This is a genomic window from Streptomyces humi (genome assembly GCF_001005085.2).
GTDB lineage: Bacteria > Actinomycetota > Actinomycetes > Streptomycetales > Streptomycetaceae > Streptomyces > Streptomyces humi.
On the sequence record NZ_LBMU02000126.1, the window covers coordinates 1 to 50,360 of the forward strand.

Consider the following 50,360-nt stretch of genomic DNA (forward strand, 5'->3'; position numbering starts at 1 on the left):
GGACGAGTAGGCCCTGTCCGCCAGGACCATGTCCGGCCTGGTGCGCCCTTTGGATGTTCACCGGGCCGACGCTGTGGTGTCCGAATCCTTGGTCAGGATGTGATCGAAGGAAATCACCGTGAACTCGTTGTAGTTGTCCGGGGAGAAGCGGATTTCCTCCTCCCAGTCATGGAGCATGACCGTGCGCTTGCCGGTGATCTCCCATGTTCCGTGGTAGATGTTTTGGGTGCCGTGCTGGTCCTCGTGCCACTCGTGGTCGCGGCTGAAGCGGATCTGTTGATGCAGGTCGGTGTCGCGGTGGTTGTTCCACACGCCGATCACGTCTGCCTCCGTGATGGGCCTGTCGATGCCCGGGGCACTGGATGTGCCGCTGGGTGTGGAAGCTGTCTGCCGCTGAGCAGACGTCCTGCGGGAGCCGTCGTCCGCCCGGGCGTCCGAGTCGCAGGACGCCAGAGTGAGCATTAGGGGACCCGCCGCCAGCAGAGCGGCGGCCCGCGGTGCGACTCGCCTCGTTTTCATCGTCCTTCACTTTCTTCTCTCATGAACTGCTTCGGTGGCCGCATCGTCGCCACGGCGACCTCGCGTGGTGGTCGGCGGCCCGCGTCGTGCCGGGGCGATCAGGGACGCAGGAAGGTCTTGATGGCGCGGCGTTCGTCCATGGCCTGGTAACCCTCGGCAGCCTGGTCGAGGGGCAGGGTGAGGTCGAAGACGCGGCCGGGGTTGATCTGTCCGGTCATGACGCGGTCGATGAGGTCGGGCAGGAAGCGGCGTACGGGGGCGGGTCCGCCCTGGACGGCGACGTGGGAGTAGAACAGGGAGGCGCCGTCGATCTGGACGCCGTGCGGGACACCGGCGATGCCGACGCCGCCGCCGGGGCGGGTGGCGCCCAGGGCCTGCTGGGTGGACTGCTCGGTGCCAACGCATTCCAGGACGCGGTCGGCGCCGATGCCGCCGGTCATGTCCTTGATGCGGGCCACGCCTTCGTCGCCGCGTTCGGTGACGATGTCGGTGGCGCCGAAGGCGCGGGCCAACTGCTGGCGGCTGTCGTGGCGGGACATGGCGATGATGCGCTCCGCGCCGAGCTCGCGGGCGGCCAGGACGGCGGAGAGGCCGACGGCTCCGTCGCCGACGACGGCGACGGTGTCGCCGCGCTGCACGCCGGCGGCGATGGCGGCCCACCAGCCGGTGCCCATGACGTCGGAGCAGGCCAGCAGGTCGGGCACCTGGGCGTCGGTGGGCAGGTCGGAGGTGGGGACGAGGGTTCCGTTCGCATGCGGGATGCGGATGTACTGGGCCTGGCAGCCGCCGACGAACTCACGGTGAAGGCAGTTGCTGGGGTAGCCGTTGCGGCAGTTGGGACAGGTGCCGTCGCTGGCGAAGAAGGAGCCGACGACGAACTGACCGGGCCGTACGTTGGTGACTTCGTCGCCGACTTCCTCGACGATGCCGGCGTATTCGTGGCCGATGGGGGCGGGGTCCTTGACTGGGTTGATGCCGCGGTAGTCCCACAGGTCGGAGCCGCACACGCAGGTGGCGAGAGCGCGGATCACGGCGTCGGTGGGCTTGAGGATCTTGGGGGTGTCGCGGTCTTCGACGCGGACGTCGCCGGGGCCGTAGAGGATGGCTGCACGCATGTCGGGTACTCCTTGCTGATCTTCAGGGTGGTTCGGAGAGGAGATTCAGAGGTCGCGGGTGCGCGGGGCGGCGTACTCGGTGTCGGTGACGTGGTCGAGCCAGGTGACGTCGTCGCCTTCCCACAGTGCGATGTGGGTCATGAAATGGTCGGGGGCGGCGCCGTGCCAGTGCTCCTCGCCCGGCGGCGTCCAGATGACCTGGCCCGGGTGGGCTTCGAGGATCTTCCCGCCGCGGAACTGGATCAGGGCGATGCCCTGGACGATGTACAGCGTTTGGCCGATGCCGTGGGAGTGCCAGGCGGTGCGGGCGCCGGGTGCGAAGTGCACCGCGTTCGCCCGCGTCGTCGACGGCTGCTCGCCGCGGTAGATGACATCGGCCCAGGCATCGCCGGTGAAGTTGGCCTCCGGCAGCTTGCGGGAGGCGGGCCGCTCGATCAGCTCCATGAGTTCGCTCCTTACATGAGGGCGCCACGCGGGGCGGGCGGCGCGACGGGTTGGGGTGCGCCAGCCGGCGGGTCAGTTGTGGAAGAGGTCCTTGGCCACGGCCATGGCGGACATGGCGCGGGGCCAGCCGGTATAGAAGGCGAGGTGGGTGAGGGCCTCGACCAGCTCGGCTTCGGTTGCGCCGTTGTCCTTGGCGCGGCCCAGGTGGTGGCGCAGCTGGTCGGTGCTGTCGCTGGTGACCAGGCACGCCACGGTGATGAGGGACCGGTCGCGGGGTGTGAGGCCGGGGCGTTGCCACACCTCGCCGAACAGGACGTCGTCGGTGAAGTGCACCAGCTGGGGGGCGAAACCGCCGAACATCCGGGCCGCACCCGAGGGCTGCTTCTCGGACATGGTGTGCTCCCTTTCGGTCGGGCTGGGTGAAACGGGCGCAGAGGTGGGGGTTACTGGATGGTGTAGCCGCCGTCGACGGCCAGGGCGTGGCCGATGACGAAGCTGGCCTTGTCGCTGGCCAGCCACAGCACGGCCTCGGCGATCTCTTCGGGGCGGCCCAGGCGGGCGATGGGCTGCTGGGCGAGCAGGGCGTCCATCGCCTCGGCGTCGGTGGTGGTCATCCGCTCGACCATGGGGGTGGCGATGATGCCGGGGCATACGGCGTTGATGCGGATGCCGCGGGCGGCGTACTCCAGGGCGGCGCTCTTGGTCAGGCCGAGGACGCCGTGTTTGGAGGCGTGGTAGGCGCCCAGGCCCGCGATGCCGATCAGCCCGCCGATGGAGGCGCAGTTGACGATCGCGCCGCTGCCCTGGGTGCGCATCTGCTGCAGCTCGTACTTCATGCAGTTCCACACGCCGCGCAGGTTGATGGCCTGGACGCGGTCGAACTCGGCGCCGTCGGCGTCGGCGGTCTCCACGTTCGGGGTCTGCACGCCGGCGTTGTTGTACGCGAAGTCCAGGCGCCCGAAGGCGGCGACGGTCTGCTGCACGAGGTCGGCCACCTGGGCTTCGACGGCGACGTCGCAGACAACCGGCAGTGCCCGGTGGCCTTCGGCGATCAGATCGTCGGCGGCTTGGCGGACCGTCTTTTCGTCGATGTCGGCCAGGACCACGGCCGCTCCTTCGGCGGCGAAGGCGCGGGCGGTGGCCAGGCCCATTCCGGCGCCGGCGCCGGTCACCAGCGCCACCTTGTCCGTGAACGTGTTACTCATTGCGCTGTTCCTTTGCTCTGGTGTCGGTCGGGGGTGTGTCGGTTCGGCGGCGGTCAGACAGCTCGGCTGCGGCCCAGGCGTGGGGCGGCGAGTGCCGCCAGCAGGGCGATGACGGCTGCGAGGGTGAGGCTGATGCGCAGGCCGTGCTGGAAGCCGGCCGGGGTGGAGATCAGTGCGCCGAAGACAGCCACGGCCAGGGCGCCGCCGAGCTGGCGGCTGGTGTTGAATACGCCGCTGGCGGTGCCGGTCTGCTCGGCGGGCACGTGCTCCAGGAGCAGGGCGGTGGTCGGGGGCATCACCAGCGGGCCTGCCATGCCGACGGGTATCAGCAGCAGCGCGCTCGCCCATACCGGCAGCGAGGCGGGCACCAGTGCGAGGGTGATCGATCCGGCCGCGATCAGGACCAGTCCGGCGATGACCGGCACGCGGGACCCGGTGCGCTCGGCGATCCGTGCGGACAGGGGGGTCAGGCAGGCGCTGAGCAGCATCATCGGCAGGAACGTGAGTCCGGCGCCCAGCGCCGAGAGACCGTGCTGCTGCTGGAAGTACAGGGAGAACAGGAACGGCAGCCCGTAGAAGCCGACCATGAACGCGAAGCCGATGCCGGTGGCGACGACCATGGTCGGGGACCGGAACAGAGCCAGGGGCACCATCGGATGGGCCACCTTGGCCTGCGCCGTGAAGAACGCGGCCAACGCGACGAGGGCGACGGCGAGCGAGACGAGGACCTGCGGCGCGGTGAACCCGGCGTCTCCGGCTTCGATCGCTGCGAAGGTGAGACCGCCCATCGCGAGGATCGCGGTGATCTGGCCGATCCAGTCGAAGGGGGCGGGCCGGGTCGGCGAGGGCTGGGTACGGCGCAGCAGCACCAGGGTGATCAGGCCGACCGGCAGGTTGACGAGGAAGATCATCCGCCAGGAGGCCAGGCTCAGCAGGCCGCCGAGCACCGGGCCCGCGGCAGCGGCCACGGCGCCGCCCATCGCCCACACGGCCACCGCGCGCGCCCGGCGGGCCGGGTCGGGGAACGCCTGGCGCACCAGGGCCATGGAGGTCGGCATGGTGACGGCCGCGCCGATGCCCTGGATGACACGGGCGGCGATGAGGGCCGGCTCAGTGGGGGCGAGCCCGCAGGCCAGCGACGCGATGATGAACAGGCTCAGGCCGCCGGCGAACGCGCGGCGGGCCCCGATCCGGTCCGAGAGGGCCCCGGCGGACAGCAGCAGCGCGGCGAACATCAGGGTGTAGGCGTCGACGACCCATTCCAGGCCGGTGATCCCGCCGCCCAGCGCGTCACGGATCGAGGGCAGGGCGACGTTCACGATCGTCGCGTCCAGGGTGATCACGAAGAAGCCGAGGACGGCGGCGGCCAGGGTCGCGGTGGCGTGCCGATTAGTCTCGGGCGCGCCCATCTCCGACGACCGGTGCAGCGAAGCGGTGAGAGGCATGACGGTCTGTGGTCCTTTTCAGGGAGAGGAACGATGCCGGCCATGACGGGCCGGTCACCCACCCACAGAACCACACACCCCATCTGACCTGGGAGTCCTTGTCAGGAGGGGTACTGTCAGGGACCCTCCGGCGGGGGCTGTGTCCTACGCTGAAGGCGTGCCAGCCGACACCGTCCGTGAGGACATCCGCCACTTCCTCACCAGCCGCCGCGCCCGTCTCACCCCGCAGCAGGCCGGTCTGCCGGACTTCGGCGGGCGGCGCCAGGTCAGTGGCCTGCGGCGCTCGGAGGTCGCGCAGCTCGCCGCGATCAGCGTCGAGTACTACACCCGCCTGGAACGCGGCAACGTCGGCGGCGTCTCCGAGGAGATCCTCGACAGCCTCGCCACCGCCCTCCAGCTCGACGACGTCGAACGCGCCCACCTGGCCGCTCTCGTCCGCGCCGCCAACTCCCCACACCGCACTCTTGACCGCGACGGCGGCACCGCGCACGTCCGCGCCAGCATCCAGCAGATCCTCGACGCGATGACCGGCGCCGCCGCCTTCGTTCGCAACGCCCACCTCGATGTGCTGGCCACCAACCAGCTCGCCCGCGCCCTGTACCAGGACGCGCTCGACACCACCGAGCAGCCGCCCAACCTGGCCCGCTTCGTCTTCTGCGACCGGCGTGCCCGCCGCTTCTACCGCGACTGGGAGCAGATCGCCCATGCCGCCGTCGGCAGCCTGCGCACCGAAGCCGCCCGCACCCCCGGCAACACCGATCTCGCCGACCTCATCGATGAACTCGTCACCCACAGCCCCGAGTTCGCGATGCGCTGGGACGCGCACGATGTCGAGTACTACCGCAGCGGACAGCAGCACTTCCACCACCCGGCCGTCGGCGACCTCGACCTCGACTACGACGCTCTCGAGGTGCCCGCAGATCCCGGGCTGACCATCGTCACCTACACCCTGGCCCCCACCACACCCCACGCCCCCGCATTTCTTCGGCTTCAGACGCAGGCCCCGGCCTCCGACGAGACAGCATCCAGCCCCGCCTGAGGAGCCCGTACCAGCTACGGCCCTCACGAGCCATCCCCGTCTCGTTTCTGTCGGTTCGTGCGGACGGGCAGCGGATGCGCACCGTCCGCACGAAGACGATCATGAAGGGAGGAGGCGCACCCAACGTGCTCCGACTGGAACTCCTCGCGGTGATCGGCAGGGCCGTACTGGTCTGCGGCGCGCTCGCGCACCGGCTGCACATCGGCCGGCCCGTCCTCCAACTCGCCACCGGAGCCGTGCTCGGATCCCTGGCCGCCCTGCGTTCCGTGGAGGACGCGGTGCTGCTCCAGATCCAGGCGCAGCTCGACGCCGAGGAAACCCGCCTGCGCCGCACAGCATCCGCCGGATACCAGCAGACCACCAGGCCGTGGGATACGAAGATGCAGGCGGCGTCGCTGGATCAGCCGGTGAAAACGGCCTCGGCCTGGTCGCGCCGCTCGTGCAACTCCCAGTACATGGGCGCGATCTGCTCCGGGGTGGCTGAGGGGATGCCCTCCGGTCCGCCCTCCCCGATCCACGTGCTGATCGCCACGTGTGCAGCGTAGATGCCACTGCCGGCCAGCTCGTTGTGCAGGTTGATCACCCAGTTGCGCAGCGCGCCGCCGGCCGCGTTGACGTTGCCGAACATGGGCACCGGGTTGATGGAGCCGCCGCCGGTGGTGAACAGCAGCGTCCCCGCCCCGGCCGCACGCATGGCAGGCAGCACCGCGCGGGCGGCGGTCACCGCGCCGTAGAAGGTGTACTCGATCTGCGGCTGCAGGTTGTCGACCGTGACCTCGCTGGGGGCGGCCATCGTGAAGCCGGGCACCGGCGAGTGCGGAGCCGGGGAGTACTCCAGTACGTCGATGGTGCCGAAACGGGCGCGCACCGCATCCAGGGCGGCCGTCAGAGACGGTCGGTCCAACACATCGGCAGGGAACGCCGCAGCCGTGATGCCCTCCTTGCCGAGCAGGGCGACGAGGTCGTCCAGCTTCTCGGGAGTGCGGGCGAGGAGGGCGACCTCGAAGCCGCGGGCGCCGAAGGTGCGGGCGATGGCCAGGCCCATACCGGGGCCGGCGCCGACGATAGCGAGAGTAGGCATGATCAGTCCTCTTTCATGGGGAGTGCGTAGGGGGAGGTTCAGGAGGCGGTGACGGCGAGCTTGCCGAGAGCGCCGGCGCCGAACGCCGCGAAGGCGTCCGGCGCCTGCTCCAGGGGGTAGGTCGCGGTGACCGGGACGCGCAGTGCGCCGGAGGCGGCATCGGCGGCCAGGACGGCGAGGGTCCGCGGGTTCGCGTCGGCCATCACCGAGTGCGCGGTGACGTCCCGGCCTTCGACGGCATCGGGGCCGAATCCGAGGGTCGAGGCGATCCGGCCGCCGGCCCGCAACAGGCCCGCGAGCTGGGCGCCGTCACCCGCCAGATGCAGTACCGCGTCCACCCCGCCCGGAGCGAGAGCGCGGACCTGAGCTTCAAGGTCTGCGGCGAAGTCGACCAGGTGGACCTCGACATCCGTCAGCGCGGACACGAAGTCGGCTTCCTTGCCGGGGCGGGCGGTAGCGATCACCTTCGCACCCCGCGCGGCAGCGATCTGCACGGCCAACGCGCCCACACCACCGGTAGCGCCGGAGATCAGCACGCTCTCGCCCGGCTTCAAAGCCACTGCGTCGACGCTGTCCAGCGCCGCCGTCCCGGCCAGCCCCAGCGCACCCGCATCCCTCACCTCCAGGCCCTCGGGTATCGCCGCGACGCCGTACCCCGCGGGCACGGTCACGTACTCGGCCAGCGAACCGGTGCCCAGGAACGGCTTCATCACCACGCCGAAGACCGCGGCACCAACCGCGAAGCCCTCCACGCCCTCACCGAGCGCCTCAATGGTGCCCGCGAAGTCCTTGCCGAGCACCAGCGGGAAACGGTGCTCCATCGACCCTTGCAGATAACCGGCCGCGGTTGCGGCATCGAATCCGTTGACGGACGAGGCGGCCACCTTCACCAGCAGCTCTCCAGCCTCGGGACGTGGCGGATCCACCTCACTCACGGAGGGGGCCGCGGGGACGGAGTCCAGGGTTACGGCACGCATGGCCATCACCTTTCACATAAGTGGAACGGTCTTCCCGTTTCTCTGCCGTCAGCGTAACAACACAAGTGGGCAACCTGTTCCACTTCGCTAGGATGGGGTCATGCCCACACCCGCAGCACCCCCCGACCCCCCCGGTCATCAGCCCAGCACCGGGCTGCGGGCCGACGCCGAGCGCAACCGGGAGAGCATCCTCGCCGCCGCCCGCCGCCTCTACGCCACCGAAGGACTCGGCGTCTCCATGGCCTCCGTCGCCCGCGAGGCCGGCGTCGGCAAGGCCACCTTGTCCCGCCGCTTCGCCACCCGCGAAGCCCTCATCACCGCGGTCTTCAGCGACCGCATGGACGGCTACGCCATGGCCGTCACCGGCGCGCTCGCCGATCCCGACCCCTGGCACGGCTTCACCGGCTACATCCAGGCCGTCTGCGCCATGCAGGCCGCCGACCGCGGCTTCGCCGACGTCCTGACCATGACCTTCCCCGCCGCCAAAGCCCTGGAAGACCGCCGCACCGAGGCGTACGACGGCTTCGTCGAACTCATCGCCCGCGCCAAGGCCACCGGCCACCTTCGCGAGGACTTCACGCCTGAGGACCTCGTCATCCTGCTGATGGCCAACGCCGGCGTCATCGCCGCCACCGGCGACGACGCCCCCGACACCTGGCGCCGCCTCGTCGGCCACATGCTGCGCTCCTACGCCGCACCCGGCACCGCCATCCCGCCGCTGGCGCACGCGCCCACGCCCACCACCCTGTACCGCGCCATGATCCGGCTCGGCCACCCCCGGCCCAGGTCCTGACTCCCGCAGGTGGCCGCGAAGATGACGCCGAGGCTGACCATCACGGCACCGCCCTCTGCGCCGATCATCGACAGGCGGCGGCCCGAACCGGCGAACCGGGCGCAGGCAGACGAGGCTCCCGGTCCCCGGCGACCCCAGTCAAAGTAGCGGCATTGCGCAGGGTGGCGGCGGACCAGCCGGTGGCGTGCGCGAGTCCTGGGCGGCCGACCGCCTGACCGCGATCCTCTCGGGTCACGCCGTTCGCGCCGCCGCCGAGATGACCGCCCAGGCCAAGCGGGAACACCTGTCAGCCGCCCGGCGCGAGGCCGTCGATGCCTGCCACCGCTACCTGACCGGCCACCTCGATGAGCTCCGCTACGACACCGCGCTCAGCAACGGGTGGCCGATCGCCACCGGCGCGGTCGAGGGCACCTGTCGCCACCTGATCGCCGACCGCCTCGATATCACCGGCGCCCGCTGGGGCCTTCACGGAGCCGAAGCCGTCCTGCGACTGCGCGCCATCGTTTCCAACGGCGACCTCGATCCCTATTGACGCTTCCACACCGCACGCGAGCACGAGCGCCTCTACACCACCCCGGACCAGCGGCGACTGGACCTCGCCGCTTGATCACGGGACTACTTGCGGACAGACTGCGACCCATGAGGTTCACAGGCGTGCCCACCGACGCCCAGACCACCCGCGTCGACGCGGTTCCCTCCTTGCACGGGCAGGCTCGCCAGTGAGCGCCAGCCTGCCCTTCTTCCGCTACCACCCCGACCCTGTCGCAAGCGGATCCATCCGCGAGAGCGCCGAGACCTGCGCCTGCTGCGAGCGCAGCACCGGGTGGATCTACACCGCGACCTTCTACACCGCCCAGGACGTCAACGGGCAGTTCTGCCCCTGGTGCATCGCCGACGGCAGCGCCGCTGAACGATTCGAAGGCGAATTCACCGACTCATACGGGCTCGACGGCGTCAGCGCGGAGACCCTGGAGCACGTCACCCGCCGCACCCCCGGCTTCCACGCCTGGCAGGACCCGCACTGGCTCGTCCACTGCAACGACGCGGCCGCCTTCATCGGCGAGGTCGGATACATCGAACTCGCCGCCCACCCCGACGCACTCGACCAGCTTCGAACCGACCTACGGATGGGCGGTTGGCACGACGCATCCCGGCTCGAGAACTTCCTGACCCACCTCGGGCAGGGCGCAAGCGCCATGCTCTTCCGCTGCACCGTCTGCGGCACCCACCTCGCCTACACCGACGCTTCATAGCCACGCCCAGGCCAGACGCGCCTTTCCCTTCAAAGGAACTGCACCCATAGGAGATGGCCGGCCGTATCGGTCACGACCTGCACGTTAAGCAGCCGCGACGTACCCGGCCCGGCAGTTCAGTCGGCAGCATGCCGCGCGCCGTGCGACGCCTGTCGACGCTCCGCTGCTCGTGGCCCCTGATCGCGCGGCGGTCGGCGCAGGGTCCACACGCACAGCAGCCCCGTAACCAGGAGGAGTCCCGCCTGCACGTTGAGGGCGACGACGGTGTCCAGCATCCCGGTCAGCATGCCGGCGGTCAGCATGCCGACCGCCTGCAGCCCGTCGGAGAGCCCCAATATGGAGCCCATGACGCGGCCCCGTACGTGCAGTGGCGAGAACTGCTGGATGAGCGAGAGCCACGCCGCCGCCAGCCACACCGCGGGGATGCCCGCCGCCGTGAACAGCGTCACGAACACCCAGAACCGGGGGGAGACCAGCGACAGGTTCCAGGTCGCCGCGCTGATCACGCCGTAGCAGAGGACCCCGACGGCGAGGAGCCGTGAGACACCAATGCGGCGCATCAGCAGGCCTGTGGTCACGGTTCCGGCGAAACCCCCGAGGGCCTGCACGCCACGCAGCACGCCGGCCTCGGCGTCCCCGCCTCCGATGAGGTCGGTGACGAAAAGCAGGAACAGCACCACGAACAGGCCCTGGGCGACGGAGAGCAGGGCCACACACAGGGCGGTGGCCCGCAGCGCCGGGATCTTCCAGACCGTGCTCAGGCCCTCGCCGATGCCGCGCCAGAAGCCGGTGCCCGCCTCCGTGTCGCGGCTCGCATCCGTCCTCGGGGGGATCCTCCGGGAGAGGGTCGCGGCGCCGAGGAACGCCCCCACGCCGAACGCCACCACGTAGGGCAGCCCGGCCGCGCTCAGCAGCAGCCCGCCTACCGGGCTTCCGATGAGCCTGCCCAAGGAGGAGTTCAGTCCGATCGAGGCGTTGGCGCTGACCAGTTGGTCCTCGGCCACGAGGGTCGCCAGCGTGACGTTCTTAACCGACCTGAACGTCACCGACAGCGTGGCCTCGGAACCCGCCACCAGGTAGACCACCCACAGCTGGCCGGCGTCCTGTACGGCGAGCAGCGGCAGCAGCATCGCCGCCTGGAGCGCGCTCACCAGGACCAGGAAGCTCCGGTGGTCCCAGCGGTCGGTGACGGCGCCGGCGAACAGGGCCGTGACCAGACTCGGCAGCAGGCCGATCATGGCGACCACGGAGGTGATCAGCGGCGAGTCGGTGATCTGCAGTACATACAGGGGCAGGGCCAGCTGCAATACCCACTCGCCGACCTCGGCGAGCAGCCCCGCCGCCCACAGGCGCGCGAAGGCGGCCTCCCGTAACGGATGTTGGGCTCGTCCGTCAGTCACCCGGTCTGCCCCGCGGCATCGAGGCGCGGAAAGAGCCGGAGTCCTACGTACGCCAACTCCGCCTTGTCCGGCGCGTCCTGCCTTATCGTCGCCAGGTACGGACGCAGCAGGTCGTTCATCTTCGAGCCCAGCTCGCCCAACTCTTCCGGTGTCGCCCGGAGCACGAAGCCGTCGAACCGGGCCACTGTGAGCCACTCGGGATCGACCGTGCCCCGGTTGTTCAGAAACCGCTTGGTCAGCCGTCCCTCCTCGGTCATGCTCGCCGCCATCACCTGGTCCTGGGCCTGGCTGAGTACGGGCTCCGTGCTCAGTTCCCCGAAGTCGAAGCCCACTTGGGTCGCCTGCCATGGGCGTTCGCGCTGGTTGGGTGCTTCGGTCAGCTCCACCAGGCCGAACTCCGCGAGGTGGCGCAAGTGCCAGCTGATGTTGGAAGGGGTCGAGCCGACCTCGGCCGCGCACTCGCTGGCCGTGCGAGGCCCCACCGCCATCAGGTACTGCAGGGTCGCGAGCCGCAGCGGGTGTGCCAGGGCGCGCAGCCGCCGTGGGTCGTCCACGGTGCGGCGCTGGGGCAGATCTGTCGGGTCAGTCACCTGAAAGATTCCTTTCGAAAGCCTCCTTTCAGTTTCCCCACGGTTCCCGCCGCTGTCTAGGCCCCGGAGTTTCGGCGGCCGTCCGGCCGTCCGGCCGCGCGGTTGTGCCGCCGCCTATGGCTGGTCGCGGGCCGGACCCGGCTGCTCAGGCTGCTGACGGCGCCGACGGTGCCGGACCGCGCGCCGCGGGTGCTGGGGGTGGACAAGTTCGCCTTCCGTAAGGGCTGCACCTACAGCACTGTGCTGGTCGACGTCGAGGCCGGCCGGGTGGTGGACGTGCTGCCCGACCGCACCTCGGAGACGTTCGGGACCTGGCTCACCGAACATCCCTGGGGTTCTCCGGCTTCCTCCACCAGGACCTCGACGCAGTGACCGCCGGCCTGACCCTGCCCTGGAGTTCTGGAGCTGCCGAAGGAAACGTGAACCGGGTGAAGACACTCAAGCGAGCCATGTACGGCCGAGCCTCGTTCGAACTCCTCCGGACCCGGATCCCCACCCGGCCATGAGCTTCACGGAACTGCGGGCAGAGCCGGAACGGGGCCCTGGCAAGATTTCCGTGAGGCTGGGGTGTGCCACCGTGCGCCAGTGACGCTCCGTCACAAGTGGTGGCGTCGGAGCAGGGCCATGAGGATGACGCGGTGGCGGAGCAGGGGGACGCCCGCGCGTCCGGCCATCAGCCGCTTCTGAAGCTTCAAATCGGTGATGCGGCCCTCGTTCACACCGGAGTTGAACGGGGTGGTGATGCCCTGCACGACCGCCGCCTGGTCCTCGCGGAGCGCACTGGCCAGGCTGGCCAGTGCGGGAAGACGGGAGGCTGTGAGGTGATCGAGCCAGTCCGACAGCGGGGTCGCATCGCGACTTTCGAGCATGGCGGCGAACTGACGCACCAGACCGTGGGTTCGCTGCAGCTCCGGGCAGTGCTCGAACAGCCGGCGTAGAGCCTCGGCTGCGTGCAAGCTGCGGCGGGACGGCGCGGTGATGATCCACCGGGCGACTTCGCGGGGTGAGGGCGGCCGTTCGCGCGGGGTGTCGATCGGCAGGCCGCGCCGCAGGGGCGCGATGGCCATCTTGACCCGCTGGTAGTGGCCGCGGTAGCCCTTGGCGACGATCTCCTGGTGCAGCACCGTCGCGGTGTGCTCGCCTTCCTCCCACCGCTGCCGAAGGTAGTCCAGATATGGATCAAGGCTGGTGGCTCGGCGGGGCTGACTGCGCCGTACGCAATCCTGCCAGGTGGCGGCCTGCGCGTATTTGCCCTGGTGCGCCGGTTCAGGCCGAGTTCGCGGGCTGCGGCACTGAGCGAGCAACTGGTGTCCATCACCGCGTGCACCGCCTCGAACAACCGCTTCGCGTGGCGGCGAGCTCGCGTGTCGGCCCGATCGGACGGTCCTGCCAGGGTCGTTGGTGGCGGTGCCGGTTCGGGCTCGGGAACTGCGGCGGGCAGGCAGCCGCGGTGGGCGGCGGCGATGTCCCCGATCCGCTTCGACAGCCCCTGCCACAGATGGAAGCGGTCGCTGACCTGCACGGCGTCCGGCGCGCCGTCGGCGATGCCCTGACGGTAGACCAGTGAGCCGTCCCGGCAGGCCACCTCAACACCGGGGTGCGCCCGCAGCCAGGCGGCCAGCTGCTCGGAGTCGCGCCCGGCCCACAGCTCGATCGGCAAGCGGGTCTCGGCGTCCACCAGCAGGGTTCCGTAGACGTCCGCGTATAGGGCGAAGTCGTCCACGCCCAGCACTCTCGGGGTCGCGGCTGGCGGTAGCGGCAAGCGCATCAAGTGGAACAGCACGCTGGTCCGCGACAGCGGCACCTTCAGGATCTGCAGCAGCCGCGCGCCGGCACGTCCGGCAAGGAGCACCCCGGCCATCTCCACCAGGTGCTGCACCAGCGGGCTGCGGCGCTGGTAGCGCACCGTCAGCCCCTCGACCTGCTCGGCAAACGTCCGCCGGCCGCAGCGCGGGTTGTCGCAGAACAACCGCCGCACCGATAGCCCGATCAGCACCGGGCGCCCACCGACGGCGACATCGGCCAGCGTGCGGCCATAGCGACTGTGCACCCGCGCAGAACCACGACCGCAGTCCGGACACGCCACCGTCACCTCGCGGGTGCAGGCGCTGATGCGGACCACTCCGCCCGCCACCCACACTCGTTCCACGCGCACCGCATCAAGGTGCGGAGACATGATCGGTAAGAGGTCATCACACTCGCCGACAGTGCCGCCACTTGTGACGGAGCGTCACCGGCGCACGGTGGCACACCCCAGCCTCACGGAAATCTTGCCAGGGCCACTTCCACACGTACGCGGACACCGAGGGACTCGGCGAGTTTCTCGACCCTGCGGGTGGAGACGCCCAGCAGGTAGGCGGTGGCGACCACCGAGATGAGGGCCTGCTCGGCCCGCCGCCTGCGTTCCAGGAACCAGTGGGGGAAGTAACTGCCCTGGCGCAGCTTGGCCACGGCGAGTTCGACGGTGCCGGCTCTGGTGTCCCACTCGCGCGGGCAGTCCCCGTTGCGGTGGTTGACCCTCTCGTCGCTGACCTGCCCATATTCGGCGCCGCATAGAGCGTCCGCTTCCGCGGACATGAGCGCGTCGGCGAACGACTTCACCATGGTGCGCAGCAGATCGGGACTCGCCGCGGCGAGGTTGTCCCCGTCGAGGGCGTGCAAGGGCAGACTGTCTGGTGCGGTCATCGTGCTGATCTCCTTCAAAGACTTGGTCGTCTTGAAAGATCAGCCGGTGGCCGTTCGTCTATGCGGGCACCATCCTGATGCCGGAGCAAACCCCCGGATCAGGTCGAACCCGTGCACCACTTCCCTGGACGCAACCCGCGGAAGCGCCGGCGGGCCTCGCCCAGGCCATTGCCGTCCTGGCCCGAGCCCAACAGGACGCAGTCTGGAACCGCACCCAGGCTGCCAACAAACTACGTTCCCACCTGCGTGAATACTTCCTCGGCAATCTCGCCGCCGTCCAGCCGATCCTCGGCGGCCTGTGCTCATCCGCCGCCCGCGTGCTGCTGGCAGCGGCGTCCACGTCGGCCCGAGCCGCCCGGCTGACCAAGACCTAGCTGCGGGCCGCACCGAAAAGAGCCGGACGCCAACGCGGGATCAAGGCCGAGGTCACACGCGTACACGCGGTCCTGGACGACGGAACTGCCGACGTCCCGAGGAACGCTCGACCGGGCTCACACCGCACAGCGAATCCTCCGCAGCTCGTTGGAGTGCCGGACGCGATCTCCGCCCCTGGACCCACAGAAGCCCACCTCTGCCCCCCGGCGGGGGGCGCCTCCAGCGACGGCTACGCCTCGTCCGACGGCCCAGGCTTCTGCTGCCCCTTGCCCAGGAGGCGGCCGTAGGCTCCCGCCGGGACGAGCAGTCGCCGGACCGACGACGGGGCGCCCCCTCTTTGGGTTGGCGCCCCGTATCTGTGTCTCGGCCAGGTCAGTCGGCCGGCGTCAGCGCGACCTCGGCACTGCCCGAGAGGGCCGGCAGGCCGGCCGGCGGGGAGTCCGTGTAGGTGGCGTTGAAGACCGCCTTCAGGTTGTCCGCACCGGCATGTCCGCCGTCCACGAACGTTTCGAACGATCCGGAGCAACCGCTGCTCGAAGACAGCGGGTGGCCGTGCGAGTCGTGGCCGAGGATGAACGAGACGGTGACCTTCGAGCAGTCCACCGGCTGGTCGTCGGTGATGGTGACCTGCCAGGTGACCGTGTCACCCCAGTGGAACGCCGTGCCGCCGTGCGGAGCCGGGTCGGTGGTGAGTGAGACGACCGGTGCCTTGTTCCCGACCACGACGGGAACGGATGCGGAGGCTGAACGTCCGGTGCTGTCGGTGACCTTCAGCGTGGCGTCGTAGACGCCGTTCTTGTCGAAGGTGTGCTTCGGGTAGGCCTCCCTGGAGTCCACGGTGCCGTCGGCGTCGAAGTCCCACGCGTAGCGCAGGGCGTCACCATCGGCGTCCTTCGTGCCGGCGCTGGAGAACTGGACCGTGAGCGGGCTGGTGCCGTTGACCGCGTCCGCGGCGGCCTTGGGCTCCGGGGTGCGGTTCCCGCGGGTGAAGTCGATGCGGGAGAGCTGGGCCTCGGGCAGTTCCGCGAAATACCCGGTGCCGTACTCCAGGACGTACAGCGCGCCGTCCGGGCCGAACTCGGCGTCGATCGGGCCGTCCGTCGTGATCGTGGGGATCGCGTCCTCGATCTTCTGGACCTCGTTCTTCTTGCCGAGGGTGATGGCCTTCATCTGGTCGCGGGTCCACTCGTAGAAGAGCGGCTTTCCGTCGAAGTACTGGGGCCAGCGGTTCTGGGCTGTGTTCCGCTTGTCGTAGCGGTACGCCGGACCGCCCATGGGGCCGATGCCGCCCGTGCCGAGCTCGGGGAACGTGTCGGAGGCTCCGTAGCCGTAGACGATCTCCGCGTCCGTGACCGGTGGCAGTTCTCTGCGGCCGGTGTTGTGGCGCGAGTCGTTGACCGGCTTGGCGCAGTCGAACGCGCCGCCCGAGGTCTGGGTCGCGAAGTCGTACTCCTGGTAGGGCTGGTCCCGGGTGACGCAGAACGGCCATCCGTAGTTGGCGGGGCGGTCGATGACCATCCAGCGTCCCTGACCGGCGGGGCCGCGGCCGGGATCGGCCTTGTTGGCGTCGGGCGAGTAGTCGCCGACGTAGACCGCGCCGGTCCTGTCGTCCACGGCGAAGCGGAACGGGTTGCGCAGACCCATGGCGTAGATCTCGGGACGGGTCTTCGGGGTACCCGGCGCGAAGAGGTTGCCGTCCGGGACGGCGTAACCGCCGTGGCGCTTGGCCTTGATGCGCAGGACTTTGCCCCGCAGGTCGTTCGTGTTGCCCGCAGTGCGCCGCGCGTCGTAGGCCGGGTTGCGGTCGGGACGGTCGTCGAGGGGGGCGTAGCCGTCGGAGGCGAACGGATTGGAGTCGTCACCGGTCGACAGGAACAGATTGCCCTTGTGGTCGAAGTCGATCTTGCCGCCGACGTGGCAGCAGATGCCGCGGTCGGCGGGTACGTCGATGACCTTCTGTTCGGTGGCGAAGTCCAGCTCGTTACCCACCAGTTTGAACCGCGACAGCCGTGTGACGCCCTTGTACCGGGCGAAGTCCGCGGCCGTCCCGAACTGCGGTGCGTCCCCCTCGTTGACGCCCGGGGTGGCCGGGTCGTCCATGGGGGTGTCGAGGCGCGGCGAGTAGTAGAGGTAGACCCAGTGGTTCTTGGCGAAGCCCGGGTCGACGGCGATGCCCTGCACGCCCTCCTCGTCGTGCTGGTAGAGCCCGGCGGGGCTCTTCTTCATGTCTGCGGCCAGGAAGTTCACGCCGCTTCGGGGGTCGTGGATCCGGACCTCTCCGGTGCGCGCCGTGTGCAGGACCCGCCGGTCGGGCAGGACGGCCAGGGCCATGGGCTCACCCGGGCGGTCGTTGAGGGTGACCTTCTGGAAGTCCGACGAGGCCGGCGGTGCGGGGTCCGATGGGGTGGCCTGGGCCGGGGAGAGCGGCAGGAGCCCGACGGCTCCGGCCAACGCAGCCGCCCCCACGAGGGTGACGATCCGTCTGTTGCGCACTCAGAACTCCTTCGGTCTGGTGATGGCTGATCAAAAACCGCGGAGAGTAGCTGAGTTGGACGCTAGGGCGCCTACTTTCACCTCGTCAAGGACAAAGTTTTAACTTTTTTGAGGAAAGTTTGTCCAGGTATATCGGGCCTTTTCGGGCACGCCTGGGACCCGCCCGGCGTCGATACGCCGGGCGGGACTCCTGGGTAGTTCTCCCTCAGTTACATGCGCGCAGGGCCGCGAGGTTGTCGTAGCCGATCCGGGCGAACTCCAGGGACTGGCCGGGGACGCTCGTGCTCGGCGCGTTGTCCTGCTCGACCATCGGGTTGTGGTAGTTCTTCGCGCCCACCTGGGTGAAGAACCTGCGGTAGTCGATGTCGCCCGTGCCGAACGGCACCATGTCGTAGCCCAGGCCGCTCTGGGTGTTCACGACGCCGTCCTTGGCGTGGAAGAGCGGGAAGCGGTTGGTGTTGCGGACGACGAGTGCGGCCGGGTCGAAGACGTCCTCCCGCTGCGAGCCGTCATGGGCGGTGTACGTGTGGAACTTGTACTGGGCCACGTGTGCCCAGAAGACGTCCAGTTCCAGGTAGACGTTCTTGCGGTCGGTCGTCTTCAGGAAGTACTCCAGCTTCCGTGTGCCGGAGCTGCGGGTCGGACGGCCCTGGGAGTCGAGCGGGCCGCCGTCGAGCAGGAAGTCGTAGGCGCTGTCGTGGTTGTGGGTGTAGAGCTTGATGCCCTCCCTGCGGGCGATGGCACCCAGGGTGTTCCACTTCTGCGCGGCGGCGTCCCAGTCGGCCCGGTAGGGGGTGTTGGTGGGGTCGGCGCCGGTGCCCATATGCTCCATGCCGAGGATGTTGGCGATCTCCAGCCAGCGCTTGAAGGCGTCCACGTCGGAGGGCGTCAGCGGCCAGGACGGCGGGATGAAGCCGTGGCTGCCCTGCGCCCTCAGCCCGTACTCGTCGAGCCAGGAGCGCAGCAGCTTCGCGCCCTGAACGGTGCCCAGATCGGCGCCGCCGGGCGCGTTGGCGTGCTGGCCGAAGCCGGCGAACTCCACCTGGCGGTAGCCGAAGCGCGACAGCTGCCGGAACACCTCGCGGAAACCGGAGGGCAGGTCGGAGGCGAGCGGGTCGCGGCCGGTCGCGTCACGGACGGTGTAGAGGATGATGCCGCGCTTGTCCGGCGGGACCAGGGTGGCGCGGCCCCGGTCGTGGCCGGCGGCTTCGGATCTGCCCTGCGCCAGGGCAGGGGCGGCGCCGAAGACGGGAGCGGCGATCGCCCCGGCGGTGGCGACCGTGCAGGTGCTGAGGAAACGGCGGCGGCTGACGCCGAGGGTACGGCGCAGGGCGTCGCCGGTGACGGCTTCGTCGTTGAACGCGGTCACAGTGGTTCTCTCTTTCGTCGTCGCGGTGCTGCGGGTGCCTGACGGCCGCCGTCTCAGGAGAGTCCGGCGAGCCTCAGGAGAAGGGACTTCACTTCGGTGGCCGCTACGCGGCCGGACACTGCGCGGGGGGTGGAGACCAGGACGAGCGGACCTTCTTCGTCGCTCGCGGGGCGGCGGCCGTGGCTGCCGCGGATGGGTGAGGGGTCAAGAGGTACGACCGCGAGCCGGTACCGCATGCCGAGCTTCTTGCGGGCCACCGCCTTGGCGGCTCTGAGCCGCACGTAGGGATCACCGGGGTCCATGAACAGCTCGACGGGGTCGTAGCCGGGTTTGCGGTGGATCTCGACGAGCTGGGCGAAGTCGGGGGCGCGGGCGTCGTCGAGCCAGTAGTAGTACGTGAACCAGGCGTCCGGGGCGGCGACCGCCACCAGTTCGCCGGAGCGCGGGTGGTCGAGTCCGTTCGCCTTCTTGCCGTCGTCGTCGAGGATCTCCTCGATGCCGGGAAGGTCCTGGAGCGCCTCCCGGGTGGCTGCCAGGTCCTCGGGCCGGCGGACGTAGACGTGCGCCAGCTGGTGGTCGGCGACGGCGAAGGCGCGGGAGGCCATCGGGTCGAGGTACTCCATGCCGTGCTGGGTGTGGACCTCCAGCAGCCCGGCGCGCCGCAGGGCGCGGTTGATGTCGACGGGGCGGCTGACGGGGGTGATGCCGTACTCGGACAGGGCTACGACCGTGCGGCCCTCGGCGCGGGCGTCGTCGAGCAAGGGGCCGATGACGGCGTCGAGTTCGGTGGCGGCGCGGTGGGAACGGGGGTCGTCGGGGCCGAACCGCTGGAGGTCGTAGTCGAGATGGGGCAGGTAGCACAGGGTCAGGTCGGGCCGCCGGGTGCGCATGACGTGGCGGGTCGCGTCGGCGATCCACCGGCTCGAGACGATGTCCGCGCCCGGCCCCCAGAAGTGGAAGAGCGGGAAGGTGCCGAACTTCTCGGTGAGTTCGTCGTGCAGGGCTGCCGGTCGGGTGTAGCAGTCGGGTTCCTTGCGTCCGTCGGAGTAATAGACGGGACGGGGGGTGACGGTGATGTCGGTGTCGGCGCCCATGGCGTACCACCAGCAGATGTTGGCGACCGTGTAGCCGGGGTGGGCGCGGCGCGCCGCGTCCCAGAGTTTGTCGCCGCCGACCAGTCCGTTGTGCTGGCGCCACAGGAGTACGTCGCCGAGCTCGCGGAAATACCAGCCGTTTCCGACGATGCCGTGCTCGGCGGGAGGCTCGCCGGTGAGGAAGGTCGACTGTGCGGTGCAGGTGACGGCCGGGAGCACGGTGGACAGGTTCGCCCGCGAGCCGGAAGCGGCCAGCGCCTTGAGGCGGGGCATGTGGTCGAGGAGACGCGGGGTGAGGCCGACCACGTCGAGGACCAGGAGCGGAGTCGGGTGGACGCTCATGGCAGCTCCTTCAGGCCGAGGCCGGTGAGCAGGTCGCGGGCGAGGGCCAGTTCGGCCGCGATGCCCTCCACGAGCTGGGTTCTGGTGCGGGGGCGCAGCTTCGGCGGGAGGGCCTGCCAGGTATAGGTCTCGACTTCGAGGTGACGGGTGTGGGGCTCGGTACCGCCCACCAGCAGGGCCAGGGCGTCCTGGAGCACGTGCAGGGTGGAGGTGAGCGGTGCGGCGGGCGGGGCGTGCAGGGGGACGTGGAAGTGGGCGCGCCAGGGTGTGTCGTCGGGCAGGGCGTCGCCCGCCAGTGCCTCGCCGAGGTCGTCGGTGCCGTGCAGACCGGCCGGCGTGCGGGCGCGGGTCTGGTGCAGGAAGCGCGGTTCGGCGAAGGCCGCGAGGGCGTCGCGGACCTCTGGCAGACGGGGATCCTCGGCGTGCAGGGCGGCCGACAGCTGCGCCTTGGGGACGCCGATACCCGCTGCGTCGAGCGCGGTCAGTGCGGTGGCCGGGTCCTCGAAGGAGGTGGCGAGATGGCAGGTGTCGACGCACACGCCGATACGGTCGCCGGGCAGGGCGGTGAGCGGTCCGATCGCGTCCGCGGTCGTCTCCACCGTGCAGCCGGGCTCCGGTTCGAGGGCGACGCGGACCGATTTGCCGGTCAGTTCCTCCAGCGCGTCGAGCCGCTCCGCCAAGGTGGTCAGCGCGGCACCGGCCGTGGCGGCGGCGCGTTCGTCGTAGTCGGTCCGCCAGGCCAGCGGCAGGGTGGAGATGGTCCCCTCGCTGACGTCGTCCGGTAGCAGCTCCGTCAGGAGCCGGGCCAGGCCGGTGGTGTACGCGAGGCGTTCGGTGTCGGCCCAGTCAGGCTTGTAGACGCGGTACTTGACCTCGTCCGCGCCGAATCCCTCGTAGGGGAAACCGTTGAGGGTGACGACTTCGAGGCCGCGCCGGTTCAGCTCGGCCCGGAGCCGCCGCAGCGCCGCCGGGTCGGCGATCAGCGCGCGTGCGGCGTCGCCCGCGAGCCACAGGCCGATGCCGAGGCGGTCGCGTCCCAGGGCTCTGCGGACCGGCTCGCAGTGGTCGCGGAGTTGGGCGAGGACACCGTCGAGGGTCTCGGCGGGGTGGACGTTGGTGCAGTAGGCGAGGTGCACCGTCGAGCCGTCGGCATGGCGGAAACGCATGGTCACTCCCCGCCGCGCAGGACGGAGTTGCCTTCGTGCAGGCCCTCCGGCTTCGGGACGTCGAGCCGGAGACGGCCGCTGAGTCCGTAGAAGGCCGCCGGGTTGCGCCACAGCACCTGGTCGACGTCGTCCTCGCCGAAGCCGGCCGCGAGCATGGCGTCGGCGACCTTGCGGGTCTTCAGCGGGTCGCTCTTTCCCCAGTCGGCGGCCGAGTTGACGAGGATCTTCTCCGTCCCGTACGTCTTCAGGATCGTGACCATGCGGTCCTCGTCCATCTTGGTGTCCGGGTAGACGGAGAACCCGAGCCAGCAGCCGCTGTCCTTCGCGTGCTCGACGGTCGTCTCGTTGAGGTGGTCGAGCAGCACCCGCTCCACCGGCAGACTCGACTCGCGCACGACGTCGAGAGTGCGGTGCAGACCGGCGAGCTTGTCCCGGTGGGGCGTGTGGACCAGAGCGGGCAGGCCGTGGGCGGCGGCGAGCTGAAGCTGGGCGGCCACCGCGGTGTCCTCGGCCGGTGTCATGGAGTCGTAGCCGATCTCGCCGACGGCGACGACGCAGTCCTTGGCCAGGTAGCGGGGCAGGGCGTCCAGGACCGGCCTGCAGCGTGGGTCGTTGGCCTCCTTGGGGTTGAGCGCGAGGGTGCAGTGGTGGGCTATGCCGTACTGGGCCGCGCGGAAGGGTTCCCAGCCGAGGAGGGCGTCGAAGTAGTCGTAGAAGCTGGCCGGATCGGTGCGGGGCTGCCCGAGCCAGAAGGACGGTTCGACAACAGCGCGTACACCGGCGGCATACATCGCCTCGTAGTCGTCGGTGGTGCGGGATGTCATGTGGATGTGCGGGTCGAAGATACGCATCAAAGCTCCTTGGGCTCTTCGCCCGTCAGGGTCAGCACGCGACCGAGGTCGTCGGGGACCTCGCGGCCGGCGGCCGTCCGCTCGGCGGCGTAGTCGGTGAGCATGCGGGCCAGTTCGCCGTCGCCAGCCGCGCGTCGCGCCAGGCTCGCGACCGCGTCGAGGGTGACGCCGGTGAACAGGCACTTCAGAACGGCGTGACGCCAGGCGTGCGGGTCGAGGTGCACGGCGGTGTAGGGACCGACGGCGGCGGCGACGAGCCGGGTGTCGTTGCTGCGCAAGGCGTCCTCGACGAGGTGCAGGGCGTGCGGTCCGTCGACCAGCGTCGGAAGGGCCCAGAGCACGGCGCGGCGTTCGGCGGCACTGCCGTGCCGGTAGAGCCGGGTCAGGGTCTCCGGTCCCGCCTGGGCCTCGGTCAGCAGCAGCGTGCGGACGGCGTCCGCGTTGTCATGACCGCAGTGCCGTCCCGCGGCGGCGAACCGCAGCTCCCAGGTATCGGCCGCGTACGGGGCCGGCGCCGTCGGGGGTGCTGTCGGTACGCACGCGGCGTCGGCCAGCGCCTCGGCCAGCCAGGCGCGTGCCGCGTCGTCGGGCAGCAGTGCCTCGACCTCGGCACGGGTCCAGGGAAGTGGGTGCGTCACGTGGCGGGCGCTCCCTTCGCGGTCGTCGCCTCCACGGTCCGCAGGAACTCGATGGAGGACCGGGCCAGCTCCGGCCCCGCGTGGGAGTGCCGGGGCAACTCGACGACGGTGAGGCCCCGGTAGCCGGTGTCGGCGAGTGCGTCCAGCACGGACGGAAAGTCGATCTCGCCGTCGCCCAGGGGCAGATGCTCGTGCACCCCGCGGCGCATGTCCTCGATCTGCACGTGCCGCAGCCAGGGCCCTGCTTCCCGGACGCACTCGGCGGGCGTGTCCGGCTCCAGGCACTGGCAGTGGCCGATGTCGAGGGTCAGGCCGAGCGGAGAAGGGTTGCCGAGCACGGTGCGCAGGTGATGGAAGTCGGCGAGGGTGGCGAGGAGGTGTCCCGGTTCGGGTTCGATCGCGATCGGCACGCCGACGGCGGCCGCCGCGTCGAGGACGGGAAGCAGCGCCTCCTCAAGGCGCCGCCACGCGGTGTCGTCGTCGGTGCCGGGCGGGGTGATGCCGCTGAAGCAGTGCACGGCGTGGGCCCCGAGGTCCGCCGCGACCCGAACCGCCGTGAGTAGCAGCCGGGTGCGGGCGGCACGGCCCTCGGTGTCCGCGTCGAGCAGCGACGGACCGTGCTTGCGGCGCGGGTCGAGCACGTACCGCGCGCCGGTCTCGACGGTGGCGGTGAGGCCGAGTTCGCCGAGCCGCCGGGCGACCCGGGCGGTACGGGCGGCGAGATCGTCTGCGAGCGGGTCGAGATGCATGTGGTCGAGCGTGAGTCCGACGCCGTCGTAGCCCAGGTCCGCGAGCAGGCCGAGGGCGTCGTCGAGACGGAGGTCGGTGAGGCCGTTGGTGCCGTAGCCGAGGCGCAGTCGCTGCCGGCCGCTCATGTGGGGCTCACCTTCGGGGCAAGGGCACGGGCCGCGGGTGCGAACCCGAGCACGGCGAGTGCGGTGCCGTTCGCCCCGCACCGGGCGGCGAGCGCGGCCTGGAGCGGGATCATGGCGCGGATGCCGCCGCCGACTGCGCGCTGCGTGAGGGGTGGGGACGGGTTGAGGGCGGCGTGCAGGAAAGGACCGGCGGCGGTGCGGACGTACGCGGCGGCCGACAGCACCGGGACGGGTCCTGCCGTCGCGCGGGACCGGGACAGCAGCAGACCCAGCGTGGTCGTCAGGCCGAGCGCGGCGAGGGGGGTGAGCGTCGAACCGCCGTGCGCCTCGTGCCGCGATACGGCGGTGACGGCGTAGGTGTGGGCGGCCAGCGCGGCGGCCGGAGCCGCGGCGCGGAAGGCGGTACCGGGCGTGGCAGGAGCTCCCCCGCTCCACCCTGTCCCGTGCCCTCTCCCCCGGCCGGGCAGCGCGGACGGTGGTGGGTCGGCGGCTCTGCGGGCGGTCGGCGTCATGGTGGGCGCGGACATGGTTGCCGTGGCGCCCAGCAGGAGGTCCAGGGCGCGGGCCGCGGCCATCGCCGCCGGGGCGGCGGGGGTGTGCTTCAGCCGGAGGTCGTACGCCCAGACCGTCGCGGTCAGGGCCGTCGCCACCGTGAGTGCGGGCCGGCCGGCGCGGGCGGCGGACGTCAGGCCCGCCGCGGTCAGGAGTCCGGCCGCTGCCAGCGCCGCCGTCGGGGAGATACGGCCGGAGGGAACGGGTCGGTGAGGGCGGTCGAGAGCGTCCTCGTCGCGGTCGGCCCAGTCGTTGAGTGCCATGCCCGCCTCGTAGAGAAGGAGCGAGGCGCACGCGGCGTACGCCGTGCCCCGGTTGGGCCGCAGTCCGGTGGCCGCGGCGCCGGCGAGGGCATCGCCCGGCACGGTGAACAGCGCGGAGACGCGGAGCAGTTCGGCCCAGTCCCGCAGCCGCACCCGGGGCCCGCGCCGCGGTGCGGTGCCCACGGGCCCCTGGCCGTTTCCGGCTGCGGTGGACTCCGGAGCGTCGGCGGGCGCGGGTGGGGCCAGACCGGGCGGAGCGGATCGGATCACTTCGTCCCCCGCAGTCGGTCGGCGAACGACAGCAGGGCGGTGAACTGCTCCGAGAGGCCGGACGGGCCCGCGTCAGGATCCTTGAAGTAGAAGCCGAGTTCCGGGAGCGGGCCGGACAGGCCCACCTCGTGGGAGCGGGCGACCAGGCGCGCCAGGTCCAGGACGAGCGGTGCCGCCAGGGCCGAGTCGCAGCCCTGCCAGATGGTCTGGAGGATCGTGCGCGAGCCGAGGAAGCCTTCGAAGGCGATGTGGTCCCAGGCGGTCTTCCAGTCGCCGAGCACCGGTACGTCGTCGATGTGCACCTCGCCCTGCGGGGTGTGCCCGAGAATGTCGGCCAGGACGCGTTCCTTGCCGGCGTTCTTCGCCGCGGCCGCGCCGGGGTCGGCCAGCGCCGCCCCGTCACCGCCGCCCAGCAGGTTGGTGCCGGACCAGGCCCGTACCTCCAGGACGCGCTGGACGAACATCGGGGCGAGCACGGCCCGCAGCAGCGTCTGGCCGGTCTTGCCGTCACGGCCCGCGTGGGGAAGTCCGGCGGCTGCGGCGGCTGTGGTGAGCGTCGGGGTGTGCAGCCCGGTGGACGGCGTGAAGTTGACGTAGGGGCAGCCGGTTCGCAGGGCGGCGGCCGCGTAGAGGGAACTGGGCGGTAGTCGCGGGTCTTCGGGTGCGGGCGGCGGTTCCGTGGAGGAGACGTTGACGACGACCACCCGTGCCAGTGCGTTGCGCATGCGGAACGAGGTGAGGTCGGCGGCGAAGTCCGCGACGAGTTCCTCGTCGCTGCGCGTGTCGCCCGGGAGCGGGCCACCGAGCCGTATCTCCTCGTCCGCGGCCCGGAGTTCGGCGTGCACGGCCGGTGCGAGTCCGTGTGGCAGGACGCCTGCGTCGGTGAGCTGGTCGGCCCGTTTGGGCAGCGGGCAGTGGGCGGTGTCGTGGCCGCCGAAGACGAGTGAGGACAGGGACGGCAGGCCGGTGCCGTCGAACGGTGGTGTCTCGGTGACCATGCCGGTCGGTCGGTGCAGTCCGGCGGTGACCGCCGCGCATCCGGCGACGGCGGTGGTGGCCACCGATCCGCGGGCTCCGACGAACCAGACACCGGTGCGTGTGGTCTGCCCACCGGTCCGGGGCTTCGATGCGTTCCCGTCGTTGTTCACGGGTGCCTCCCTGCCATGTCGATGTTCCGTTGCGGTTGGAGGACGGTGGGCGGGTGCGGGGCTGGTTTCCCCGCCCACCGTCGGCATAGGAGCGGGCCTTGGCCGCGGCCCGGGAGGGCGACTCCCTGGCCTGCGCGGTTACGGCGAAGGAGTCGGCGGTGAGTTGTGCGTGATTCGTGGCGGCGGCCGGCCGTGTGGTGTGCACCGATGCCGTCCGGCGGACGGAGCAGTGCGCGGCGCTGCCGGTGGGGTGTGCGCCGTCGCTGTCGGACCACTGTGTGGTGCCTGTGTCTGAGACGGGACCGTAACCCGGTTCGTCCCCTACAGAAAGACCTTACGCAGAAAGAAGTCGAACTTTCTCCAGAGACAGGACAAAGGAGGGTTCGGGCAGCCCGGACCCGCCCGGCGACCGTCCGGCGCCGGGCCTTCGTCTGGCTGGATCCAGGGAGCGATCGTCCCGAGTGGAGGTCCCTAGTTGTCGCCGCCTCCGAAAGCGGCGTCGAAGGACGCGGAGGGCGGTTCGAAGTCGAACCGCTTCAGATGGGCGAGCGCTTCCGGCGCGCCGGTGAGGCGGTCCATGCCGGCGTCCTCCCACTCCACGGAGACCGGCCCGTCGTAACCGATCGAACGCAGCATCCGGAAGACGTCCTCCCAGGGGACGTCTCCGTGTCCGGCGGAGACGAAGTCCCAGCCGCGCCGCGGATCGCCCCACGGCAGGTGGGAGCCGAGCCGCCCGTTGCGCCCGTCCAGACGCTTGCGGGCCTCCTTGCAGTCGACGTGGTAGATGCGGTCCCGGAAGTCGTAGAGGAAGCCGACCGGGTCCAGGTCCTGCCAGACGAAGTGGCTGGGGTCGAAGTTGAGCCCGAAGGACGGCCGGTAGTCCACCGCCTCCAGGGCGCGTCGGGTGGTCCAGTAGTCGTAGGCGATCTCGCTCGGATGGACCTCGTGGGCGAAGCGGACGCCCTCGGTGTCGAACACGTCCAGGACCGAATTCCAGCGTTCTGCGAAGTCCTCGTAGCCGCGTTCGATCATCCGTTCCGGCACCGGCGGGAACATCGCCACCAGATGCCAGATCGACGACCCGGTGAATCCGACGACCGTGTCGACGCCGAAGGCCGCCGCGGCACGCGCCGTGTCCTTGATCTCGGCCGCGGCCCGCTGCCGTACGCCCTCCGGCTCCCCGTCGCCCCAGATGCGGGCGGGCAGGATGCCCTGGTGCCGCTCGTCCACGGGGTTGTCACAGACGGCCTGGCCGACGAGATGGTTGGAGATCGCCCAGCATTTCAGACCGTACTTGTCGAGCAGGGCGTGCCGCGCGGCCAGGTAGGACGGATCGGTCAGGGCCTTGTCGACCTCGAAATGGTCTCCCCAGCAGGCGAGTTCGAGGCCGTCGTAGCCGAAGTCGCGGGCCAGCCTGCAGACCTCCGCCAAGGGCAGGTCGGCCCACTGACCGGTGAACAGGGTGAACGGGCGGGGCATGGCGGCTCCAGGTGAGACGGGGGTTCATGCCGGATCGCTACCGGACTTCGGCCACGACGGCCTGGACAGGGGTGTACACAGAGTTCTTCTGCGCGCTCTCCTCCACGGCGGCGAGCACGCGCTGCACCTGCAGACCGTCGGCGAACGACGGGATCGGATCGGCGCCGGAGGCGATGGCCTCGACCAGATCACGGGCCTGGTGGGCGAAGGTGTGCTCGTAGCCGAGCGCGTGGCCCGGCGGCCACCAGCCCTCCAGGTACGGGTGCTCGGGCTCGGTGACGACGATCCTGCGGAACCCCGCGGTGGCGGCGGGCTCCCGGTGGTCGTGGAACCACAGCTCGTTGAGGCGCTCGAGGTCGAAGGCGAGCGAACCGAACTCGCCGTTCACCTCCAGGCGCAGGGCGTTCTTGCGCCCCGATGCCATCCGGGTCGCCTCGAACGAGGCAAGGGCCCCCGAGGCGAGCCGGCCGGTGAACACGGCCGCGTCGTCGACCGTGACCGGCCCGCGCCGGGTGCCGCCGGAAGCGGTGAGACCAGAGGAGACACCGTCGAGACGGGGGCGTTCCCTGACGAAGGTCTCCAGCTGGGCGGAGACCCCGACCAGCGGCTCACCCGCCAGGTACTGGGCGAGGTCGACGATGTGCGCGCCGAGGTCGCCCAGCGCCCCCGACCCCGCGTGTTCCCGCTGCAGCCGCCACGTCAGGGGGAAGTCGGGGTCGACGAGCCAGTCCTGGAGGTAGCAGACCCGAACGTGGCGCAGCGTGCCCAGCCTGCCGGCCGCGACGAGGCGGCGGGCGTAGGCGAGGGCGGGCACGCGCCGGTAGTTGAAGCCCACCATCGCCAACTGCCCGCGCGAACGGGCCGCTTCGGCGGCCGTCACCATGGCCTCGGCTTCGGCGACCGAATTGGCCAGCGGCTTCTCGCACAGCACGTGCTTGCCTGCCTCCAGCGCCGCGATCGCGATCTCGGCATGACTGTCGCCCGGTGTGCAGATGTCGACGAGTTGTACGTCGTCGCGGGCCACGAGGGCGCGCCAGTCGGTCTCCGCCGCGGCCCAGCCGTGCTTGTCCGCCGCCGCCCGCACTGCGTGCGCGTCGCGGCCGGCGATCGCGGCCAGCACCGGCCGCAGCGGCAGGTCGAACACGTGCCCCACGGTGCGCCACCCCTGTGAGTGCGCGGCGCCCATGAACGCGTAGCCGACCATCCCCACGCCGAGTGCCGGCGGGGCGGTCCGACTGTCCCTCTGTTCCATACGGATCTCCTCGTCGGAGTGTCACTGACTCATCGCTGTGTTCGCGGTGCCCTCGGCCCGGACCGGTCAGATGAAGCCGGTCGACAGGTACTGGTCGACGTTGTCCTTGGTGACCACGGCCGAATACAGCGTCACCGAGGACGGGATTTCGAACTCGGCGAGGCCGCCGACGCCCTTGCCCTGGGCGAGCGCCCGGGCCAGGTCGATGGCGGAGGCGGCCATCGTCGGCGGGTACAGGACGGTCGCCTTGAGCACACCCTTTCCGGCCTTGATGGCGTCCATCGCGGACTTGGCCCCCGCGCCGCCGACCATCAGGAAGTCGTCGCGGCCGGCCTGGTCGATGGCCCGCAGCGCGCCCACGCCCTGGTCGTCGTCGTGGTTCCACAGGGCGTCGAACTGCGGCTGGGCCTGCAGCAGTTGCGCCATCTTGGCCTGGCCGGACTCGACCGTGAAGTCGGCCGCCTGGCGGGCCACCTTGCGGATGTTGGGGTAGTTCTTCAGTGCGTCGTCGAAGCCCTTGGTGCGCTGCTGGGTGAGTTCGAGGTTGTCGAGGCCGGCAAGTTCGACGACCTTGGCGTTCTTCCTGCCCTTGAGCTGCTCGCCGATGTAGTGGCCGGCGTTGAGCCCCATGCCGTAGTTGTCGCCGCCGATCCAGCAGCGGTACGCCTGCGGGGAGGCGAAGACGCGGTCCAGGTTGACGACGGGGATGCCGGCCCTCATCGCCTGCAGACCGACCTGGGTCAGTGCCTTGCCGTCGGCCGGCAGGATCACCAGGACGTCGACCTTCTTGTTGATCAGCGTCTGGACCTGGCCGATCTGCTGGGCGATGTCGTTGGAACCCTCGGTGATCTCCAGCGTGACGTCGGAATACTTCTCGGCACGGGACTTGGCGTTGTCGTTGATGGCGTTGAGCCAGCCGTGGTCGGCCTGCGGGCCGGCGAAGCCGATGGTGACGGCCTTGCCCGGCTTGTCGTCCGCGACCGGGGCGTTGTCCGCGGCCGCTTCCTTGTTCTTGGGCTCGTTGCTGGTACAGGCCGTCAGCAGCGCACCGGCGGACACGGCCGCGGTGCCGAACAGCAGCGCTCTGCGGCTGGTGGCGGGGGTTCTGGGCATGGCGGATCGACCCTTCGACTGGGCGGTGTGTGTCGGATGGAGGCTGTGGGGGTGCCGGATGGTGGCTGTGGGGGCCGGACAGCGGTGTCAGGGGCCGCCGTCCGGCAGTGTGGGGCAGAGCGTCGGGTGGCGCCGACGCGTCAGGCGTCGCCGTGCGGCGAGCGGCGCTGGACCAGGACGGCGGCGACGATGATGGCGCCCTTGGCGATCTGCTGGACAGCGGTCTCAAGGTTGTTCAGGGCGAAGATGTTGGTGATGGTGGTGAAGACCAGCACCCCGAGGACGGAGCCGACGATGGTGCCGCGGCCACCGCTGAGCAGGGTGCCGCCGATGATCGCGGCAGCGATGGCGTCCAGCTCGTAGAGGTTGCCGTTGGTGTTCTGGCCCGACCCGGCGAGCACGATCAGCATGAACGCGGCAATTCCGCAGCACAGTCCGGACAGCAGGTACAGATACAGACGCTGGCGGCGGACGTCGATGCCGGCCAGGCGTGCCGCTTCCGCGTTGCCGCCGACCGCGACGGTGCGGCGGCCGAAGGTGGTGCGGTTGAGCAGCAGCCAGCCGATGACGGTGACAGCGGCGAATATCAGAACCAGGGGCGGGATGCCGAGGACGTAGGAGTCCCTGGCACCGAGATCGAGCACGGATCCGACGGTCACGATCTGGGTGGTGCCGCCCGTGATCTGCAGCGCCAGGCCCCGGGCGGAGGCGAGCATGGCCAGCGTCGCGATGAACGGCACCATCCTGCCGTAGGCGATCAGCAGACCGTTCACGAGACCGCAGCCCACACCGACGACCACAGCGGTGAAGAGGATGCCCGCGAAGCCGAAGTCCTGTGTGGCCACCGTCGTCGCCCACACCGAGGCGAGCGCCACCATCGCGCCGACCGACAGGTCGATCCCACCGCTGGTGATGACGAACGTCATGCCGACGGTGACGACGCCGATCACAGACGCCTGGGTGAGGATGAGCTGCAGATTGCTCGTCTTCAGGAACTCGTCCGGTGCGGTGATCCCACCGACCGCGACGAGCACGGCGAGGACACCGAGCAAGGAAAGGGTACGCACATCCCCCCACCCGGCCAGTGGTCGGCGCACTCCCGAACCCTCCTTGTCCGCCGCGGCCTTGGCGGTGGACGTCGGCGCGTCCTCGTGTGCCGAAGCGGCTGGCTGCGTCATGATGTCGGGCTCCCTTCCATCACAAGATCGAGTACACGGTGCTCGTCGAGCTCCCGGGCGTCCGCCGTGTGCACGACGGTGCCTTCACGGAGCACCAGCACCCGGTCGGCGAGCCCCAGGACCTCAGGCACCTCGCTGGACACGAGCAGTACGGCCAGACCCTCGTCGGCCAGGCGGCGGATCACCGTGTAGAGCTCCGCCCGGGCACCGATGTCGACACCCCGGGTGGGCTCGTCCAGCAGCAGCACCTTGCAGCCGCGCAACAGCCAGCGTGCGAGCACCGCCTTCTGCTGGTTGCCGCCGGACAGCGTGCTGATCGCGGCATCGGGATTGTCGGGCCGCAAGGACAGCTCCCGGACCGCCTGGTGCGCCGCAGCTCGCTCGGTACGCCGGTCGAGCCAGCCCGCGCGGGCGAACCGGGACAGGGTGGAGATCGAGACGTTGCTGCTGACGGACTCCAGCATCAGCAGGCCCTGGGCCTTGCGTTCCTCGGGCGCGAGGCCGATGCCGGCGCGCACGGCGGCCCGGACGCTGCCGGGACGCAGCGGCGTGCCGTCGACGAGGACACGACCGCCGTCGGGCTTGCGCGCCCCGTAGACCGTCTCCAGGATCTCGCTGCGCCCGGAGCCGACGAGTCCGGCCAGGCCGACGATCTCACCGGGCCGCAGTTCCAGATCGACGGGCGCGAACTCCCTTCGTCTGGTGAGCCCTTCGACCCTCAGCACCGGCTCCCTCCCCTCGGCGAACCCGGCCTTGGGTCGCTCGGGAAAGACGTACTCCACATTCCGCCCGGTCATCAGGGCCACGACCTCATGGGTCGGAGTCGACTTGGCAGGCAGACCGTCGGCGACCGACCGGCCCTCCTTCAGAACCGTGACCCGGTCTCCGATGCGCCGGATCTCCTCCAGGCGGTGGGAGATGTAGATGACGGCGACACCCTCGCCCGTCAGATCGCCCACGATCCTGAACAGGTTGTCCACCTCTTCGGGGTCGAGCGCCGCCGACGGCTCGTCCATTACGATCAGCCGCACGTCATGGGACAGTGCGCGGGCCATCGAGACGATCTGCTGCTGTGCCGCGGACAGTTCACCGACGAGCCGTGCGGGGTCGATCTCCGAGTGCCCGAGACGCTTCAGCAGTTCCGCGGTCGCCGTGCGGGCGGCCGAGCCGTGCACGACGAACCCGGCAGAGGTCGGTTCGTGTCCAAGGAAGACGTTCTCCGCGACGGACAGCCCCTCGATCAGGTCGAGTTCCTGGTAGATGGTGGCGATGCCGAGACGCATGGCGGCGATCGGCGATCCCAGGGTCACGGGCTCGCCCTGCCAGGTGATCTCACCGCCGTCGGGCTGGTGGGCTCCGGCGAGCACTTTGATCAGGGTGGACTTGCCGGCGCCGTTCTGGCCGAGGAGGCAATGGACTTCGCCGGCCTGGACGTCGAGGTCCACACCGTCCAGGGCGCGGACGCCCGGGAAGGACTTGGTGATGCCGGACATGGTGAGCAGGGGTGGTAGTGGTGCCATGGAGGATCCCCTCGGCGGATGCGGGCCGTGAGTGGGCAGGGCTGGACAGGGCGGATCGGGTATGAGGGCAGCTACGGGGCGCCCCTGGCATCGTGCGTGCCGGGGCGTACGAGTTGTGCCGGAGAGGGCCTGACGGCCATGCGATCAGCGCGGTGGCCGGACCAGGTCACCGAGCGTCATGAAGTGGTGCAGCGCTCTAGGGGGTCGGGGTGGCGGCCCGGGATGGCGGCCATGCCGTGGGATTGCGGCGATGCCATCGGATCGCGGTGGCATTCGGGATGATCTGTGTCCGGTCAGGCAGGCGAGAAGACGTGATCGCTGATGAGCCGTGCCGCGCCGATGACTCCGGCGTTCGGCCCCAACTCGCCCAGCACGATGGGCAGGTTGCGGGTGGCAAGCGGCAAGGACTGCTGGTACACCTGGGTCCGGACACTGGCGAGCAGCGTGTGGCCAAGTCCGGTCACACCACCGCCGATCACCACCAGGCCGGGGTTGAAGAAACTGACCAGTCCGGCGATGACCTGGCCCAGACTCTTCCCGCCCTCCCTGATCAGTTCGAGAGCCACCGGATCGCCCGCCACGGCGGCTGCCGACACGTCCGCGGCGGTCAGACGCCCGGCCGCCTCCAGCCGGGCGGCAAGCTCCGGCGACCGGCCCGCTCGCGCGGCCTCCTCCGCGTCACCGGCCAGCGCGGCACCACTGAAGTACGCCTCCAGGCAGCCTCGGTTGCCGCACACACAAGCACGGCCTCCCGGTTCCACCGGGATGTGCCCGATGTCACCGGCGCTGCCCGACGTCCCCCTGTAGACCTCGCCACCGACCACGATCCCGCAGCCGATGCCGGTGCCGATCTTGATGCACAGGAAGTCACGCGCGGAACGCGCCACGCCCGCGTGCTGCTCTCCCACGGCCATCAGGTTCACGTCGTTGTCGACCATGACCGGACAGCCAAGTTCCTGGCTGAGTGCCTCCCGCACCGGGAAGCCGTCCCACCCCGGCATGATCGGAGGCGCGACCGGCACGCCTTCCGGAAAGCGGACCGGCCCCGGGACCCCGATGCCGGCGCCGTCGAAGCCCTCCACGACACCGGATGCTTTGAGCTTGGCAGCCATCGACAGCACTTGCTCGAAGACCGCCACCGGCCCTTCACGGACATCCATCGGGTGGTTCAGGTGCCCAAGGACCTCCAACTCCGCGTTCGTCACGGCCACATCGATCGACGTGGCACCGATGTCGACACCGAGGAAGCGCAGCGTCGGCGCGAGCCTGATGTTGTGCGAGCGTCGCCCGCCGCGTGAGGGGGCGAACCCGTCCGCCACGACCAGCCCCGTCTCCAGCAGCCGGTCCACCTCGACAGCCAGCTTCGAACGCGACAGATCCACCAGGTCACCCAGTTGGGCACGGGAGTTGGACCCGCCATCACGCAGCAGGCGAAGCAGCCGCGCCTGATGTGTGTTCTCAGGTCGAGCAGTCATGCGTCTCACGAACCCCTCCCCTCGTCCCAGGCTAGGGCCCAGGCCTCTGTCTGCGTCGGCAAAGTCCTCTGGCTTCGGGAAGGAACGTAGCAGCGATTTGCCAAACCGTGAAGAACTTAGGAGCGAAACGGATCCAACTTTTTCCACCCTGAGGACAAAGTCTGCGTGGAGCCCCATTCGGAGCCACAGCGCCGCCGACGCCGGCCGAGCCGATCGACGTGGCGTTCTTGAGGCACGAATACCCGGCCGGGGTGGCCGAGGACGGAGTGAATCCGCTGCAGGCCGCGGTGGTGAGCGCGGCGGCGGGGTGCCAGCCCCCCCGTCGCACCGAGGGCGACGACGCCGGCGGCGCGGGCCGCCGTCATGTCGGTGGGGCTGTCCCCGACGAACACCGCGCGCTCAGCCAGGACGTTGAGCCGCTCCAGGCGAGATCCAGCCCGTCGGGCGCCGGTTAGGTCCTCCAGGGTCACTCGGTGGCCGAGAGCGCAGGTGGTGACCGCCGCGAGGGTGGCCCGTACCGCCTCGGCACTGTCCAGCAGCACCCCGTCCACGTCGAGCAGAGCCGCGTCGCGGGTCACCGCGTGCCGCCCGGACCGCGGACCAGCGCCCGCAGGACCATGCGGTGGCCGGCGAGCAGGGCGGTGGCGCCCGCGTCCCCGGTCCAGGACGCACACGGCCGCCTCGACCAGGGCGCCGCCCCTCCGCAGGAGCCGTGTACTGCGCAGAGGCTGGTGCCGCTGCGCGCGGTGTCGCCGACCAGGACGGTGTGTCGGCCGCCGAGATCGGCCCTCTCGATCTGCTGCCACGTGCCGTGCGCCTGGCATGCTGTGTGACAGCCGGGGCGCCGGCTACGTAGGTGCGCCGAGGCCGGAGCCGAACCCGGACCGAGCTGGTGGCCCACGGCCTCACTGGCGAAGCGGCTTCGGACTGGCGCAATGCCTGGCCCGGCGACCGATCCCACCAGTCGCCGGACCGGGCGCTCAGTCAAGGCTCAATGGATGTTCTGCGGATGTTCGGAGCGCTCCTGGACCACCGGACGTGTCACGGGTGCGGTGTCGATGATCCAGACGTTGCGCTGCCCGTCGGCCAGGAATGCCGAGAGCGCGAGGAGGAGTGCTCCCGCTGCGGCGATGAGAGCGACCAGGAGTGCGCCGCCGACGCCGTGGGTGTCTGCGAGGCTGCCGGAGAGGGCCTGTCCAGCGGCTGCGCCGAAGGGGCCGCCGGCGCACAGGATGGTCATCGCGACTGCGGCCCGTTCCGCGGGGGCAAGGCGTTCGGTCAGTGCGTACAGGCTGATCATGTACGGGGCGACGGTAAAGCTCGCGACCGCGACCGCCGCGGGGAGAGACACCAGTTGTGCGCCGAGGAAGAGGATCAGCATGCCCGCGCAAAGGATCGCGGCGAAGGAGACGTAGCGGGCGCGCAGGGAGAACTTTTGCGGGAGCCATGCGCAGGCGGCGCCTGCAAGGGCGCTGCCGATGCCGAACTCGGCGTAGACGAGTCCCGAAGCACCGGGCTTTCCGATCGTGCTGGCGTAGGCGGTGACGGCCGTCTGGACTGCGCCGAAGATCGCCCCCATGGCGACCATGGCGAGGAACATCACGGTCAGGGGGCGGCGGGGCAGGTAAGGCCTTTCCCCCCGATCTGACGGCTGCTGGTGTGTGGTGGGGTGGGCGTAGACGAGGGCGAAGGGGAGGGTGCTTGCTGCGAGCAGAGCCATCGTCGCGACCGCGGGCGCGAGGGGGCTGAGGGAGGCGAGCAGGCCGACGAACGCGGGGCCGGCGACGAAGCTCAGTTCGTCGGCGGACGCCTCGTAGGACAGAGCCGGGGACAGCAGGTGGTGTTCGTTGCGGGACTGCACCAGTCGTGACCAGTGCACCCGTACGAGAGGGCCGGCCTGGGGCTGGGTCAGGCCCACCAGGGCGGCCGCGGCGAACATGCTCGCCCGGCTGGCGTGGCTGGCGGCCAGCAGGGCCGACCAGGCTGCGAGGTTGGCGATCGCAGCGGCGGCTCCGACGGTCCGGTGGCCGTGACGGTCGGTCAGGGCTCCCACCAGGGGTCCGCCGATGGCGATGGCGATGCTCTGGGCCGCGCTGGCGAGTCCGGCGAAGGCATAGCTGCGGGTTGCTGCCTGGAGCAGGATGAGGGTGGAAAGGGCTGAGGTCGCGTACGGCAGGCGGGCCAGGAATCCCAGGGGGAAGAAGCCGACGCCTGCAACACGCAGCAGGAAGCGGTAGGACACGTTGTCTCCGACGGGCACGTCAAGGGGACGCGCCACCCAGCCACCAACGCGTCGACGAGCCCGATTCTGATCATCAACGTAGCGAAGGCGGCTGAGAGCTGTACAGATCCCTTGAGAAAGGCGGCTGGGACGATCTGATCAGCAACGGGCACGAGGGCTGTCAGGCCGCCCTCCCTGGAAGGTCGGCTCGGTGTACGGGATGGTTCGGGATCACGCAGGGCTGCTCAGCTTGTTGAGCAGGAGGTCGCGCAGAGCGTCGATGTCCGCGTCGAGTGCCACGTCGATCTCGCGTCCGAGCCGTGCATTGCCGTATCCGGAGCGGGTGTCTGTGAGGGTTGCGCCGCGTACCGACGTGGAGTCGCACACCACCTCGACTGCCAGTCGCCGGCACTCAGTGTGCCGGGCCAGATCGCCTCGGCGACGGATACCGCGTCATGCAGGACAAGGCCGTCCACTGCGAGTCCACGCTGATAGTGGGGCGCGGTAGGGGGAGTGCGCAGGTGCTGTCGTGGCGCTGCCCCGGCGTCAGAAGGATCGCGAGAGGCCGGCCGCGACCGTCGCAGGCTAGGTGGATCTTGGCGGTCAGGCCTCCCCGGGATCGGCCGAGGGCGTGATCGTCCGGTTCGTCCGGCCTGTTGATCCCCCTTTTTCTGCCGGTGGCGGCGGCGTGCTGGTGGGCGCGGACGATGGTGGAGTCGATCTGGACGAGCCAGTCGATGTCACCGGCCGCGTCCGCGGAGGCCTGGATCTGCTGGAGGGCGTGGGTGAAGACGCCGTCCAGGGCGTAGCGGCGGAAGCGGGTGTAGACCGTCTGCCATGGCCCATAGCGTTCCGGCAGGTCACGCCAGGAGATCCCGGTCCGGATCTTGTAGACCATTCCGTTGATGACCTGCCGGTCCGACACCCGAGGCCGGCCCGTCGCGGCCCGCGGTATCAGCGGAGCGAGTAACTCCCACTCCTGATCGGTGAGTTCATGGCGGCGTATCACCTAAACATGATCCACCACCCCATGATCTTTGAAGACGGGCCCTAGTTGACACAAGGCAACACTCGTGACCTGCGCTGATTCGCGTCCCGGCCCCGCGGCCTCTCGCACCCGCACGGAGTGTCCATCCAGCAGGGCGCCACCGCCGTGGCGCCGGACGGGCGCCATTCGTCATGCGAGCCATGCGGACTCCTTATGGCGTATGCGTGGGGAGACGTCCGAGTGGCCCGCGGCAGCCGGCGTGCCCGTGGTGCCGGGTGCGGCCGAGTGCCCGAGGTGCCGGTGTACGAAGTGGATGGCCATGGCGCCCTCACCGGCCGCGGAGGCCACCCGTTTCACCGAGCCGCTGCGGACGTCCCCCACCGCGAAGACCCCGGGGAGGCTGACCTCCAGGGTCATGCACGGGCGCCCGCGGCCTTGCCACACCTCGGGGGAGGCGCAGGCTTCCTGAGCCTCAGGGCCGGTGAGGACGAAGCCGCGGGAGTCGAGGGCGATGGTGCCGGCGAGCCACTCGGTGTGAGGGTCGGCGCCGGTGAAGACGAACAGGCTCCGTGCCGCGAGCCGGCGGTGCTCGCCCGTGCGGTTGTCGACCACGTCGAGTTCCTCCAGCACTTTCTCGCCGATGACCTCGGCGACCTCGGTGTGCAGCATGACCTCCACCCGCGGATGGCGCTCCACCTGTTCGACCAGGTAGCGGGACATGTTGGCATCCAGGCTGGCACCTCGGACCAGCAGGTGGACCTTCGGCGCGTATCCGGCGAGGAACAGCACCGCCTGGCCCGCCGAGTTGCCTCCGCCGACGACGGCCACCGGGTCGGTGCGGCACTGCTGGGCCTCGTAGACGGTCGCCGAGTAGTGCACGCTCGTTCCCTCCAGGCGTTCGATGCCGGGCACCTGGAGCCGGCGGTAGCGGGCGCCCATGGCCAGGACGACGGCGCGGGCGGCGATCTCGCTGCCGTCGGCGAACGCCACGACGTAGTGGTCGTCGTCCTTGGCATGGAGACCGGTCGCCTCCAGCGGAAGGCTGATCCCGGCGCCGAACTTGTCGGCCTGGAGCACGGCGCGTTCGGTGAGCTCGGCTCCTGAGATACCGGACGGGAAGCCGAGCAGGTTCTCGATGCGGGACGACGTGCCGGCCTGGCCGCCGGTGGCCATCGCCTCCACCACCGTGGTGCTCAGGCCCTCGGAGGCGGCGTACACCGCGGCAGCGAGGCCCGCGGGTCCGGAGCCCACGATGAGGACGTCGCCGTGACGGTTACCGGCGGGCAGTGACGGCAGGCCGATGAGCCGGGCCAGTTCCGCGTTGCTGGGGTTGCGCAACAGGGTGGTGTCCCGCCAGATGACGAGTGGTGTCTCCGCCGGGCCGACGCCGAAGCGGCGCAGCAGCTCCTCGGCCTCCTCGTCGGTCTCCAGGTCGATCCACCGGTGCGGCAGCCGGTTGCGGACGGCGAACTCGCGCAGCCGCCTGGTGTCGGGCGAGTAGCGCGAGCCGACGATGCGGAAGCCGGCGCCCTGTCCGACGAGCAGCGCGCGACGGCCCAGGCAGGCGCGCAGCACGACGTCCCCGATGCTGGAGTCCCGGGCCACCAGGTGGCGCAGCTGGTCCAAGGGGACGACGAGGACCTCGCCGGGCTCCCTGGCGACAGCGGTGTAGAAGGCCACCTGTCCGTGCAGCAGGCCGAGTTCGCCGATGAAGCGACCGGGGCCGTGCACGCGTAGCACGTGCTCCTCGGGAGTGCCGTAGTCCTCGACGACGGCGACGGAACCGCTGAGGACGACGAAGAACGTCTCGCAGCGCTCCCCCTCCCGGATCAGCACCTCATTCGGAGCCATGTTCCGGCGTTGCCCGTGCTCCGCCAGACGTGCGATCTGATCCTCCGTGAGGCGCGGGTACGCGCCGTAGATGTCCGGGGTCTCCCAGAAGGCGGCCTCGCCCGCTTCGTCCGGCACCGGTGCTTCGCCCGGCCGCGGCTGGTCGCCGGACATCAGACGAACGCCTCGTGGACGAAGCACCAGCGCCAGTCCTCGCCGGGCTGGAACGACTGCACGATCGGATGGGCGACGGCAGCCGCGTGCTTGCGCGCGTGCTTGTTCGGCGAGGAGTCGCAGCAGCCGACATGCCCGCAGGTCAGGCAGAGCCTCAGGTGGACCCATGGGGAGCCGAGCCTCAGACACTCCTGACACCCTTCCGGGGTCAGCGGCTGGACCGGCCTGACAAGCGCGAGGTGGGGGTCTGCGTGCAGGGTCATCCGGATCACCCTTTCCGGGTGGTGATCGACTGTTCCACCCACTGGCGCAGAGCGGGGGCGGGCGCGGCCCCCGTCTGCCGGGCGACCGTCTCGCCCTGGTCGAGGATCAGCAGTGTCGGTACGGCCTGGACCTCGAAGCGCTGCGACAGTCGCGGGTTCCTGTCGATGTCGACCTTGACGAGTTTGATCCGGCCGGCGAGATCGGTGGCGACCTTCTCCAGCGCGGGGCTGACCATGCGGCAGGGGCCGCACCAGGTGGCCCACAGGTCGACCACGACGGGGACGTCGGCCCGCTCGGCGACCTCGGTGAAGTCGTCGTCGCCCGCGTCCACCATCCACGGCAGGGGCTGCTTGCAGTGGCCGCACGTGGGGCGGCCCTCCGCGGCCACGGGCACCCGGTTGGTGCGCCCGCAGTTCGGACATCTGACGGTCGTCGCCTGCGTCGTGCTCATGCCGCCCGCGCTCCCTTCACGTCCTCGGGCTGGTCGTAGCTGACCACCAGCTCTCCGTGTTCGGCGTCGACGCGGACCGTCGCGCCGTCCTGGACGTCACCGCGCAGCAGGGCGCGCCCGACCATCGTCTCGACCTCGTGGGAGATGTAGCGGCGCAGTGGCCGGGCCCCGTACACCGGGTCGTAACCCTGGTGGGCGATCACCTCGCGTGCGGCATCGGTGAGTTCGACGGTGATGCGGCGTTCGGCGAGGCGGCGGCGCAGCTCGTCGAACTGAAGCTCCACGATCCGCTCGATCTGCCGCTCGCCGAGCGGCTTGAACAGCACGATGTCGTCGACGCGGTTGAGGAACTCCGGGCGGAAGTGCCCGCGCAGCTCGCCCATCACCAGGGCGCGGGCGTCCGGCTTGATCTCGCCCTCGGCGGTGGCGCCGTCGAGGAGGTGCTCGGAGCCGATGTTCGACGTCATGATGATCACGGTGTTGCGGAAGTCGACGGTGCGGCCCTGGGAGTCGGTGATGCGGCCGTCGTCGAGGACCTGTAGCAGGGTGTTGAAGACATCGGTGTGCGCCTTCTCGATCTCGTCGAACAGCACGACCGAGTACGGCTTGCGGCGCACGGCCTCGGTGAGCTGGCCGCCTTCCTCGTAGCCGACGTATCCGGGCGGTGCGCCCATGAGCCGGCTGACGGTGTGCCGCTCCTGGTACTCGCTCATGTCGAGGCGGACCATGTTCTCCTCGGAGTCGAACAGGGCCGCCGCGAGGGTCTTGGCCAGTTCGGTCTTCCCGACGCCGGTGGGGCCGAGGAAGATGAACGAGCCGATGGGGCGGCGCGGGTCGCGGATGCCGGAGCGGGCGCGGATGATGGCGTCGGCGACGAGTTTGACGGCCTCGTCCTGGCCGATGACGCGCTCGCGCAGGATCTCGTCGAGGCGCAGCAGCTTCTCGCGTTCGCCCTCCTGGAGGCGGGCGACGGGGATGCCGGTCCATGCGGCGACGATCTCGGCGATCTCCTCCTCGGTGACGACCTCGCGCAGCAGCCGGTTCTGCCCCTGTTTGGCGGCCAGTTGCTCCTCCTCGGCGTTCAGCCGGCGCTCCAGGTCCTGGAGGCGGCCGTAGCGGAGTTCGGCGGCCCGGTTGAGGTCGTAGGCGCGTTCGGCCTCCTCCGCCTCGAGGCGGACCTGCTCCAGTTCCTGGCGCAGCTCCTGCACGCGGCGGATGGCCTGCCGTTCGGCCTCCCACTGGGCCCGTTTGGCGTCGGCCTCGCCGCGCAGGTCGGCCAGTTCCCTGCGCAGTTCCTCCAGGCGGGCCTTGCTTGCGGCGTCGGTCTCCTTGGACAGGGCTGCCTCCTCGATCTCCAGGCGGGTGACGCGGCGGGTGATCTCGTCGAGTTCGGCGGGCATCGAGTCGATCTCGGTACGCAGCCGGGCGCACGCCTCGTCGACGAGGTCGATGGCCTTGTCGGGCAGGAACCGGTCGGTGATGTAGCGGTGGCTGAGGGTGGCCGCGGAGACCAGCGCGGTGTCCTGGATCTTCACGCCGTGGAAGACCTCCAGGCGTTCGCGCAGGCCGCGCAGGATGGAGATGGTGTCCTCCACGCTCGGCTCGTCGACCAGCACCTGCTGGAAGCGGCGTTCGAGGGCGGCGTCCTTCTCGATGTGCTTGCGGAACTCGTCGAGGGTGGTGGCGCCGATCATGTGGAGTTCGCCGCGGGCGAGCATCGGCTTGAGCATGTTGCCCGCGTCCATGGCCCCTTCGGCGGCGCCCGCGCCGACGACGGTGTGGAGTTCGTCGACGAAGAGCAGGATGCGCCCCTGGGCGGCCTTCACCTCGGCCAGCACGGCCTTGAGGCGCTCCTCGAACTCGCCGCGGTACTTGGCGCCGGCGACCAGGGAGCCCATGTCGAGAGCGAACACGGTCTTGTCGCGCAGGCCCTCGGGGACGTCGCCGCGGACGATGCGCTGGGCCAGGCCCTCGACGATGGCGGTCTTGCCGACGCCGGGATCGCCGATGAGGACGGGGTTGTTCTTGGTCTTGCGGCTGAGGATCTGGGTGACGCGGCGGATCTCCGCGTCACGGCCGATGACCGGGTCCAGCCGCCCGGACCGGGCCTCCAGGACCAGGTCGCGGCCGTACTTCTCCAGAGCCTCGTAGGCGACCTCGGGGTTGGCGGAGGTGACGCGCTGGTTGCCGCGGACCTGGGTGAGCACGTTCAGGAACGAATCCCGTGTCACACCGTGCTCCTTGAGCAGGCGTCCGGCGGCGGTCGCCGAGCCCTCCTCGGCCAGGGCGAGCAGGAGGTGCTCCACGGACACGTACTCGTCCTTGAGGCGTTTGGCCTCCCGCTCGGCGGCATCGAGCAGGCGGGACAGGCGCTGGGTGACGAAGACCTGGCCGGGTGCCGCACCGGGACCGGTGACCTTCGGGCGACGGGAGAGTTCCTCGCGAACGGCCGCGCGCAGTTCCTTGGGCTCGGTGCCGGCCTGTTGCAGCAACCGTGGGATCAGGCCGTCCTCCTGATCGAGGAGCGCGAGCAGCAGATGTTCCCCGTCGACCTCGGTGTGCCCCATGCCGACGGCCGCGCTCTGGGCCTCCTGGAGGGCTTCCTGGGACTTCTGGGTGAGACGGTTCATGTCCATGGGGGTGTTTCACTCCTCGTGCCGCGGCCGCGCAGGGCGGCTTCGAGCAGGCTGATGCGGTCGAGCAGGTCGAGCACCAGGCCGATGGATGCGTAGTTGAGGCAGAGTCCGGTGCGCAGCCGCTGGATACGGGCGAGAATCGCCGGGGCCGTGGGGTCGAACACCAGTCGCCCCGCGGAGTCGCGTTCGGCGTCGACCAGGCCGAGGGCGACGAACCGGCGGATCAGATCGGGGTGGAGGCCCGAGCGAAGGGCCACGGCGGCCAGGGAGAGCCTGGGGACGGGTACGAGCGCGTACCGGACAGCCGTCGAGGCGGTGATGTCGGCGCCCGTGCGTACGGGGCGGGCGCCCACGCCGGTCCGGCCGACGCCTCCCGCTCCCGCGGGTCGGTCGTTCATCGCGTCCTCCTGGGGTCGAACGAGGAAGTGGCGGCGAGCTCCTCGAACAGTTCGCGCTCCCGGTCGCTGAGGACGGGAGGCACCATGACGCGGAGTTCGGCGTACAGGTCGCCGTTCGCGCCGCGCGGGTTCGGCATGCCCTCGCCGCGCAGCCGCAGCCGCCGGCCGCTGGACGAGCCCGCGGGCACTGTGACCTTGGCCGTGCCGCCGCCGGGCGTCGGCACCGGCACGGTCGCGCCCAGGGCCGCCTCCCACGGGGCGACCGGGACCTGGACGTGCACGTCACGGCCGTCCAGCCGGAACCGGGGGTGGGGCTGGACACGCACCCGCAGGTACAGGTCGCCCGCGGGGGCGTCACCACTGCCCCGGCCACCCTCCCCCGCCAGCCGGATGCGCTGCCCGTCGGTGACGCCCGGCGGCACGTCGACCTCGTAACGCCGCGGCTGCCCGGCCGGCCCGGCGAGTGTGACGGTGCGACGGCCGCCCCGGTACGCCTCCTCGACGGTGAGCGGCAGTTCCGCCTCCTGGTCCGCCCCGGGGACGCCGCCTCGGGCCGCGCCGCCTCCGAACATGGAGCCGAGCAGGTCCTCGATGTCGATGCCCTCCGCGCCGAAGCCGTCCCCGAAGTCGTCGCCGAAGCCGGTGGCGTACCGGACGCGAGGACCGCCACCGCCTGCGGTCCGACCGCGGAAGCCGCCGCCCGCTCCCGCCGCGACCCGTTCGTCGAAGTCCTCGGGGATCTTGCGGAAGTCCTCGCCGAAGCGGTCGTAACGGGCCCGCGTCTTCGGGTCCGACAGGACGCTGTATGCCTCGTTGAGGTCCTTGAAACGCTCCTCCGCCTCGGGGTCCTTGTTGACGTCGGGGTGGTACTTACGGGCGAGTTTGCGATACGCCTGCTGGATCTCGTCCTGGCTCGCGGTCCGCGACACGCCCAGCACCTCGTAGAAGTCCCGTGCCATGACCGGTCACTCCCGCTTCGCGACCGTCACGGCGGCGGGCCTGAGCTGCCGTTCGCCGTCACCGTAGCCGGGACGCAGCACCTCGACGACGGTGCCCGGTGGGGCGTCGGGGTCCTGGACGACACCGACCACCTCGTGCCGGGCCGGGTCGAAGGGGACGCCGGTCTCCGCGTGCCGCGGGTAGCCGAGCAGTTCGAGGACGTTCACCGCCTGGTCGCGTACGGCCCGGACGCCCTCCACGATCGCGCCGGGATCGGCGCCGGCGTGGGTCAGGGCGAGTTCGAGGTTGTCGAGGACGGGCAGGAAGGCGGCCGCCGTGCGGGACCGCTCGACCGCCCGTTCCCTCTCCAGTTCCCTGGCGTGACGCTTGCGAAGGTTGTCGAGGTCGGCGAGTGCGCGCCGCCAGCGGTCCTCCAGTTCCCGGATCGCGGTCGTGTACTCGTCCTCGGCAGGCGTGGGGCCGGCGGCATCGGGTCCCGGTTCACCGTTCGCCGCTTCGGGCCGGGGCGGGCCCGGTCGGGGCAGATCCTCGCGAGGAGGAGGTCCGGCGCCTTCCGGGACCCGCACGTCCGGATCCGACGCCGCCCGGTCGGGTTCCTGAGGGTGGGTGGGCATGGCGCGCCTCAGCCCTTGTCGAACTCGGCGTCGATGACATCATCGTCACCGCCACCGTCAGTCATGGGACCACCGGTGTCGGTGTCCTGGCCGGGACCGCCGCCCGCGGCGGAGGCGCCCTGATGGGATGCCAGCCCGGCGAGCACCTGCTGGAGTTCGGAGGTCAGAGGCCGCACGCGCTCCACGCCCGCCTCGTCCTTGACCGCCGCCCGGGCGTCGGCCACGAGCATCTCGGCGCGCGCCTTCTCGTGCGCGGGCGCCGCGTCGCCCAGTTCGGCGAGACGCTTCTCGACCTGGTACGCGACGGCGTCGAGTTCGTTGCGGGCGTCGACGGCCTCGCGGAGTGCCTGGTCCTGGCCCTGGTTGCGCTCGGCCTCCTGGACCATGCGTTCGACCTCACCGCGGTCCAGGTTGGAGCTCTCGCTGATGGTGATGCCCTGTTCCTTGCCGGTGTCCCGGTCGCGGGCCTTGACGTCGAGGATGCCGTTGGCGTCGATGTCGAAGGTGACCTCGACCTGTGGTTCGCCCCGCGGCGCCTGCCGGATGTCGGTGAGCTGGAACCGGCCCAGGGCCCGGTTGTCGGCGGCGCGCTCGCGCTCGCCCTGGAGGACCACCACGTCGACGGCCGGCTGGTTGTCCTCGGCGGTGGAGAAGGTCTCGCTGCGGCGCACCGGGATGGTGGTGTTCCGCTCGACGATCTTCGTCATCACTCCGCCGCGCGTCTCCACGCCCAGCGACAGAGGTGTGACATCGAGCAGCAGGACGTCCTTGACCTCGCCCTTGAGCACCCCGGCCTGGATCGCGGCGCCCAGGGCCACGACCTCGTCGGGGTTGACGCTCATGTTGGGTTCCTTGCCGCCGGTGAGCCGGCGGACCAGAGCCTGGACGGCGGGGATGCGGGTGGAACCGCCGACGAGGATGACCTCGTCGATGTCGCTCTCGCCGACCTTCGCGTCGGCCATCGCCTGCTCCACCGGTCCCAGGCAGCGCTCCACCAGGTCGCTGGTGATCTGCTCGAAAGTGGACCGCATGATCGAGTCGGTGAGGTGCTTGGGGCCCGAGGCGTCGGCGGTGATGAACGGCAGGCTGACCTGCGTCTGCGTCACCGAACTGAGCTCGGTCTTGGCCTTCTCCGCCGCCTCGAACAGTCGTTGCAGCGCCTGCGGGTCCTTGCGCAGGTCGATGCCGTTCTCCTTCTGGAAGTCGTCCGCGAGGTAGTCCACCAGACGCCGGTCGAAGTCGTCGCCGCCCAGGTGGCTGTCACCGGCGGTGGAGCGCACCTCCACCACGCCGTCGCCGACGTCGAGGATGCTCACGTCGAAGGTGCCGCCGCCCAGGTCGAAGACGAGGACGGTCTCGTGCTCCTTCTTGTCCATGCCGTACGCGAGGGCGGCCGCCGTCGGCTCGTTGATGATCCGCAGCACCTCAAGACCGGCGATCCGTCCGGCGTCCTTGGTGGCGGTGCGCTGGGCGTCGTTGAAGTAGGCGGGCACCGTGATGACTGCCTCCGTGACCCGTTCCCCCAGCTGCTTGGACGCGTCGTCGGCGAGTTTGCGCAGCACCTGTGCGCTGATCTCCTCAGGCGCGTACAGCTTGTCGCGCACCTTGAAGCGGGCCGCCCCGCCCTCGCCCTCGACGACGTCGTACGCCACCGCCCTGGCCTCGTCGGAGACCTCGTCGAAGTGCCGGCCGATGAACCGCTTGGCCGAGTAGATGGTGCCCTTGGGGTTGAGGATCGCCTGGCGCCGGGCCAGCTGGCCCACCAGACGTTCCCCGGTGTCGGTGAAGGCCACCACGGACGGTGTCGTGCGGTTGCCCTCGCTGTTGGGCACGACGGACGGCTCGCCGCCCTCCCACACGGCGATCACCGAGTTGGTGGTGCCCAGGTCGATGCCCACTGCCTTGGCCATGAGGAACTCCTTCCGCGGCGGTCGACGTCCGTCGGCGACCGTTCTTCCTCCGGGCCCTGTCCGCCCGGCTTCGAAACTCGTTCAGCTGGGGGCGGGGTGGCTGCGCGGGCGCCGGCCCCCGGAGGAGGCGCTCTCCGTGTTCGTGCCGGCACGGCTGTCCAGCCCGGCGACCAGCCGCACGGCCTCATCGGCGACGTCCTCGTCCGCCACGACGTCGTACCGGCTGGGCTCGATCGAGCGGACCGATGCGAAGTCCCGGCGGCCGCCCTGGGCCGCGTGCAGCAGCACGCCGAACAGGGCACCGACGACCGCTCCGAAGATCAGCCCGTACAGGGCGAGGAGCAGACCGGAGACAACCGGATTCAGCCAGTTCAGCAGCCCGAAGATCCAGCCGACGAGTACGCCGGGCAGCGCTCCGGTGGCTGCGCCGTGGAGGGCGGCGTCGCCGTACCCCATTCGACCGATCACTTGTTCGACCATGCGCATGTCCCGACCGATGATCGCGACCTTCTGGACGGGAAAGCCCTGGTCGGCGAGGTGATCCACGGCGCGTTCGGCTTCCTGGTACGTGGAGTAGGTGGCAACGGCCCTGCGGGCCTGCTCGGACATGGCCACTCCTTCCCGCCGGCGGACCGCCGAGCGGTCCCGACAGGCCCCAGAGTGGCGCTTCGCCCGGTCACCCCGCCTGCGCCCAGCGGGTCGAAAAGTGGCACCGGCGGTTGGTCTGCGAGGACAGGAGGCGGGTGGTCGCCCGCACCGGCGCGGTGCGCGAGTGGGCCGACGTTACGGCAACCGCGGGACCCGACCTGCCGCGGCAGCCCCGCAGCCCGGCATCAGCCGTCGCCTGGGGCAAGAATGACCCCATGCACATGGTGATCGCGGGTGGACACGGAAAGATCGCGCGCCGACTGACCCGGCTGCTCTCGGCGCGCGGCGAGAACGTCACAGGGCTGATCCGCAACCCGGAACACGCCGACGACCTGCGCGCGGACGGCGCGGAACCGGTGGTGTGCGATCTGGAGCACGCCTCGGTGGACGAGGTGGCCGGTCACCTTCGCGGCGCCGACGCGGCACTGTTCGCCGCGGGCGCCGGACCGGGCAGCGGCGCGGCTCGCAAGCAGACGGTGGACCGGAACGCGGCGATCCTCCTCGCCGACGCGGCCGAGCGCGCCGGGGTGCGCCGCTTCCTGGTGATCTCCGCGATGGGCGTGGACAGCCCGCCGCCGCCCGGCACGGACCCGGTGTTCGCCGCCTACCTGAAGGCCAAGGGCGAGGCGGACGCCGACATCGCCTCGCGTCCGGGACTGGACTGGACGATTCTGCGCCCGGGGATGCTGACCGACGACCCCGGCAGCGGCCGCGTCACGCTCGCCGAGCACACGGACCGTGGCCAGGTACCTCGCGATGACGTGGCTGCGGTGCTCGCCGCCTTGCTCCACGAGCCCAGGACCGCCGGGCACATCCTCGAACTGATCAGCGGATCCACCCCGGTCGAGGAGGCGGTGCGCGCCGTGGCCGGCGGCTGACGCCGCACTCCGCCCTCGCCCGGGATACGGGTGACGACTCGCATCCAGGACCGTTCGAACGGTGAGGTCACGGACGCTGCATCGCGGCCTGAGGAGGAGGATGGACGTGAGCGAAGCGACGGAAGGAGGCCCGTCATGAAATCCCGAGCCCCTGATGACGACGCCTGGTACTCACGCACACCCTCACAGGCCGAGGGCGAGCGGGACGAGGCGAGTGAGCGTACCGGAACGGAACAGCACCCGGACGTCCCCCGGAGCGAGCCGTCCCAGGCGGAGGGCGAGCGGGTCGACGACGCCTAGGGCCAGTGGACGACAGCGTCGCCGGGGACCGGGAGAGGGGTGGTGCACCTTCGGCGCCCGCTCGAAGTCGCCGTAGGGTAACTTGTACCGGCCTTTGGTCTCCTCTCCCGTCTCGTCATCGGTGCCGAGGTACCACCTGGCGTATCGGTGAATCCGTGCTCCTCGAGGTAGGCGTTCTCGTCCGCTGCCGAAGGCCGGTGCCCGCTCCACTCGTCCCGGTCGTCCTGGACGATGCGGTCCTCTTCGGTCGGTTTCCTTGCGTGGTCGAACGCCATCGCGTTCGTCCGCGGTGTCTCAGCCCGCCGGGTCGATTCCGACCGCGTGTTTTGGTCACCGTGCACCGATGGCGATCCGATGCCCGGAGCGCAGCATGGCATGTCGAGCGTTGGCGCTCTCTGCTGAATCACCCGACGTTCCGAAGAGCCCTCGTCGGCTTTTCGTCCATGGAGCAGGAGAAGGAAGCCGAGGAGACCGGGTCCGCACGAGCGGGCAGGTGCCCGCCGGCACCGGTGGTCCGCCCGCCCGCACCGCCGTCACGGCCGAGCGGTCGCACGTCGAGGAGATCGACGGAATGGTGACGGCGCTCGAACGGTACGGGCCCGCTCCGTCGGCGGGCGTCTGAACAGGCCGTCAGGGGTCTCGCCTGGGGCTCTGGCCGTTCGCGCCGGCAGGAAGGATGTGGAAGATGTCCGACGATACGGCCACCCGGCCCGCGGCGTTCGTCTTCGACCTGGACGGGACACTCGTCGACAGCGTCTACCAGCACGTCATCGCCTGGCAGCAGGCGTTGAGCGAGATGGGCATCGGCCTGGCAGTCTGGCGGATCCACCGGAGGATCGGGATGAGCGGTGGCCTGCTCGTGCAGGCCATGTTGCGCGAGACCGGCGTACGGCTGACGCCGAAGGAGGCCGAGGAACTGCAGAACGCCCATCACCGCCACTTCGAAGGCTGGACGAACGCCGTCCGGCCACTGCCGGGAGCCGCCGAACTGCTCCGGACGCTGACGGACCGCGGCGTGCCCTGGACGATTGCCACCAGCGCCCGCAGGGACGACGCCGCACCCATGTTCGCGAGACTCGCCGTGCCGCCTGACGTGCCGACGGTCACCCGCGGGGAGGTCAGCCGCGCCAAACCCGACCCCGATCTGTTCCTGGCGGGCGCGGCGCGGCTCGGCATCCCCGCCCGCGACTGTGTCGTGGTCGGAGACAGTGTGTGGGATCTGCTGGCCGCGCGGCGGGCGGAGGCACTCGCAGTGGGGCTGCTGTCCGGAGGATACGGGCAGGACGAACTGGAGCGGGCCCAGGCGTTCCGGGTGTACGCCGACCCCCTCGACCTGCTGGGGCACATCGACGAACTCGGCGTCCGGGACGCGCACGGTGCCTGAGTGCGACGCATTCAGTTCCTCTTTGGCGATGTCGTTTCGGGGAATTCCGTGACCAGCCGCCGAACCCAGGGGAGATCACATGCCCGGCAATATCGAACGTGCCGCCTTGCGCGCCGCGGCTCAGGCCGCCGAACGTGTCCTGGCGAACGCCGCCGAGCAGGCCGAGAAGGCCGAGCGGCAGTCCCCGCGGGACCGGTACGCCCAGCGCGCCGCCGAGGTCGGGATGCTCACCGGCGCGTTGAGGGTCCTGCTGGACGCGGTGCGTCCCTTTACCGAGGAAGGTGAAGAGGACGGAAAGTGACCGGCGCTTTCGGCACCGGCCATGAGCTTCGCGTCGGTATTTCGGAGGCGCCGTGGACAGCGACGGGTTCGTCCGGTCGTCCGCCGGCCAGGGCGACCGGATCGGCGTGCGTCTGGCGAGTCGGGCGTGCACAAGTCCGGTCGCCCCACGAACCACGAATCACGAACCGCGAATCACGAATCAACAGAGAAAGGATCCACACATCTCGGATAAGCCGGACCGTGAGCGGGTACGCGACATGTCGCTCGATTCTCTGAAGGCGTCGAGGGACGGAGTGATCCCATGGCCGGCAGTCGGGCGCACCGCCTGCACCACCGTCCCTCCCATCGGAAGGGCAGCCCTCCACGGGGCAGCGCCGGGCGGCGCCCCACGGGCGCACGCGGAGCGCCCCGCCCGCCCGCCCG

Annotated in this window: 47 protein-coding genes and 4 pseudogenes; 10 read left to right on the forward strand and 41 right to left on the reverse strand. The window is 70.5% G+C overall.

What is annotated here, in order from left to right:
* Positions 1–57 precede the first annotated feature (57 nt).
* The 6 genes from AAW13_RS41475 to AAW13_RS41500 form a co-directional block, all read right to left on the reverse strand.
* A complete protein-coding gene (locus tag AAW13_RS41475; protein WP_052768763.1) occupies positions 58–321 on the reverse strand; it encodes a hypothetical protein in 264 nt (87 codons plus the stop codon).
* A gap of 296 nt (positions 322–617) precedes the next feature.
* A complete protein-coding gene (locus AAW13_RS41480; protein ID WP_107483534.1) occupies positions 618–1,634 on the reverse strand; it encodes a zinc-dependent alcohol dehydrogenase family protein in 1,017 nt (338 codons plus the stop codon).
* Between the two features lie 45 nt (positions 1,635–1,679).
* The gene (locus tag AAW13_RS41485) at positions 1,680–2,078 is read right to left on the reverse strand and encodes a (R)-mandelonitrile lyase (protein ID WP_046734365.1); all 399 of its coding nucleotides are present in this window, start codon (positions 2,076–2,078) and stop codon (positions 1,680–1,682) included.
* A gap of 72 nt (positions 2,079–2,150) precedes the next feature.
* Positions 2,151–2,471, reverse strand: coding sequence for a carboxymuconolactone decarboxylase family protein (locus AAW13_RS41490; RefSeq protein WP_046734366.1), 321 nt, complete (start codon positions 2,469–2,471; stop codon positions 2,151–2,153).
* 50 nt (positions 2,472–2,521) lie between these two features.
* On the reverse strand, positions 2,522–3,283 hold the full coding sequence (locus tag AAW13_RS41495; protein WP_046734367.1) for a glucose 1-dehydrogenase: 762 nt from the start codon (positions 3,281–3,283) through the stop codon (positions 2,522–2,524).
* Positions 3,284–3,336: 53 nt separating this feature from the next.
* Positions 3,337–4,728, reverse strand: a complete 1,392-nt coding sequence (locus tag AAW13_RS41500) for an MFS transporter (protein ID WP_240528922.1) — start codon at positions 4,726–4,728, stop codon at positions 3,337–3,339.
* Between the two features lie 157 nt (positions 4,729–4,885).
* On the opposite strand from AAW13_RS41500, the gene AAW13_RS41505 reads away from it, so the two are divergent.
* Positions 4,886–5,767, forward strand: coding sequence for a helix-turn-helix transcriptional regulator (locus tag AAW13_RS41505; protein ID WP_046734401.1), 882 nt, complete (start codon positions 4,886–4,888; stop codon positions 5,765–5,767).
* Positions 5,768–6,167: 400 nt separating this feature from the next.
* Here the strand turns inward: AAW13_RS41505 and AAW13_RS41510 are convergent, their stop codons facing one another.
* Entirely contained in the window at positions 6,168–6,848 is a 681-nt protein-coding gene (locus AAW13_RS41510; protein ID WP_046734368.1) for an SDR family NAD(P)-dependent oxidoreductase, read from the reverse strand.
* Positions 6,849–6,886: 38 nt separating this feature from the next.
* The gene (locus tag AAW13_RS41515) at positions 6,887–7,825 is read right to left on the reverse strand and encodes an NADP-dependent oxidoreductase (protein ID WP_046734369.1); all 939 of its coding nucleotides are present in this window, start codon (positions 7,823–7,825) and stop codon (positions 6,887–6,889) included.
* A 100-nt stretch (positions 7,826–7,925) separates the two neighbouring features.
* On the opposite strand from AAW13_RS41515, the gene AAW13_RS41520 reads away from it, so the two are divergent.
* From AAW13_RS41520 to AAW13_RS41530, 3 genes and pseudogenes are all read left to right on the forward strand, one after another.
* On the forward strand, positions 7,926–8,618 hold the full coding sequence (locus AAW13_RS41520) for a TetR/AcrR family transcriptional regulator (protein WP_046734370.1): 693 nt from the start codon (positions 7,926–7,928) through the stop codon (positions 8,616–8,618).
* A 349-nt stretch (positions 8,619–8,967) separates the two neighbouring features.
* A pseudogene (locus AAW13_RS45345) lies at positions 8,968–9,225 on the forward strand (ISKra4 family transposase); the annotation flags it as partial.
* 112 nt (positions 9,226–9,337) lie between these two features.
* On the forward strand, positions 9,338–9,871 hold the full coding sequence (locus tag AAW13_RS41530; RefSeq protein ID WP_046734371.1) for a CbrC family protein: 534 nt from the start codon (positions 9,338–9,340) through the stop codon (positions 9,869–9,871).
* Positions 9,872–9,987: 116 nt separating this feature from the next.
* On the opposite strand, the gene AAW13_RS41535 is transcribed toward AAW13_RS41530, so the two are convergent.
* Both AAW13_RS41535 and AAW13_RS41540 read right to left on the reverse strand, forming a co-directional pair.
* Positions 9,988–11,271, reverse strand: a complete 1,284-nt coding sequence (locus tag AAW13_RS41535; RefSeq protein WP_046734372.1) for an MFS transporter — start codon at positions 11,269–11,271, stop codon at positions 9,988–9,990.
* A complete protein-coding gene (locus AAW13_RS41540; protein ID WP_046734373.1) occupies positions 11,268–11,861 on the reverse strand; it encodes an ArsR/SmtB family transcription factor in 594 nt (197 codons plus the stop codon). The genes AAW13_RS41535 and AAW13_RS41540 overlap by 4 nt, the downstream gene beginning before the upstream one ends.
* A gap of 198 nt (positions 11,862–12,059) precedes the next feature.
* Here AAW13_RS41540 and AAW13_RS47930 point away from each other — a divergent pair, with 198 nt between their 5' ends.
* A complete protein-coding gene (locus AAW13_RS47930) occupies positions 12,060–12,233 on the forward strand; it encodes a transposase (protein ID WP_420855527.1) in 174 nt (57 codons plus the stop codon).
* A 224-nt stretch (positions 12,234–12,457) separates the two neighbouring features.
* Here AAW13_RS47930 and AAW13_RS47295 read toward each other — a convergent pair whose 3' ends face one another.
* From AAW13_RS47295 to AAW13_RS41705, 31 genes and pseudogenes are all read right to left on the reverse strand, one after another.
* Complete coding sequence (locus AAW13_RS47295) at positions 12,458–12,985, reverse strand: transposase (protein ID WP_240528923.1); 528 nt, start codon at positions 12,983–12,985, stop codon at positions 12,458–12,460.
* Positions 12,986–13,371: 386 nt separating this feature from the next.
* Positions 13,372–14,037: pseudogene (locus AAW13_RS47300) on the reverse strand (transposase family protein); the annotation flags it as partial.
* A 122-nt stretch (positions 14,038–14,159) separates the two neighbouring features.
* Positions 14,160–14,546: pseudogene (locus AAW13_RS41565) on the reverse strand (transposase); the annotation flags it as partial.
* A gap of 747 nt (positions 14,547–15,293) precedes the next feature.
* Positions 15,294–17,414, reverse strand: coding sequence for a PQQ-dependent sugar dehydrogenase (locus AAW13_RS41575; protein WP_046734375.1), 2,121 nt, complete (start codon positions 17,412–17,414; stop codon positions 15,294–15,296).
* A 205-nt stretch (positions 17,415–17,619) separates the two neighbouring features.
* Positions 17,620–18,783 carry a sugar phosphate isomerase/epimerase family protein gene (locus tag AAW13_RS41580; protein ID WP_046734376.1) on the reverse strand — a complete coding sequence of 388 codons (1,164 nt, stop codon included), beginning with the start codon at positions 18,781–18,783 and terminating at the stop codon, positions 17,620–17,622.
* Between the two features lie 53 nt (positions 18,784–18,836).
* On the reverse strand, positions 18,837–20,219 hold the full coding sequence (locus AAW13_RS41585) for an alkaline phosphatase family protein (protein ID WP_046734377.1): 1,383 nt from the start codon (positions 20,217–20,219) through the stop codon (positions 18,837–18,839).
* Positions 20,216–21,385, reverse strand: coding sequence for a metabolite traffic protein EboE (eboE, locus tag AAW13_RS41590; RefSeq protein WP_046734378.1), 1,170 nt, complete (start codon positions 21,383–21,385; stop codon positions 20,216–20,218). Before eboE ends, AAW13_RS41585 begins: the two co-directional genes overlap by 4 nt.
* Before the next feature lie 2 nt (positions 21,386–21,387).
* Complete coding sequence (locus AAW13_RS41595) at positions 21,388–22,236, reverse strand: TatD family hydrolase (RefSeq protein WP_046734379.1); 849 nt, start codon at positions 22,234–22,236, stop codon at positions 21,388–21,390.
* A complete protein-coding gene (locus tag AAW13_RS41600; RefSeq protein WP_046734380.1) occupies positions 22,236–22,874 on the reverse strand; it encodes an EboA domain-containing protein in 639 nt (212 codons plus the stop codon). Before AAW13_RS41600 ends, AAW13_RS41595 begins: the two co-directional genes overlap by 1 nt.
* The gene (locus tag AAW13_RS41605; RefSeq protein WP_046734381.1) at positions 22,871–23,749 is read right to left on the reverse strand and encodes a sugar phosphate isomerase/epimerase family protein; all 879 of its coding nucleotides are present in this window, start codon (positions 23,747–23,749) and stop codon (positions 22,871–22,873) included. The genes AAW13_RS41600 and AAW13_RS41605 overlap by 4 nt, the downstream gene beginning before the upstream one ends.
* Positions 23,746–24,717, reverse strand: a complete 972-nt coding sequence (locus AAW13_RS41610) for an SCO3242 family prenyltransferase (RefSeq protein WP_063777116.1) — start codon at positions 24,715–24,717, stop codon at positions 23,746–23,748. The genes AAW13_RS41605 and AAW13_RS41610 overlap by 4 nt, the downstream gene beginning before the upstream one ends.
* Positions 24,718–24,830: 113 nt before the next feature.
* Positions 24,831–25,982: an inositol-3-phosphate synthase gene (locus AAW13_RS41615; protein WP_046734382.1), complete on the reverse strand. Its 1,152-nt coding sequence runs from the start codon at positions 25,980–25,982 to the stop codon at positions 24,831–24,833.
* Positions 25,983–26,453: 471 nt separating this feature from the next.
* Positions 26,454–27,461: a sugar phosphate isomerase/epimerase family protein gene (locus AAW13_RS41620; protein WP_046734383.1), complete on the reverse strand. Its 1,008-nt coding sequence runs from the start codon at positions 27,459–27,461 to the stop codon at positions 26,454–26,456.
* Positions 27,462–27,498: 37 nt separating this feature from the next.
* Entirely contained in the window at positions 27,499–28,713 is a 1,215-nt protein-coding gene (locus tag AAW13_RS41625; RefSeq protein WP_046734384.1) for a Gfo/Idh/MocA family protein, read from the reverse strand.
* Between the two features lie 66 nt (positions 28,714–28,779).
* A complete protein-coding gene (locus AAW13_RS41630; RefSeq protein ID WP_046734385.1) occupies positions 28,780–29,826 on the reverse strand; it encodes a substrate-binding domain-containing protein in 1,047 nt (348 codons plus the stop codon).
* A gap of 140 nt (positions 29,827–29,966) precedes the next feature.
* Positions 29,967–31,004, reverse strand: a complete 1,038-nt coding sequence (locus AAW13_RS41635) for an ABC transporter permease (protein ID WP_046734386.1) — start codon at positions 31,002–31,004, stop codon at positions 29,967–29,969.
* Positions 31,001–32,524, reverse strand: coding sequence for a sugar ABC transporter ATP-binding protein (locus tag AAW13_RS41640; protein ID WP_046734387.1), 1,524 nt, complete (start codon positions 32,522–32,524; stop codon positions 31,001–31,003). Before AAW13_RS41640 ends, AAW13_RS41635 begins: the two co-directional genes overlap by 4 nt.
* Before the next feature lie 293 nt (positions 32,525–32,817).
* Positions 32,818–33,999, reverse strand: a complete 1,182-nt coding sequence (locus AAW13_RS41645; protein ID WP_046734388.1) for an ROK family transcriptional regulator — start codon at positions 33,997–33,999, stop codon at positions 32,818–32,820.
* A gap of 116 nt (positions 34,000–34,115) precedes the next feature.
* Positions 34,116–34,823, reverse strand: coding sequence for an HAD hydrolase-like protein (locus AAW13_RS47935; RefSeq protein ID WP_420855526.1), 708 nt, complete (start codon positions 34,821–34,823; stop codon positions 34,116–34,118).
* Between the two features lie 167 nt (positions 34,824–34,990).
* Positions 34,991–36,277, reverse strand: coding sequence for an MFS transporter (locus tag AAW13_RS41655; RefSeq protein ID WP_143145098.1), 1,287 nt, complete (start codon positions 36,275–36,277; stop codon positions 34,991–34,993).
* A gap of 174 nt (positions 36,278–36,451) precedes the next feature.
* Positions 36,452–36,607, reverse strand: a complete 156-nt coding sequence (locus tag AAW13_RS46240) for a hypothetical protein (protein ID WP_167391794.1) — start codon at positions 36,605–36,607, stop codon at positions 36,452–36,454.
* Positions 36,608–36,719: 112 nt separating this feature from the next.
* Positions 36,720–37,229 (reverse strand): annotated as a pseudogene (locus tag AAW13_RS41660) (IS5 family transposase); the annotation flags it as partial.
* Between the two features lie 168 nt (positions 37,230–37,397).
* Complete coding sequence (locus tag AAW13_RS41665) at positions 37,398–39,212, reverse strand: FAD-dependent oxidoreductase (protein WP_046734390.1); 1,815 nt, start codon at positions 39,210–39,212, stop codon at positions 37,398–37,400.
* A complete protein-coding gene (locus AAW13_RS41670; RefSeq protein WP_046734407.1) occupies positions 39,212–39,475 on the reverse strand; it encodes a UBP-type zinc finger domain-containing protein in 264 nt (87 codons plus the stop codon). The genes AAW13_RS41665 and AAW13_RS41670 overlap by 1 nt, the downstream gene beginning before the upstream one ends.
* Positions 39,476–39,480: 5 nt before the next feature.
* A complete protein-coding gene (trxA, locus tag AAW13_RS41675) occupies positions 39,481–39,927 on the reverse strand; it encodes a thioredoxin (protein WP_046734391.1) in 447 nt (148 codons plus the stop codon).
* A complete protein-coding gene (gene clpB, locus AAW13_RS41680; RefSeq protein WP_046734392.1) occupies positions 39,924–42,563 on the reverse strand; it encodes an ATP-dependent chaperone ClpB in 2,640 nt (879 codons plus the stop codon). Before clpB ends, trxA begins: the two co-directional genes overlap by 4 nt.
* Positions 42,554–42,961 carry a chaperone modulator CbpM gene (locus AAW13_RS41685; protein WP_046734393.1) on the reverse strand — a complete coding sequence of 136 codons (408 nt, stop codon included), beginning with the start codon at positions 42,959–42,961 and terminating at the stop codon, positions 42,554–42,556. Before AAW13_RS41685 ends, clpB begins: the two co-directional genes overlap by 10 nt.
* The gene (locus AAW13_RS41690; protein WP_046734394.1) at positions 42,958–43,920 is read right to left on the reverse strand and encodes a DnaJ C-terminal domain-containing protein; all 963 of its coding nucleotides are present in this window, start codon (positions 43,918–43,920) and stop codon (positions 42,958–42,960) included. Before AAW13_RS41690 ends, AAW13_RS41685 begins: the two co-directional genes overlap by 4 nt.
* 6 nt (positions 43,921–43,926) lie before the next feature.
* The gene (locus AAW13_RS41695) at positions 43,927–44,535 is read right to left on the reverse strand and encodes a nucleotide exchange factor GrpE (RefSeq protein WP_046734395.1); all 609 of its coding nucleotides are present in this window, start codon (positions 44,533–44,535) and stop codon (positions 43,927–43,929) included.
* Between the two features lie 8 nt (positions 44,536–44,543).
* Positions 44,544–46,445 (reverse strand): molecular chaperone DnaK, encoded by a 1,902-nt coding sequence (gene dnaK, locus AAW13_RS41700; RefSeq protein ID WP_046734396.1) that lies wholly within the window; start codon positions 46,443–46,445, stop codon positions 44,544–44,546.
* Between the two features lie 81 nt (positions 46,446–46,526).
* A complete protein-coding gene (locus AAW13_RS41705) occupies positions 46,527–47,054 on the reverse strand; it encodes a general stress protein (RefSeq protein ID WP_240528925.1) in 528 nt (175 codons plus the stop codon).
* Positions 47,055–47,308: 254 nt separating this feature from the next.
* Between AAW13_RS41705 and AAW13_RS41710 the strand changes: the two genes are divergently transcribed.
* From AAW13_RS41710 to AAW13_RS41725, 5 genes are all read left to right on the forward strand, one after another.
* Positions 47,309–47,971 (forward strand): SDR family oxidoreductase, encoded by a 663-nt coding sequence (locus AAW13_RS41710; protein ID WP_046734409.1) that lies wholly within the window; start codon positions 47,309–47,311, stop codon positions 47,969–47,971.
* Between the two features lie 135 nt (positions 47,972–48,106).
* A complete protein-coding gene (locus AAW13_RS46245; protein ID WP_167391795.1) occupies positions 48,107–48,271 on the forward strand; it encodes a hypothetical protein in 165 nt (54 codons plus the stop codon).
* A gap of 493 nt (positions 48,272–48,764) precedes the next feature.
* Positions 48,765–48,893: a hypothetical protein gene (locus tag AAW13_RS47570; RefSeq protein ID WP_276207643.1), complete on the forward strand. Its 129-nt coding sequence runs from the start codon at positions 48,765–48,767 to the stop codon at positions 48,891–48,893.
* 63 nt (positions 48,894–48,956) lie between these two features.
* A complete protein-coding gene (locus AAW13_RS41720) occupies positions 48,957–49,655 on the forward strand; it encodes an HAD family hydrolase (protein WP_046734410.1) in 699 nt (232 codons plus the stop codon).
* Positions 49,656–49,734: 79 nt separating this feature from the next.
* Entirely contained in the window at positions 49,735–49,956 is a 222-nt protein-coding gene (locus tag AAW13_RS41725) for a hypothetical protein (RefSeq protein ID WP_046734397.1), read from the forward strand.
* The last annotated feature ends 404 nt before the right edge of the window (positions 49,957–50,360 follow it).

Bases quoted from the DNA above. Each gene is read 5' to 3' on its own strand.
- AAW13_RS41685 (WP_046734393.1), bottom strand. From the start codon at position 42,961: ATGAACGACCGACCCGCGGGAGCGGGAGGCGTCGGCCGGACCGGCGTG.
- AAW13_RS41595 (WP_046734379.1), bottom strand. From the start codon at position 22,236: ATGCGTATCTTCGACCCGCACATCCACATGACATCCCGCACCACCGAC.
- AAW13_RS46245 (WP_167391795.1), top strand. From the start codon at position 48,107: ATGAAATCCCGAGCCCCTGATGACGACGCCTGGTACTCACGCACACCC.
- AAW13_RS41585 (WP_046734377.1), bottom strand. From the start codon at position 20,219: ATGAGCGTCCACCCGACTCCGCTCCTGGTCCTCGACGTGGTCGGCCTC.
- AAW13_RS41710 (WP_046734409.1), top strand. From the start codon at position 47,309: ATGCACATGGTGATCGCGGGTGGACACGGAAAGATCGCGCGCCGACTG.
- AAW13_RS41495 (WP_046734367.1), bottom strand. From the start codon at position 3,283: ATGAGTAACACGTTCACGGACAAGGTGGCGCTGGTGACCGGCGCCGGC.
- AAW13_RS41695 (WP_046734395.1), bottom strand. From the start codon at position 44,535: ATGCCCACCCACCCTCAGGAACCCGACCGGGCGGCGTCGGATCCGGAC.
- AAW13_RS41485 (WP_046734365.1), bottom strand. From the start codon at position 2,078: ATGGAGCTGATCGAGCGGCCCGCCTCCCGCAAGCTGCCGGAGGCCAAC.
- dnaK (WP_046734396.1), bottom strand. From the start codon at position 46,445: ATGGCCAAGGCAGTGGGCATCGACCTGGGCACCACCAACTCGGTGATC.
- AAW13_RS41645 (WP_046734388.1), bottom strand. From the start codon at position 33,999: ATGACTGCTCGACCTGAGAACACACATCAGGCGCGGCTGCTTCGCCTG.
- AAW13_RS41510 (WP_046734368.1), bottom strand. From the start codon at position 6,848: ATGCCTACTCTCGCTATCGTCGGCGCCGGCCCCGGTATGGGCCTGGCC.
- AAW13_RS41500 (WP_240528922.1), bottom strand. From the start codon at position 4,728: ATGCCTCTCACCGCTTCGCTGCACCGGTCGTCGGAGATGGGCGCGCCC.
- AAW13_RS41625 (WP_046734384.1), bottom strand. From the start codon at position 28,713: ATGGAACAGAGGGACAGTCGGACCGCCCCGCCGGCACTCGGCGTGGGG.
- AAW13_RS41725 (WP_046734397.1), top strand. From the start codon at position 49,735: ATGCCCGGCAATATCGAACGTGCCGCCTTGCGCGCCGCGGCTCAGGCC.
- AAW13_RS41490 (WP_046734366.1), bottom strand. From the start codon at position 2,471: ATGTCCGAGAAGCAGCCCTCGGGTGCGGCCCGGATGTTCGGCGGTTTC.
- AAW13_RS41690 (WP_046734394.1), bottom strand. From the start codon at position 43,920: ATGGCACGGGACTTCTACGAGGTGCTGGGCGTGTCGCGGACCGCGAGC.
- AAW13_RS41705 (WP_240528925.1), bottom strand. From the start codon at position 47,054: ATGTCCGAGCAGGCCCGCAGGGCCGTTGCCACCTACTCCACGTACCAG.
- AAW13_RS41620 (WP_046734383.1), bottom strand. From the start codon at position 27,461: ATGCCCCGCCCGTTCACCCTGTTCACCGGTCAGTGGGCCGACCTGCCC.
- trxA (WP_046734391.1), bottom strand. From the start codon at position 39,927: ATGAGCACGACGCAGGCGACGACCGTCAGATGTCCGAACTGCGGGCGC.
- AAW13_RS41630 (WP_046734385.1), bottom strand. From the start codon at position 29,826: ATGCCCAGAACCCCCGCCACCAGCCGCAGAGCGCTGCTGTTCGGCACC.
- AAW13_RS41720 (WP_046734410.1), top strand. From the start codon at position 48,957: ATGTCCGACGATACGGCCACCCGGCCCGCGGCGTTCGTCTTCGACCTG.
- AAW13_RS41665 (WP_046734390.1), bottom strand. From the start codon at position 39,212: ATGTCCGGCGACCAGCCGCGGCCGGGCGAAGCACCGGTGCCGGACGAA.
- AAW13_RS41635 (WP_046734386.1), bottom strand. From the start codon at position 31,004: ATGACGCAGCCAGCCGCTTCGGCACACGAGGACGCGCCGACGTCCACC.
- AAW13_RS41515 (WP_046734369.1), bottom strand. From the start codon at position 7,825: ATGCGTGCCGTAACCCTGGACTCCGTCCCCGCGGCCCCCTCCGTGAGT.
- AAW13_RS41670 (WP_046734407.1), bottom strand. From the start codon at position 39,475: ATGACCCTGCACGCAGACCCCCACCTCGCGCTTGTCAGGCCGGTCCAG.
- AAW13_RS41520 (WP_046734370.1), top strand. From the start codon at position 7,926: ATGCCCACACCCGCAGCACCCCCCGACCCCCCCGGTCATCAGCCCAGC.
- clpB (WP_046734392.1), bottom strand. From the start codon at position 42,563: ATGGACATGAACCGTCTCACCCAGAAGTCCCAGGAAGCCCTCCAGGAG.
- eboE (WP_046734378.1), bottom strand. From the start codon at position 21,385: ATGCGTTTCCGCCATGCCGACGGCTCGACGGTGCACCTCGCCTACTGC.
- AAW13_RS41480 (WP_107483534.1), bottom strand. From the start codon at position 1,634: ATGCGTGCAGCCATCCTCTACGGCCCCGGCGACGTCCGCGTCGAAGAC.
- AAW13_RS47935 (WP_420855526.1), bottom strand. From the start codon at position 34,823: ATGCCAGGCGCACGGCACGTGGCAGCAGATCGAGAGGGCCGATCTCGG.
- AAW13_RS41605 (WP_046734381.1), bottom strand. From the start codon at position 23,749: ATGAGCGGCCGGCAGCGACTGCGCCTCGGCTACGGCACCAACGGCCTC.
- AAW13_RS41640 (WP_046734387.1), bottom strand. From the start codon at position 32,524: ATGGCACCACTACCACCCCTGCTCACCATGTCCGGCATCACCAAGTCC.